The 57,671-nt window shown below is 45.2% G+C and carries 52 protein-coding genes and 1 pseudogene (1 of these 53 running past the window's edge); 34 read left to right on the plus strand and 19 right to left on the minus strand.

Translation table 11 applies throughout. The features are described from left to right. Positions 1-208: 208 nt before the first annotated feature. On the minus strand, positions 209-1,618 hold the full coding sequence (gene glnA / locus QTN95_RS05525) for a glutamate--ammonia ligase (protein WP_331416653.1): 1,410 nt from the start codon (positions 1,616-1,618) through the stop codon (positions 209-211). A 486-nt stretch (positions 1,619-2,104) separates the two neighbouring features. On the opposite strand from glnA, the gene typA reads away from it, so the two are divergent. Continuing rightward, positions 2,105-3,934 carry a translational GTPase TypA gene (gene typA, locus QTN95_RS05530; RefSeq protein ID WP_269376950.1) on the plus strand — a complete coding sequence of 610 codons (1,830 nt, stop codon included), beginning with the start codon at positions 2,105-2,107 and terminating at the stop codon, positions 3,932-3,934. A 58-nt stretch (positions 3,935-3,992) separates the two neighbouring features. Here the strand turns inward: typA and QTN95_RS05535 are convergent, their stop codons facing one another. Then, a complete protein-coding gene (locus tag QTN95_RS05535) occupies positions 3,993-4,634 on the minus strand; it encodes a DUF2959 domain-containing protein (protein ID WP_331416654.1) in 642 nt (213 codons plus the stop codon). Positions 4,635-4,696: 62 nt separating this feature from the next. Between QTN95_RS05535 and QTN95_RS05540 the strand changes: the two genes are divergently transcribed. The 3 genes from QTN95_RS05540 to QTN95_RS05550 are packed head-to-tail and all read left to right on the plus strand — an operon-like array spanning position 4,697 to position 7,004. Next, complete coding sequence (locus tag QTN95_RS05540) at positions 4,697-5,611, plus strand: virulence factor BrkB family protein (protein ID WP_331416655.1); 915 nt, start codon at positions 4,697-4,699, stop codon at positions 5,609-5,611. Beyond that, entirely contained in the window at positions 5,583-6,017 is a 435-nt protein-coding gene (gene dtd, locus QTN95_RS05545; RefSeq protein WP_331416656.1) for a D-aminoacyl-tRNA deacylase, read from the plus strand. The genes QTN95_RS05540 and dtd overlap by 29 nt, the downstream gene beginning before the upstream one ends. Before the next feature lie 51 nt (positions 6,018-6,068). Next, positions 6,069-7,004: a bifunctional GNAT family N-acetyltransferase/hotdog fold thioesterase gene (locus QTN95_RS05550; RefSeq protein ID WP_331416657.1), complete on the plus strand. Its 936-nt coding sequence runs from the start codon at positions 6,069-6,071 to the stop codon at positions 7,002-7,004. On the opposite strand, the gene QTN95_RS05555 is transcribed toward QTN95_RS05550, so the two are convergent. The 4 genes from QTN95_RS05555 to hslR all read right to left on the minus strand — a co-directional run bounded on the left by QTN95_RS05555 (position 6,962) and on the right by hslR (position 12,281). After that, positions 6,962-8,911, minus strand: a complete 1,950-nt coding sequence (locus tag QTN95_RS05555; protein ID WP_331416658.1) for an AsmA family protein — start codon at positions 8,909-8,911, stop codon at positions 6,962-6,964. The genes QTN95_RS05550 and QTN95_RS05555 overlap by 43 nt on opposite strands. A gap of 113 nt (positions 8,912-9,024) precedes the next feature. Next, positions 9,025-10,653: a phosphoenolpyruvate carboxykinase (ATP) gene (pckA, locus tag QTN95_RS05560; protein ID WP_331416659.1), complete on the minus strand. Its 1,629-nt coding sequence runs from the start codon at positions 10,651-10,653 to the stop codon at positions 9,025-9,027. Between the two features lie 336 nt (positions 10,654-10,989). After that, the gene (hslO, locus tag QTN95_RS05565; protein ID WP_331416660.1) at positions 10,990-11,865 is read right to left on the minus strand and encodes an Hsp33 family molecular chaperone HslO; all 876 of its coding nucleotides are present in this window, start codon (positions 11,863-11,865) and stop codon (positions 10,990-10,992) included. 29 nt (positions 11,866-11,894) lie between these two features. Further along, positions 11,895-12,281, minus strand: a complete 387-nt coding sequence (gene hslR / locus QTN95_RS05570; protein ID WP_331416661.1) for a ribosome-associated heat shock protein Hsp15 — start codon at positions 12,279-12,281, stop codon at positions 11,895-11,897. Positions 12,282-12,506: 225 nt separating this feature from the next. Between hslR and gspC the strand changes: the two genes are divergently transcribed. The 12 genes from gspC to QTN95_RS05630 are packed head-to-tail and all read left to right on the plus strand — an operon-like array spanning position 12,507 to position 23,704. Then, positions 12,507-13,400, plus strand: a complete 894-nt coding sequence (gspC, locus tag QTN95_RS05575) for a type II secretion system protein GspC (protein WP_331416662.1) — start codon at positions 12,507-12,509, stop codon at positions 13,398-13,400. Positions 13,401-13,435: 35 nt separating this feature from the next. Beyond that, a complete protein-coding gene (gspD, locus tag QTN95_RS05580; RefSeq protein ID WP_331416663.1) occupies positions 13,436-15,460 on the plus strand; it encodes a type II secretion system secretin GspD in 2,025 nt (674 codons plus the stop codon). Beyond that, on the plus strand, positions 15,460-16,950 hold the full coding sequence (gene gspE, locus QTN95_RS05585; RefSeq protein WP_331416664.1) for a type II secretion system ATPase GspE: 1,491 nt from the start codon (positions 15,460-15,462) through the stop codon (positions 16,948-16,950). The genes gspD and gspE overlap by 1 nt, the downstream gene beginning before the upstream one ends. Then, complete coding sequence (gene gspF, locus QTN95_RS05590; protein ID WP_331416665.1) at positions 16,950-18,176, plus strand: type II secretion system inner membrane protein GspF; 1,227 nt, start codon at positions 16,950-16,952, stop codon at positions 18,174-18,176. The genes gspE and gspF overlap by 1 nt, the downstream gene beginning before the upstream one ends. A gap of 41 nt (positions 18,177-18,217) precedes the next feature. After that, positions 18,218-18,661, plus strand: coding sequence for a type II secretion system major pseudopilin GspG (gene gspG / locus QTN95_RS05595; RefSeq protein ID WP_138972908.1), 444 nt, complete (start codon positions 18,218-18,220; stop codon positions 18,659-18,661). A 21-nt stretch (positions 18,662-18,682) separates the two neighbouring features. Next, entirely contained in the window at positions 18,683-19,267 is a 585-nt protein-coding gene (gene gspH / locus QTN95_RS05600) for a type II secretion system minor pseudopilin GspH (RefSeq protein ID WP_331416666.1), read from the plus strand. Further along, a complete protein-coding gene (gspI, locus tag QTN95_RS05605) occupies positions 19,254-19,610 on the plus strand; it encodes a type II secretion system minor pseudopilin GspI (RefSeq protein ID WP_138972910.1) in 357 nt (118 codons plus the stop codon). The genes gspH and gspI overlap by 14 nt, the downstream gene beginning before the upstream one ends. Further along, on the plus strand, positions 19,597-20,250 hold the full coding sequence (gspJ, locus tag QTN95_RS05610) for a type II secretion system minor pseudopilin GspJ (RefSeq protein WP_331416667.1): 654 nt from the start codon (positions 19,597-19,599) through the stop codon (positions 20,248-20,250). The genes gspI and gspJ overlap by 14 nt, the downstream gene beginning before the upstream one ends. Further along, positions 20,240-21,253, plus strand: coding sequence for a type II secretion system minor pseudopilin GspK (gene gspK / locus QTN95_RS05615; protein ID WP_331416668.1), 1,014 nt, complete (start codon positions 20,240-20,242; stop codon positions 21,251-21,253). Before gspJ ends, gspK begins: the two co-directional genes overlap by 11 nt. Next, the gene (gspL, locus tag QTN95_RS05620) at positions 21,219-22,436 is read left to right on the plus strand and encodes a type II secretion system protein GspL (protein WP_331416669.1); all 1,218 of its coding nucleotides are present in this window, start codon (positions 21,219-21,221) and stop codon (positions 22,434-22,436) included. Before gspK ends, gspL begins: the two co-directional genes overlap by 35 nt. Before the next feature lie 10 nt (positions 22,437-22,446). Then, positions 22,447-22,938: a type II secretion system protein M gene (locus QTN95_RS05625; RefSeq protein WP_331416670.1), complete on the plus strand. Its 492-nt coding sequence runs from the start codon at positions 22,447-22,449 to the stop codon at positions 22,936-22,938. 4 nt (positions 22,939-22,942) lie between these two features. Then, positions 22,943-23,704 carry a type II secretion system protein N gene (locus QTN95_RS05630; RefSeq protein WP_331416671.1) on the plus strand — a complete coding sequence of 254 codons (762 nt, stop codon included), beginning with the start codon at positions 22,943-22,945 and terminating at the stop codon, positions 23,702-23,704. A 57-nt stretch (positions 23,705-23,761) separates the two neighbouring features. Here QTN95_RS05630 and envZ read toward each other — a convergent pair whose 3' ends face one another. Continuing rightward, entirely contained in the window at positions 23,762-25,069 is a 1,308-nt protein-coding gene (gene envZ / locus QTN95_RS05635) for a two-component system sensor histidine kinase EnvZ (protein ID WP_138972916.1), read from the minus strand. Between the two features lie 72 nt (positions 25,070-25,141). Then, complete coding sequence (ompR, locus tag QTN95_RS05640) at positions 25,142-25,861, minus strand: osmolarity response regulator transcription factor OmpR (RefSeq protein ID WP_331416672.1); 720 nt, start codon at positions 25,859-25,861, stop codon at positions 25,142-25,144. Between the two features lie 174 nt (positions 25,862-26,035). Here ompR and greB point away from each other — a divergent pair, with 174 nt between their 5' ends. Beyond that, entirely contained in the window at positions 26,036-26,515 is a 480-nt protein-coding gene (gene greB, locus QTN95_RS05645) for a transcription elongation factor GreB (protein WP_331416673.1), read from the plus strand. Positions 26,516-26,578: 63 nt separating this feature from the next. Here greB and QTN95_RS05650 read toward each other — a convergent pair whose 3' ends face one another. Then, the gene (locus QTN95_RS05650; protein ID WP_331416674.1) at positions 26,579-28,465 is read right to left on the minus strand and encodes an ATP-dependent zinc protease family protein; all 1,887 of its coding nucleotides are present in this window, start codon (positions 28,463-28,465) and stop codon (positions 26,579-26,581) included. Positions 28,466-28,690: 225 nt separating this feature from the next. On the opposite strand from QTN95_RS05650, the gene QTN95_RS05655 reads away from it, so the two are divergent. Beyond that, positions 28,691-31,009, plus strand: a complete 2,319-nt coding sequence (locus QTN95_RS05655) for a Tex family protein (RefSeq protein ID WP_331416675.1) — start codon at positions 28,691-28,693, stop codon at positions 31,007-31,009. Between the two features lie 100 nt (positions 31,010-31,109). Here QTN95_RS05655 and QTN95_RS05660 read toward each other — a convergent pair whose 3' ends face one another. Together QTN95_RS05660 and bioH are read right to left on the minus strand one after the other, a co-directional pair. Next, entirely contained in the window at positions 31,110-31,580 is a 471-nt protein-coding gene (locus QTN95_RS05660; RefSeq protein WP_138972921.1) for an ATP-dependent Lon protease, read from the minus strand. Between the two features lie 110 nt (positions 31,581-31,690). Beyond that, on the minus strand, positions 31,691-32,497 hold the full coding sequence (gene bioH, locus QTN95_RS05665; protein WP_331416676.1) for a pimeloyl-ACP methyl ester esterase BioH: 807 nt from the start codon (positions 32,495-32,497) through the stop codon (positions 31,691-31,693). Between the two features lie 59 nt (positions 32,498-32,556). On the opposite strand from bioH, the gene QTN95_RS05670 reads away from it, so the two are divergent. The 4 genes from QTN95_RS05670 (at position 32,557) to cysQ (ending at position 35,495) form a co-directional block, all read left to right on the plus strand. Further along, on the plus strand, positions 32,557-33,261 hold the full coding sequence (locus QTN95_RS05670) for a ComF family protein (RefSeq protein WP_331416677.1): 705 nt from the start codon (positions 32,557-32,559) through the stop codon (positions 33,259-33,261). A gap of 86 nt (positions 33,262-33,347) precedes the next feature. Further along, a complete protein-coding gene (gene nfuA, locus QTN95_RS05675) occupies positions 33,348-33,935 on the plus strand; it encodes a Fe-S biogenesis protein NfuA (RefSeq protein ID WP_138972923.1) in 588 nt (195 codons plus the stop codon). 123 nt (positions 33,936-34,058) lie between these two features. After that, positions 34,059-34,607 (plus strand): ADP compounds hydrolase NudE, encoded by a 549-nt coding sequence (gene nudE / locus QTN95_RS05680; RefSeq protein WP_138972924.1) that lies wholly within the window; start codon positions 34,059-34,061, stop codon positions 34,605-34,607. Positions 34,608-34,667: 60 nt separating this feature from the next. After that, positions 34,668-35,495, plus strand: coding sequence for a 3'(2'),5'-bisphosphate nucleotidase CysQ (cysQ, locus tag QTN95_RS05685; protein ID WP_138972925.1), 828 nt, complete (start codon positions 34,668-34,670; stop codon positions 35,493-35,495). Positions 35,496-35,610: 115 nt separating this feature from the next. On the opposite strand, the gene recG is transcribed toward cysQ, so the two are convergent. From recG to gmk, 5 genes are all read right to left on the minus strand, one after another. Continuing rightward, positions 35,611-37,689: an ATP-dependent DNA helicase RecG gene (recG, locus tag QTN95_RS05690; protein WP_331416678.1), complete on the minus strand. Its 2,079-nt coding sequence runs from the start codon at positions 37,687-37,689 to the stop codon at positions 35,611-35,613. A gap of 274 nt (positions 37,690-37,963) precedes the next feature. Further along, the gene (trmH, locus tag QTN95_RS05695; protein WP_138972927.1) at positions 37,964-38,647 is read right to left on the minus strand and encodes a tRNA (guanosine(18)-2'-O)-methyltransferase TrmH; all 684 of its coding nucleotides are present in this window, start codon (positions 38,645-38,647) and stop codon (positions 37,964-37,966) included. Positions 38,648-38,714: 67 nt separating this feature from the next. Continuing rightward, positions 38,715-40,835, minus strand: a complete 2,121-nt coding sequence (gene spoT, locus QTN95_RS05700) for a bifunctional GTP diphosphokinase/guanosine-3',5'-bis pyrophosphate 3'-pyrophosphohydrolase (protein WP_331416679.1) — start codon at positions 40,833-40,835, stop codon at positions 38,715-38,717. 40 nt (positions 40,836-40,875) lie between these two features. Further along, positions 40,876-41,148 carry a DNA-directed RNA polymerase subunit omega gene (gene rpoZ, locus QTN95_RS05705; RefSeq protein ID WP_004410883.1) on the minus strand — a complete coding sequence of 91 codons (273 nt, stop codon included), beginning with the start codon at positions 41,146-41,148 and terminating at the stop codon, positions 40,876-40,878. 171 nt (positions 41,149-41,319) lie between these two features. Beyond that, positions 41,320-41,943 carry a guanylate kinase gene (gene gmk, locus QTN95_RS05710; protein WP_138972929.1) on the minus strand — a complete coding sequence of 208 codons (624 nt, stop codon included), beginning with the start codon at positions 41,941-41,943 and terminating at the stop codon, positions 41,320-41,322. 516 nt (positions 41,944-42,459) lie between these two features. Between gmk and QTN95_RS05715 the strand changes: the two genes are divergently transcribed. The 6 genes from QTN95_RS05715 to QTN95_RS05740 all read left to right on the plus strand — a co-directional run bounded on the left by QTN95_RS05715 (position 42,460) and on the right by QTN95_RS05740 (position 50,232). Then, entirely contained in the window at positions 42,460-44,292 is a 1,833-nt protein-coding gene (locus tag QTN95_RS05715) for a DUF1800 domain-containing protein (RefSeq protein ID WP_331416680.1), read from the plus strand. A 4-nt stretch (positions 44,293-44,296) separates the two neighbouring features. Beyond that, positions 44,297-45,610, plus strand: coding sequence for a DUF1501 domain-containing protein (locus QTN95_RS05720; RefSeq protein ID WP_331416681.1), 1,314 nt, complete (start codon positions 44,297-44,299; stop codon positions 45,608-45,610). 124 nt (positions 45,611-45,734) lie between these two features. Next, positions 45,735-46,160 carry a phosphate-starvation-inducible protein PsiE gene (locus tag QTN95_RS05725; RefSeq protein WP_331416682.1) on the plus strand — a complete coding sequence of 142 codons (426 nt, stop codon included), beginning with the start codon at positions 45,735-45,737 and terminating at the stop codon, positions 46,158-46,160. Positions 46,161-46,534: 374 nt separating this feature from the next. Further along, positions 46,535-47,890 carry a diguanylate cyclase domain-containing protein gene (locus QTN95_RS05730; RefSeq protein ID WP_331416683.1) on the plus strand — a complete coding sequence of 452 codons (1,356 nt, stop codon included), beginning with the start codon at positions 46,535-46,537 and terminating at the stop codon, positions 47,888-47,890. Next, the gene (locus tag QTN95_RS05735; protein ID WP_331416684.1) at positions 47,877-49,193 is read left to right on the plus strand and encodes a glycosyltransferase family 2 protein; all 1,317 of its coding nucleotides are present in this window, start codon (positions 47,877-47,879) and stop codon (positions 49,191-49,193) included. Before QTN95_RS05730 ends, QTN95_RS05735 begins: the two co-directional genes overlap by 14 nt. Before the next feature lies 1 nt (position 49,194). After that, positions 49,195-50,232, plus strand: coding sequence for an HlyD family secretion protein (locus tag QTN95_RS05740; RefSeq protein ID WP_331416685.1), 1,038 nt, complete (start codon positions 49,195-49,197; stop codon positions 50,230-50,232). 410 nt (positions 50,233-50,642) lie between these two features. On the opposite strand, the gene QTN95_RS05745 is transcribed toward QTN95_RS05740, so the two are convergent. The 3 genes from QTN95_RS05745 to QTN95_RS05755 form a co-directional block, all read right to left on the minus strand. Beyond that, a complete protein-coding gene (locus QTN95_RS05745; RefSeq protein WP_331416686.1) occupies positions 50,643-51,881 on the minus strand; it encodes a type II toxin-antitoxin system HipA family toxin in 1,239 nt (412 codons plus the stop codon). A gap of 14 nt (positions 51,882-51,895) precedes the next feature. Beyond that, the gene (locus tag QTN95_RS05750; RefSeq protein ID WP_331416687.1) at positions 51,896-52,210 is read right to left on the minus strand and encodes a helix-turn-helix domain-containing protein; all 315 of its coding nucleotides are present in this window, start codon (positions 52,208-52,210) and stop codon (positions 51,896-51,898) included. 159 nt (positions 52,211-52,369) lie between these two features. After that, on the minus strand, positions 52,370-53,242 hold the full coding sequence (locus QTN95_RS05755) for a hypothetical protein (RefSeq protein WP_331416688.1): 873 nt from the start codon (positions 53,240-53,242) through the stop codon (positions 52,370-52,372). Positions 53,243-53,627: 385 nt separating this feature from the next. On the opposite strand from QTN95_RS05755, the gene QTN95_RS05760 reads away from it, so the two are divergent. From QTN95_RS05760 to QTN95_RS05785, 6 genes and pseudogenes are all read left to right on the plus strand, one after another. Then, positions 53,628-54,272 (plus strand): inovirus Gp2 family protein, encoded by a 645-nt coding sequence (locus tag QTN95_RS05760; RefSeq protein ID WP_331416689.1) that lies wholly within the window; start codon positions 53,628-53,630, stop codon positions 54,270-54,272. Between the two features lie 61 nt (positions 54,273-54,333). Next, entirely contained in the window at positions 54,334-55,008 is a 675-nt protein-coding gene (locus QTN95_RS05765; protein WP_331416690.1) for an inovirus Gp2 family protein, read from the plus strand. Between the two features lie 52 nt (positions 55,009-55,060). Next, entirely contained in the window at positions 55,061-55,660 is a 600-nt protein-coding gene (locus QTN95_RS05770; RefSeq protein ID WP_331416691.1) for an inovirus Gp2 family protein, read from the plus strand. Between the two features lie 73 nt (positions 55,661-55,733). Further along, positions 55,734-55,934 (plus strand): AlpA family transcriptional regulator, encoded by a 201-nt coding sequence (locus QTN95_RS05775; protein WP_001211741.1) that lies wholly within the window; start codon positions 55,734-55,736, stop codon positions 55,932-55,934. Positions 55,935-56,004: 70 nt separating this feature from the next. After that, positions 56,005-56,292, plus strand: a pseudogene (locus QTN95_RS05780) (RNase H family protein); the annotation flags it as partial. 183 nt (positions 56,293-56,475) lie between these two features. Continuing rightward, positions 56,476-57,671 carry the 5' end (the start) of a LysM peptidoglycan-binding domain-containing protein gene (locus tag QTN95_RS05785; RefSeq protein WP_331416692.1) on the plus strand. Its footprint extends 1,417 nt past the window's final position, so the window shows 1,196 of its 2,613 coding nt (coding positions 1-1,196); its start codon is at positions 56,476-56,478; its stop codon lies off the right edge, out of view.

Consider the following 57,671-nt stretch of genomic DNA (forward strand, 5'->3'; position numbering starts at 1 on the left):
AATGAACTACATACTCGATATGGCTGAGAGTTTTACGCTGCCAGAAAGGCGAGATAGGAGCTACCCAAGAGTGGTAAAAAGAAGGCCCAGTCGCTACGCGACTAGGCCTTCAAAAAGGTGTTAAATGCTTCTTAACTGACAAGCATTACGCCTAAAAGGCGAGCCTTAATAATGTTCATTGCAACCGTGTGTTGCGCACTAATGTCGATTATACAGAGTAGTACAGTTCGAACTCTAGTGGGTGAACAGCTGTGTTCACACGTTCAACATCAGCAGTTTTTAGTGCAATGTAAGAGTCGATAAAGTCATCAGAGAATACACCACCCGCAGTCAAGAACTCACGGTCTTCGTCAAGACACTCAAGTGCTTGTTTTAGTGACTCTGCAACCTTTGGAATCTCTGCAGCTTCTTCAGCTGGTAGATCGTAAAGGTCTTTATCCATTGCTTCACCTGGGTGAATCTTGTTCTTAATACCATCAAGACCAGCCATCAGCATTGCCGCAAATGCTAGGTATGGGTTTGCTGCTGGATCTGGGAAGCGAACTTCGATACGACGCGCTTTAGGGCTTGGTACCACTGGGATACGGATAGAAGCGCTGCGGTTACGAGCAGAGTAAGCTAGCATAACGGGAGCTTCGTAGTGAGGAACCAAACGCTTGTACGAGTTAGTCGATGGGTTTGTTAGAGCATTTAGCGCGCGAGCGTGCTTGATGATACCACCGATGTAGTAGATAGCCATTTCAGATAGGCCGCCGTACTTGTCGCCAGCGAATAGGTTAACGCCGTCTTTCGCTAGAGATTGGTGAACGTGCATACCAGAACCGTTATCACCTACAAGTGGCTTAGGCATGAATGTCGCTGTTTTGCCGAATGCGTGTGCAACGTTGTGTACAACGTACTTGTAGATTTGGATTTCGTCCGCTTTCGTTGTTAGCGTGTTAAAGCGAGTAGCGATTTCGTTCTGACCAGCCGTTGCAACTTCATGGTGGTGAGCTTCTACAACTAGGCCCATCTCTTCCATGATTAGACACATTGCTGAACGGATGTCTTGTGAAGAGTCAACAGGAGCAACTGGGAAGTAACCACCTTTAACGCCTGGACGGTGACCTTTGTTACCACCTTCGATGTCTGAACCAGTATTCCAAGCTGCTTCAACATCGTCGATTTTGAAGAAAGAGCCAGACATATCTGTTGAGAATTTTACATCATCAAATAGGAAGAACTCAGGCTCTGGACCAACGAGTACAGTATCAGCGATACCAGTAGAACGCATGTAGTCTTCTGCGCGTTTCGCGATAGAGCGTGGGTCGCGGTCATAACCTTGCATCGTTGCAGGTTCAAGGATGTCACAACGGATGTTTAGCGTTGCATCTTCTGTGAACGGGTCAAGAACCGCTGATGATGCGTCAGGCATCATTACCATGTCTGATTCGTTGATGCCTTTCCAGCCAGCAACAGAAGAACCATCGAACATCTTACCTTCTTCGAAGAAGTCTGCGTCGATTTGGTGAGCAGGGATTGAAATATGTTGCTCTTTACCTTTTGTATCTGTAAAGCGTAGGTCAACAAACTTAACTTCGTTTTCTTGGATCAGCGATAGAACGTTTTCTACTGACATCTTGGATAACCTCCAGTGTTATTAAAGCGGTTTAGCTCGATTCGTTTGAAATCCAGCATTGATTAATTTCTTTTCAATCGTATTAATCGATGCCGATTTAATTAAAGCCAAAACCGTGCCAAAAAAATTATTCCATTAATTTCAATGGTTTGGTTTGTTGATGTTTAACTTGGTGCAATAATTTGCACCAAAATGATCTGCTGTTGCACTGTTTTGGTGCTCTTTGGGTTTGTTGCACCAATAACAAACAAAATCGTGTTCCATTCAGCCCAGTTTTCCCTTCGATGTCAATCAGGACTTGGTCTTACGTTTGGTGATTTAGTGGTGGCTAGAAAAATATCTGTTGAAATGCAGCGAATCAGATCACATATTTCTGGGTTTTTCGCTAGAATCTGGTACATTATGGCCGTTTTTTTAATCAAGTAAGTGCGCTATCCAAAACTGAGTTTTTGTTAGCGGGCTTCTTCTATCGAGCGAATCAAATCCATGGCTACTCCACAGATTGATAAATTAAGAAATATCGCGATCATCGCGCACGTTGACCACGGTAAAACAACACTGGTTGATAAACTACTACAGCAATCAGGTACTTTAGAGTCTCGCGGTGAAGCTGAAGAGCGAGTCATGGACTCGAACGACATCGAAAAAGAGCGTGGTATTACCATTCTTGCTAAGAACACAGCGATTAACTGGAATGACTACCGTATCAACATCGTAGACACTCCGGGACACGCGGACTTCGGTGGTGAAGTAGAACGTATTATGTCGATGGTAGACTCAGTGCTACTTATCGTTGACGCAGTTGACGGCCCAATGCCTCAAACGCGTTTCGTAACACAAAAAGCATTTGCTCACGGTCTTAAGCCTATCGTTGTTATCAACAAGATTGACCGTCCTGGCGCTCGTCCTGATTGGGTTATGGACCAAGTGTTCGACCTATTCGACAACCTAGGTGCTACTGATGACCAGCTAGACTTTAAAGTGGTTTACGCATCAGCACTTAACGGTTGGGCAGCTCTAGAAGAGGGTGAAACTGGCGAGAACATGGAACCACTATTCCAAACTATCGTTGAAGAAGTAGCGGCACCAGAAGTTGACCTTGAAGGTCCACTACAGATGCAAGTTTCTCAGCTAGACTACAGCTCTTACGTTGGTGTTATCGGTGTTGCACGTGTAACACGTGGTAGCGTTAAACCTAACCAACAAGTAACGGTTATTGGTGCAGACGGTAAAACTCGTAACGGTAAAGTCGGTACAGTAATGGGCTACCTAGGCCTTGAGCGTCACGAAGTTGAGCAAGCTCATGCGGGCGATATCATCGCAATCACAGGTCTTGGCGAGCTGAAAATCTCTGACACTATCTGTGCTCAAAACCAAGTTGAAGCACTGCCGGCACTGTCTGTTGATGAACCAACAGTAACAATGACGTTCCAAGTAAACACGTCTCCGTTTGCAGGTAAAGAAGGTAAGTTCGTTACTTCACGTAACATTCTTGAGCGCCTAGAAAAAGAACTTGTCCACAACGTTGCACTGCGTGTTGAACAAACAGACGATCCAGACAAATTCCGCGTATCAGGTCGTGGCGAGCTTCACCTATCTATCCTGATCGAAAACATGCGTCGTGAAGGTTTCGAGCTAGCAGTATCTCGTCCAGAAGTTATCATTAAAGAAGAAAACGGTCAGCTAATGGAACCGTTTGAAACCGTAACTATCGACGTGATGGAAGAGCATCAGGGCGGTATCATGGAAAACATCGGCCTACGTAAAGGTGAGCTGAAAGACATGTCTCCTGATGGTAAAGGTCGTATCCGTATGGATTTCGTTATGCCATCTCGTGGTCTAATTGGTTTCCAAACAGAATTTATGACTCTAACTTCAGGTTCTGGTCTTCTTTACCATACGTTTGATCACTACGGCCCACACAAAGGCGGTAATATCGGTCAACGTATCAACGGTGTGTTGATTGCTAACGCAGCGGGTAAAGCGCTAACTAACGCACTATTTAACCTTCAAGAGCGTGGTCGCTTATTCATTGGTCACGGTGTAGAAGTGTACGAAGGCATGGTTATCGGTATTCACAGCCGTGATAACGATCTGACGGTAAACGCACTTAAAGGTAAGCAGCTAACTAACGTTCGTGCATCTGGTACTGATGACGCACAGGTTCTTACTCCGCCAATCATCATGACACTAGAGCAAGCTCTAGAATTTATCGATGACGACGAGTTAGTAGAAGTTACTCCTGAAAGCATCCGTGTACGTAAGAAATTCCTAACGGAAAGCGATCGTAAGCGTGCTTCTCGTGCAGCTAAGTAATCTGTAACGGATTAGATTGAATAAGCCCTGAGCGATGCTCGGGGCTTTTTTTTATCCGTTATTTTTGGTTTAGTTTCTGTAGGAACTTATCTGATTCAGCAATGGCTGCGTTCATTTGTTTAATTGCGTATTGAATATCTTGCTCTAAGCTTGTGAACTCACCTTGCAGTGCGCCAATGGCACTCGCGTTGAGGTTATGTTTTAAGTAGAGAGTGTTGTCACGCAGTGTATTAAGCACTGGTGTCATCTTATCTTCAGCACGTTTCATCGCCGACAGCATTGTGTTGTATGAGCGTTGAGTCTCTTTTAATTTTTGCTCACTGGCGTGACGGAGCTTGCTGCTAGTGTAGAGTTCGAGCTCGCTTTGCCACTCTGCAAATAAGGCATCAGAAACATCTTCAATGGCCGCAATTCGATCACTCACTTCTTGTGCCGCTTTCTCGCTATCTTGATACTTGTCATTGATTTGGTTGTACACCGTTTCCAGTTCACCACCATCAAAGTGAGTTAAAGCCGAGAGAGCTTCCAAAGCGCTGGTAAATTCTTGTTGGGCATCTTGTTGTGATTCTTTTGCATCTTCGACACGATCCACCATGATGTCGCGTTTGTGGTAGCCTACTTGTTCCATTGCAGAGTAATAGGCTGATTGACATCCTGTTAAGGTAAAAATCGACAATACAATCGCCAGTAAGTACGGCATGATGGGTTCCTTTCCTTTAGAATTAGAACGTTAGGATGACTGAGTTAGTTGGGAGATACAAGTTGAAAATCGAGCCATTGATTAAGCAAGCGGTGTTGTTTGTACGCTATCTGCTGACCCGTATGGGACATGATAGAGTCAATGTGAATGCGGGATATCTTGCTTACATTACCTTGTTATCTATCGTACCAATGTTGACCGTATTGCTTTCTGTTCTTTCGTCTTTTGCGATATTTGAAAATGCCGGTGACGCGATGCAAGACTTTGTTATTACCCACTTTGTGCCTGCGGCTGGAGATGCAGTAAAGGGGGCGTTGCTGGAGTTTGTAGCCAACACTGGCAAGATGAGTGCAGTGGGTGGTGTTTTTCTTTTTGTTGCTGCGTTGATGTTGATTTCAAATATCGATAAGAACCTTAACTACATTTGGCGAGTTAAACAAAAGCGCCGTGCAGTCTTTTCCTTTTCGATGTATTGGATGGTACTGACCCTTGGGCCCATTCTCGTTGGGGCGAGTATAGCCGCGACGTCTTACGTTACGTCTTTGAAAATTATCGAAAGTGAAGCCATCTCAGGGATTTATGATCTACTGCTGCGTTGGTTGCCGTTTCTGTTATCTTTCTTCGCGTTTGTTGGTTTGTACCTTTTGGTACCGAATAAAAAAGTTCGCACTTCCCATGCTATGGTGGGGGCAATTGTCGCGGCACTGCTGTTTGAAGCAAGTAAAAAAGGCTTCGCGGCCTATATCACTCAGTTTCCCTCGTACCAGCTGATCTATGGTGCGTTAGCGGCTATTCCTATTCTGTTTGTTTGGGTGTATCTGTGCTGGCTTATTGTACTCGTTGGTGCCGAAGTTACCGCTGCTCTGGGAGAAAGAGAGCAGTGGAGCGAGCCCAAAGAAGTGGTACACTCAACAAAAATTCAAGTTAAACCGTCAGAAGGAAAGCACAGTGATAGCCCTGATCCAAAGAGTGAGTGAAGCAGCCGTACGCGTAGATGGTGAAGTGGTTGGAGAGATAGACAAAGGTCTGCTTGTGCTGCTAGGGGTAGAAAAAGACGATGATGAAGCAAAGGCGAAGCGACTAATGGAGCGTGTGACGACTTATCGTGTTTTTGGTGATGATGAAGACAAAATGAACCTCAACGTCCAACAAGTTGAAGGTAAAGTTTTGGTGGTCTCTCAGTTCACTCTTCCGGCTGACACAAAAAAGGGCACTCGAGCGGGATTTTCTAGAGGTGCTCATCCTATGGAAGCTGAGCGCTTATATGAGTACTTTGCTGATCGATGCGCAGAGGTTCTTCCTACGGAACGCGGACGTTTTGCTGCTGATATGAAGGTGTCTTTGGTCAATGACGGCCCAGTCACCTTCTGGTTACAAGTATAATTATAAGAAATAGTGGGGAGACACTATCTGTCTCCATAAAAAAGGATTTTTATGTTTAAGCTGATCACGCCAAAAACAGAGAACCAACTCAATAAGTATTATCACTTTCGTTGGCAGATGCTAAGAGAGCCTTGGCGCATGCCGATTGGCTCAGAGCGTGATGAATACGATCCCATGAGCCATCACCGTATGATAGTTGATGGACGCGGCTTACCTATGGCGATTGGCCGTCTTTACATAACCCCAGATAGCGAAGGTCAGATTCGCTATATGGCGGTAAAAGGTAATCGACGCAGTAAGGGGATGGGTTCATTAGTCCTCGTTGCTCTAGAGTCGTTAGCACGCCAGGAAGGTGCCAAACGACTGGTTTGTAATGCCCGAGAAGATGCCATTTCGTTTTATGAGAAGAATGGATTTGAACGACGTGGTGAGTTGACCGATGAGCGTGGACCTGTTCGTCACCAACAAATGGTGAAGCAACTCGATCCGATGGCTAATGTATTGCGTAAGCCAGAATGGTGTACAGAGTTGCAAGAGCGCTGGGAGAATCAGATTCCTATTAGTGACAAAATGGGTATCAAAATCAACCAATACACAGGCTATCAGTTTGAGTGTAGTGCGCAGCTAAATCCGAACTTAAACCCTCACAATACGATGTTTGCTGGCTCGGCTTTTACTCTCGCCACCTTAACTGGCTGGGGGCTCACCTGGTTGCTAATGAAAGAGCGTAACCTCACTGGGGATATTGTATTGGCTGACAGCCAAATTCGTTATCGTCATCCAGTCACGCAGAACCCCGTTGCATCTACGTCCCTTGATGGCATTAGTGGTGACTTAGACCGACTGGCTTCTGGTCGCAAAGCACGTATTGTGATTCACGTGACCATCTACAGTGGAGACAAAGCTGCGGTGGACTTTGTGGGTACCTACATGCTGCTACCGAACTACAAAGCTGTGCTGGGCCCTGCTTCCAAATCAAAGTCATGACTATCGATGGCCTTCGGCAGCGGAGGCTCCTTGTCGCTACAGGTTTGTTTAATCACATTCGCTTTACCTAGAACATCAGACCAAAGCTCTTGGCATTTCTGTTCAGCTTTCAGTAACAAAGTAGCAAATTCAGGTTTGGTGAGATCGACTTCACCCGCTATTTGAGCGTTGTCATTTCTTCCCGCAATCACCATGCGTCCTCTGTCAGCGCGAAGCGTGATCTCGCTGAGCTCTAATGTTTGTTGGTAGTTTTTTTCACCATCAAGGCTGACCGCATCTAGCTGAGTTTGATGTAGTTGAGCGAGAATATGCCCCGATAGGCTATGAGATAGCATCGAGTAGTCACCAGATAACCCTTTAAGTTCGACTTCTGCTTCTGCCAATCCTGATAGCGAGAACGGCATTCGTTGCTGCAGAAGATAGTGGTCTAATGGAAGTCCATCGGCATGTACCGAGAGTGACCAAGGAGCGCTAACAGAGCCTCTGTCCCAAATCCCTGACGCTTCGATATAGCCTTGCTCTAAAGGAATAAACGCACGCTCAAGGGTGGCTAGATTGTTCTCTGCGTGTGCTTTTACGTGTGCCTGAGTGGCGATCAGTTTGTCGATGCTTGCCGCGTTAGCGCTGATGTCTAAGTCTCCTGACAACAGTCCTGCTTTGTTTTCGTCGATTAATGTTAGTTGCGAACCGGTCACGTTTAGCCCAGAAACTTGCCAGTATGGGCGTTTTTCTACCTGAATAAATTGGCTGTTCTCAACCTTAAGGGTTTCGATGGTTAACTTATTGAGGTTGACCACCATTTCGGTAAAGGCTGGGATGGCCAGTTCGGTTTGCTCCAGCCACTTTATACCTACGATCTTGAGTTGCTTCAAAGATACTTGTTTAGGGCTGATCGTCCCCTGTAACTGAACTCTCCCTTGTTTAAAATCTGCGTCAAACTCTTCAATCGTGACTTGTTGTGGTGCAAATGCCAATCTCGTTCTAGGGGAGAAGAGTTGTACTTGTTGATTACTGATACTTTCAGCATCAAAAGAGACATATCCACTTTGATGCTGCCACAGTGAATCATTGAGTGAGAGGTTTTCTAGCGACGCGTCAAGTTGTTCGAAGCGCCAGTGACCATAGTTAAATGAACTACTGAGTATATCGAGGCTATTAATGTGATTGATCGGCAAGCTAAGGTTATTTAAGGTCGTGACCAGTTGCTCAACTTGCTCGCTTTCTGGCAAAGAGAGCTTGTCGATGGTGACATTAACTAACGACCAACCTTGGGAATACTGCTCTGCTTGCCCAGAAAAAACGGCGCCCCGCCAGTTAAATGAGCCACCAAAAATCGTACTATCTTCTTCCTGATAACGCATATCGATCAGCAAGTTATTCAGCGCCTCGCCTTGCATATAGAGCTGTTCAGCCGAAAGTTGAATATCACCGTAAGGTAAGGATTGGCTGTTGGTAACCCAACGAGGCTGTTCGATTTGCAGATTGACGCCGCGAGCTGACCATCTTGGTGCACTAATGTCGACATGTTTCAACGCGAGCTGGTGGACGTATACATCACCAATGAGTTCTGCATGCATTGCCTCAAGATTAATTGTGGCACCTTCTATTAGGATCGAGTCGAAGGAAAGTTTGTTCTGTTGCCACGGTATTTGGCTAAGCCAAAGCGTCACTGCTGGCAGCATGATGGCACGTTGAGAAGATTGAATTTCAACATCACTGAGTTTGAGTTGAAAGGGGGCCGTATATTGCACGCCAGAAGTGGTTATTGAGTAGGGAGTAAGCTTGCTGATTAGTAAGTTGACCGCTTTAGGAGCGTATTGTGATTGCATCACGATATAAAGCGTCAAAATAGACAGAGTGGCAATACTGACAAGCAGGATACTCAGCAGCAACAGTGCTTTTTTCACGATGAATCACTTCCCTTAATGATTAGTGATACTAGCTTGGAACAAATTTTGGTTTCAGGCAACAAAAAGCCCCTCAAATGAGGGGCTTAGATAGACAAATAGTAAATAGGACACTAATCGAGCTGAGGACCAGCGGCGACAAGAGCCTTACCTTCATCATTATCAGTGTACTTATCAAAGTTATTGATAAAGCGAGTAGCCAGATCTTTTGCTTTGCTTTCCCATTGCAGTGGATCTGTGTAGGTATCACGAGGATCTAGGATGCCAGGGTCAACATCGTGAAGCGCTGTTGGTACTTCAAGGTTGAAGATTGGGATGTGCTTCGTCTCAGCGTGTTCAATTGAACCGTCTAGAATCGCGTCAATGATGCCACGAGTATCCTGAATCGAAATACGTTTGCCAGTACCGTTCCAACCAGTGTTCACTAGGTAAGCTTCAGCGCCTGCCGCTTCCATACGTTTCACTAGAACTTCTGCATATTTGGTTGGGTGTAGCGTTAGGAATGCTGCACCGAAACAAGCAGAGAATGTTGGTGTAGGTTCAGTGATGCCACGCTCTGTACCTGCTAGCTTAGCGGTAAAGCCTGATAGGAAGTGGTACTTAGTCTGCTCTGGAGTCAGTTTTGATACCGGAGGAAGAACACCAAACGCATCCGCAGATAGGAAGATAACTTTGTTTGCGTGGCCGCCTTTTGAAATTGGCTTAACGATGTTTTCGATATGTTCAATTGGGTAAGAAACGCGAGTGTTTTCAGTTTTTGAACCGTCATCAAAGTCGATTGAGCCATCCGAGCGCACTGTTACGTTTTCTAGAAGAGCGTCACGACGGATTGCATTGTAGATATCTGGTTCTGCTTCTTTAGATAGCTTGATGGTTTTTGCGTAACAACCGCCTTCAAAGTTGAAGACACCATCGTTATCCCATCCGTGTTCGTCATCACCGATCAGTGCACGCTTCGGATCGGTGGATAGGGTTGTTTTACCTGTGCCAGATAGACCAAAGAAAATCGCAACATCGCCGTCTTTGCCCATGTTGGCGCTACAGTGCATCGATGCAATGTCTTGTAGCGGAAGGAAGTAGTTCATCATCGCAAACATGCCTTTCTTCATCTCGCCGCCGTACCAAGTACCGCCGATAAGCTGCATGCGCTCTGTGAGGTTGAATACTGTGAAGTTTTCAGAGTTGAGGCCGTGTTCTTGCCACTTCTGGTTGGTACATTTTGCACCGTTCATGACAACGAAGTCTGGCTCAAAAGTTGCGAGCTCTTCTTCGCTTGGACGAATGAACATGTTTTTCACAAAGTGCGCTTGCCACGCCACTTCTGTAATAACGCGAATACTTAAACGCGTGTCTGGGTTAGCACCACAGTAACCATCGATAACGAATACTCGTTTACCAGAAAGCTGGCTAGTCACAAGCTCTTTTAAATCATTCCAAACAGCCTGGTCGATTGGTTTGTTATCATTTTTTACTGAATCTGAAGTCCACCACATATGTTCTTCAGTTGTCGCATCTTTGACGATGTATTTATCTTTTGGTGAGCGGCCGGTAAAAATACCAGTATCAACAGCGACAGCACCTAATTCGGTGACTACGCCTTTTTCATAGCCTTCCAGATCAGCGCGAGTTTCTTCTTCGAACAACACTTCATAACTAGGGTTACGAATAACCTCCTTTACGTTTTGAAGCCCGTGTTTGGTAAGATCAATTGTTGCAGCCTTTGTATGTTCCATAACGGTCATAGGTGCTCCTTATCGGAATATTTGTAGGGATTTTGTAATAATTTTTTAATTTTTGTCTGCTCACCATGCTAGCAATGGGCCTCAGATAAAACAGGGATATAGCTCAAAAAATATCCGCAATTTTATTGGGGTTTTAAGCGACACATCACATATTGGTAGAGCTAGTTTATCGTGTGCGCAAAGCTTTGCGCTAGAGCAAAGTCATTATTAATTGTCTAAAATTAACAGGTTAATTTATTACGGCGAAGGTTAGGTGTAGCGAGGTTTTGATCACAAAAAGGCCAGCGAGTGCTGGCCTTTTGAAGGGTAAATTACAGACTTGATAAGTCGTAAGAATTAATGCAGCGTTTTGTTACCAGAATTTGCTTGATTAAATAGCTCTGATACTTCTGCTTCGTCGAACGAATAGTTCGTGCCGCAGTAATCACAATGTAAAGAAATTGACCCAATCTCTGCCAAAATGTCATTTATTTCCGTACGCTCAACAGTAAGAATTGCTGCGCCGCTACGTTCACGAGAACAACCACAGAAGAACTCAACCGGCTGAGGTTCGAACACGCGAACTTTCTCTTGGTTGTAGAGACGGTATAGAAGCTCATTTGCTTCTAAGCTAAATAGCTCTTCATCTTTAACTGTGTTGGTTAGTTGCTCTAGGTGCTCGAAATCATCCGGCGTACCAGTACCATCTGGCATAACTTGGATTAGCATACCTGCCGCATGCGCCTTGCCTTCATATTCACCAGTACGTAGCCATAGGCGAGTTTTTAGCTGCTCAGAGTTGGCAAAGTACGTTTCTAGAATCTCAGATAAGTTTTCGCCTTCAAGACCAACAATACCTTGGTAGCGTTCACCTTTCTTAGGATCGATAGTGATCACTAAGTGACCTTTACCCATCAGGTCATGAATCGTTGCATCGTCAGCGATGTCGCCTTCAAAACGTGCAACACCACGAATCTTCTGATCGTGATCGCCATTGATGACGGCAAGCGATACAGGACCGTCACCCTGAAGTTGCATTGTAATTGAGCCTTCAAACTTCAGAGTTGCTGTCAAAAGTGTTGTTGAAACCAATAGCTCGCCTAGCAACTTCTGAATGGGTGCTGGGTATTCCTTGCTAGAAATAATACGTTGGTAAGCTTCATCCAATTGTACCAACTCGCCACGAACAGAAAGGTCTTCAAATAAGTAGCGGTTTAAAACATTGCTTGCCATGTGGCGTTTCCTCGTAAATCTGGTTGAGCTTATTGGTGCTTAAATTTAATGATGTCGCGGCGCTGTTTTTTATCTGGACGACGCTCTGGGCTTGGATTGTGAGCATGAAGTCTGCGACGTGTCGCGTTTTCTTCGCGCTTACTAATACTCTCAACGGTCTCGGAATAGAGCAGTTGAGCTTCGGGAGCTCCACGGCGTTGATCTGAGATTTGCTCAATAACCACGGTTTTCTCTTCTTGGCCCTGCCTTAAAGTGATGATCGCCCCGAGTTCAACAGCTTTGCTAGGTTTACTGCGTTGCCCATTATAATGGACTTTGCCACCATCGACCATATTTCGAGCGATGGAGCGAGTTTTATAAAAGCGCGCAGCCCATAGCCATTTGTCGAGCCTTACCGCTTCGGTTTGGGAACCCATGGTGATTTTTACCCTCTAAGGTGAATATTATTGATGCCCTGTTACATGCACTAACAATGGTGACGAGTGTAGGTTTTTTCAAGCAAGATCATAAAAATTGGCATAGTCTGTCGTGACAATATAAGAGTTTGTTATGTTTGGATGTTGCTTGTTTTGATACAATTCAACGCTATTTATCTGATAAATTACGGTAAATTCACCTAACCCAGCAAAGAAGGAACTTGAGTGAAGCACAACAGCATGAATACGCTAATGAAGTTAGGTGAAGCATTTAAGCAACAGCAAGTACAGCAAAGAGTAAGCTTTGCTGTCATGTTCATATTGCTAGCAGTCACAGCATGGATAGCAGGACAAATGATTTGGCAACCATGGAGCATACCGAGCGTATCCAAATGGCAGCCTTCTAACGTGGCGAGACAAGAAACGACCAGTTCGTCACAAATAGACCTATCTAACCTGCAAAATAGCCATCTATTTGGCCAATATCAGAGCAATGCGCCAGTGATTGAGCAACCCAAGGTTCAAGCTGCACCTAAGAGTCGTCTTAATTTGGTATTGGTTGGTGTTGTAACCAGTTCTGTTCCAGAGAAGAGCTTGGCGGTTATCGCGAATAAAGGTACGCAAGCAACCTACGGTTTGAATGAAATGATTGAAGGGACGCGAGCAAAACTGATTCAGGTGCAGCAAGACCGTGTGATTATTGATAATTCAGGTCGAAACGAAACCATCATGCTTGAGGGATTGAAGTTCACAAAGCCAGCCCCTCAGGTAATAGAAAGCAGTAGCAAACAAATAGTATCGAATGCATCTCAAGATACCTTGGATCAGATACGCGAAGAGATTCGTAACGACGCAAAAATACTCTTTGAATACGTACGAATGTCGCAAGTAAAGCGAGATGAAGAGGTGGTCGGGTATCGATTGTCCCCAGGTAAAGATAAAGCTCTCTTTGAAACTATTGGATTACAAGCAGGTGATATTGCTACGGCGATCAACGGACTTGATTTAAAAGACTCAGCGTCAATGGGTGAAGTTTGGCAAAACTTGTCGCAGGTGAATGAAGTGACTTTGACTGTTGAACGCGATGGCCAGTTATTTGAGATATACATTGAATTATAAGATGGACGTCGTGACGTCCTCGCGAGGAGTGAAGAGTGAACCATTGGCTTAAAAAAAGCGCATGGCTTTTAGCGGGAAGCTTACTAGTATCACCAACAATGTCGGTAGCTGATGATTTTAGTGCCAGCTTTAAAGGCACAGACATCAGTGAGTTTATCAATATAGTTGGACGTAACTTAGAGAAGACGATCATCGTCGATCCTTCTGTGCGCGGTAAGATTGATGTACGTAGTTACGATATGTTGACCGAAGAGCAATATTACAGCTTTTTCCTCAATGTACTCGAAGTCTACGGTTTTGCTGTTGTTGAAATGGACAATGGCATTCTGAAAGTGATTAAAGCAAAAGATGCGAAAACGTCAGCCGTCCCTGTTGTAGGAGATGGCCATATCAATGGTGATGAGGTTGTTACTCGTGTTGTTGCTGTGCGAAACGTGTCGGTGCGTGAGCTTTCGCCGTTGTTGCGTCAATTGAACGACAATGCGGGTGCGGGTAACGTTGTTCACTACGATCCAGCGAACATTATCTTAATTACTGGACGCGCAGCGGTTGTGAATCGCTTGGCTGACATCATTAAGCGTGTAGACCAAGCGGGTGACAAAGAGATCGAGGTGGTAGAGCTATCGAACGCGTCTGCGGCAGAAATGGTGCGAATCGTTGAAGCTTTGAATAAAACGACGGAAGCCAAAAATACTCCAGCATTTTTGCAGCCAAATTTCGTCGCTGATGACCGCACCAACTCGATTTTAATTTCCGGCGATCCCCAAGTTCGTCAACGTCTGAGAAAGCTTATCCAACAGCTAGATGTTGAAATGGCATCCAAAGGTAACAACCGCGTCGTTTATCTTAAGTATGCCAAAGCGGAAGATTTAGTCGATGTCCTAAAAGGTGTGTCTGATAACTTACAAGCGGAGAAGTCGACGGGCACTAAAGGGAGCGGTACTCAGCGTGGTGAGGTGATGATCGCCGCTCACCCAGAGACGAATGCTCTGGTCCTTACTGCTCCGCCAGATATTATGATTGCTATCCAAGATGTCATTGCCCAGCTTGATATCCGTCGCGCACAAGTACTGATTGAAGCCTTGATCGTAGAAATGGCCGAAGGAGATGGGGTCAATCTAGGAGTACAGTGGGGTTCTCTAGAGAGTGGTGCGGTAATTCAATACGGAAATACGGGTGTACCGATTGGACAAGTGATGGTCGGACTCGAAGAGGTTAAAGATACTACGACAACTGAGAGTTACTGGAACTCGACGACGAACAAGTGGGAGTCTCGCCAGTCGACTGAAAAAGGTAGCTACAGCACATTAGCTTCTGCCCTGTCAGGCGTTAACGGGGCTGCGTTGAGTGTTGTTATGGGCGATTGGACCGCTCTAATTAGCGCGGTTTCAACGGACTCAAACTCTAATATTCTATCTTCACCAAGTATTACCGTTATGGACAATGGTGAGGCGTCTTTCATCGTTGGTGAAGAAGTACCTGTTATTACGGGTTCGACAGCGGGCTCTAACAATGACAATCCGTTCCAAACGGTCGATCGTAAAGAAGTGGGTATCAAACTGAAAGTGGTGCCTCAGATTAATGAAGGTAATTCAGTCCAGCTCAATATTGAACAAGAAGTGTCGAACGTGCTTGGGGCTAATGGTGCTGTCGACGTACGTTTTGCTAAGCGTCAGCTAAACACTTCTGTGATGGTTGAAGACGGTTCAATGATCGTATTAGGTGGCCTGATCGATGAGCGAGCGCTAGAAAGTGAATCCAAAGTGCCGCTATTGGGTGATATTCCGTATTTGGGGCATCTGTTTAAGTCAACCAGCACACAGGTTGAGAAGAAGAACCTCATGGTGTTTATCAAGCCAACCATTATTCGTGATGGTGTGACTGCGGATGGCATTACTCAACGTAAATACAATTTCATTCGTGCAGAACAGCTTTACAAGGCTGATCAAGGCCTAAAACTAATGAGCAATGACAATATCCCTGTGCTCCCTAAATATGGTGAAGAAATCCGACACCCAGCTGAAATACAAGCGTTTTTAGACCAAATGGATAAACAGTAATGGACGTACAAGTCACGTCATACTCAAAGCGTCTACCATTTAGTTTTGCCAATCGGTTCAAGCTAGTGCTTGAACCGACTGAAGCGGGAATGGTGCTCTATTACGTTGAACCTATTTCAGTCCAAGCTTTGTTAGAAGTGAAGCGTTTTTGTGCCCAGACTTTTTCATTGCAGTCGATCAGTATCGAGGCGTTTGAAAGCAAACTAACGGAAGCCTATCAACGAGATTCTTCTGAAGCTCGTCAGCTAATGGAAGATATTGGCGCTGATAGTGATGATTTTTTCTCCTTGGCTGAAGATTTGCCACAAGATGAAGACTTGCTTGAATCTGAAGATGATGCGCCGATAATCAAGTTGATTAATGCCATGCTAGGTGAAGCGATCAAGGAAGGTGCTTCAGATATCCACATCGAGACATTTGAAAAGAGTCTTTCTATCCGTTTTCGTGTTGACGGTGTGCTCCGCGAGGTACTTTCACCTAGTCGTAAACTAGCGCCATTGCTAGTCTCACGCGTAAAAGTGATGGCTAGACTTGATATCGCTGAGAAGCGAGTACCACAAGACGGCCGCATTTCTCTGAGAATCGGCGGTCGAGCGGTTGATGTGCGTGTTTCAACGATGCCTTCTTCGCATGGTGAGCGAGTAGTTATGCGTCTACTAGACAAAAATGCCACACGGTTAGACTTGCATAGCTTAGGGATGACCCCATCAAATCATGATGCATTTCGCGGCATGATTCAGCGACCACACGGTATTTTATTGGTTACCGGTCCGACTGGTTCGGGTAAATCAACAACCTTGTATGCAGGGTTGACGGAGATTAACAGCAACGAGCGAAACATTCTTACCGTCGAAGATCCGATTGAGTTTGATATTGATGGTATCGGTCAGACTCAAGTCAATCCAAAGGTTGATATGACGTTTGCCCGAGGCTTGCGCGCGATTCTTCGTCAGGACCCTGACGTGGTGATGGTGGGTGAAATTCGTGACCTTGAGACCGCGCAGATTGCAGTTCAAGCGTCTTTGACTGGTCACTTAGTGATGTCGACGCTCCATACCAATACGGCAATTGGTGCCATTACTCGTTTGAGAGACATGGGCATTGAGCCATTTTTAATCTCCTCTTCACTTCTTGGGGTTCTTGCACAACGTTTGGTTAGAACGTTATGCCCTAGCTGTAAGGAACCATATCAACCCGATGCCGAAACAAAAAAATTGTTTGCTATCGAGCCTGAAGCAGAGCTTACCTTATATCGAGCTTGTGGCTGCGAAGCGTGTAACTTTAAAGGTTATCGTGGGCGTACTGGCATTTATGAGCTTTTGGTAGTGGATGAAAATGTCCAGACACTCATTCACAGTGAAGCGGGTGAGCAAGAGATAGAGAAGCATATCCGTCAGCATACTCCAAGTATTCGGAGTGATGGTTTGAGTAAAGTCCGTCAAGGCATTACGTCACTTGAGGAAGTAGTGCGAGTGACTAAGGAAAGCTAATGGCGGCATTTGAATATAAGGCTCTCGACGCTAAAGGCAAAACCAAAAAAGGCGTTATTGAAGGCGACAATGGTCGGCAGGTTCGAGCTCGGCTTAAAGAACAGGGCTTGATTCCAGTCGAAGTGAGTGAAACTCGCCAGCAGGCGAAAAAGAAGAGCGAACAGCCGTCTTTATTTCAGTTTAAGCGAGGTTTAAGTACACCTGATCTCGCTCTAGTGACCCGTCAACTGGCCACACTTGTTCAGTCCGGTATGCCATTAGAAGAGTGTTTAAGAGCCGTTTCCGAACAGTCAGAAAAACCTCGTATTCGCACCATGTTGTTGGCAGTGCGTTCCAAAGTGACAGAAGGTTATACCTTAGCGGACAGTTTGGCGGATTATCCTTATGTATTTGATGATCTGTTTCGCTCAATGGTTTCTGCTGGAGAAAAGTCAGGTCATTTGGATTCGGTTTTAGAACGATTGGCAGATTATGCGGAAAATCGTCAGAAGATGCGCTCCAAATTACAGCAGGCATTGATATACCCTGTGGTGCTGGTGGTGTTTGCGATCGGTATCGTCGCTTTCCTACTCGCGGCAGTCGTACCGAAAATCGTTGGTCAATTTGTACAGATGGGTCAGGAGTTGCCTCAATCTACCCAGTTTTTGCTCGCTTCAAGTGAGTTTATTCAGAGCTGGGGGTTACAACTTCTTGTGGCCGTTATTGTGATGACTTATCTGTTTAAATATGCTTTGAGCAAGCCGAATGTACGTCTCAAATGGGACCGAAAAATTATCGCGATGCCACTGGTTGGGAAAATTGCTCGTGGACTTAATACTTCTCGGTTTGCTCGTACATTATCGATATGTACATCGAGCGCAATCCCTATCTTAGAAGGTATGCGGGTTGCGGTGGATGTTATGTCGAACCATTACGTCAAACAGCAGGTCTTAATTGCTACGGATAATGTTCGTGAAGGTTCAAGTTTGCGTCGAGCTTTGGAGCAGACCAAACTTTTCCCTCCAATGATGCTCCACATGATAGCCAGTGGTGAACAAAGTGGTGAATTAGAGGCGATGCTGACACGTGCTGCGGATAACCAAGATGCAAATTTTGAATCAACGGTGAATATTGCGTTAGGGATCTTTACTCCAGCACTGATCGCTCTTATGGCTGGGTTGGTTCTATTTATCGTGATGGCGACGTTAATGCCAATTTTAGAAATGAATAATTTAATGAGTTCATAATAGCTTTGAGCTTATCGAAGCTGCTTGTCGTGGAGAAAAAAATGAATAAGAAAATGAACGTTCAGAAAGGCTTTACTCTATTAGAGGTCATGGTCGTTGTCGTCATTCTAGGGATTTTAGCGAGCTTTGTTGTTCCTAACTTATTGGGTAACAAAGAGAAAGCGGATCAGCAAAAAGCAATCACTGACATTGTAGCGTTAGAGAATGCGCTTGATATGTACAAGTTGGATAACAGTGTTTACCCATCAACGGATCAAGGTCTTGAAGCGCTGGTAACTAAGCCATCAAATCCTGAACCACGCAATTATCGTGATGGTGGCTATATCAAACGTCTACCATCAGACCCATGGGGCAACGACTATCAATATTTAAGCCCAGGCGACCACGGCAGTATTGATATCTTTACCTTAGGTGCAGATGGTCAAGAGGGCGGTGAAGGCGCTAACTCGGATATTGGTAACTGGAATATTCAAGATTTTCAGTAAGACATCCAAGTTAGGTTAACTATGCGCCGTCACGCAGGCTTTACTCTGCTAGAGATATTGTTGGTATTGGTGCTGATATCTTTGGCATCCGTAGCCGTTATTTCAACACTGACTGTCAGTGCCGAAGATGTTGCAAAGAAGCAAGCCCAAGCGCTGTATTATCGCATTCAACTGCTCAATGAAGAGGCGATGCTAAGTGGGCGTGATTTCGGCTTAAACATCAATGAGGAAAAGTCGACCTATCAATTTATGCATTTAACCTCCAAGGGGTGGCAGAAACTGGATGAACAACATATTCCAGAGAAAACCGAGTTGGACTCGGGATTGGCATTGATGCTGCAACTTGGGGGGGATGTCTGGAGCGATAAAGACCGACTTTTTGAGCCAGGTAGCCTGTTCGACGAGGAGATGTTTGCTGAACAATATGACGAGAAAAAACGCCCACCTCCTCAAGTCTTCATTATGTCGAGTGGAGAAATAACACCTGTATCAGTTGCTATTTATCCGCAGCAAAAAGATGCTGAACGTGATGCATGGCACATAGTGGTTAAAGAGAGTGGACAGATACTGTTGCTGGCTCCAGGAGAACGTGATGAAGGCGAGTAAACGTGGTTTTACCTTGCTGGAAGTATTGGTGGCATTAGCGATTTTTGCGACCGCAGCGATAGCGACGATTCGTTCTGTTAGCCAGCATATTAATACGCTCAATTTCTTGGAAGAGAAAACTTTTGCGAGCATGGTCGCAGACAATCAGATGGCGAAAGTGATGCTATCAGGACGAAAACCAAGCAAGCAAAAAGGAACTGAAATGTTAGCTGAACGCGAATGGTTTTGGTCGGTAGAGCCTGTTTCTACAGCGGGTGATCTTCTGCAAGCATTTGACGTGAAAGTGGCAGCAAGTGCGAAAGGAACACCCGTTGTGACGGTAAGAAGCTATGTACCGAAGTAGTCAGTCTTCCTCACAAGGTTTCACCTTAATTGAAGTTCTTGTCGCTATCGCGATTTTTGCCAGTTTGAGTATTGGAGCTTATCAGGTGCTCAATCAAGTTCAGCGCAGTAATGAACTGTCACTTGAACGTAGTGAACGGCTAAAAACGCTACAGAGAACGTTAGTCTTTATGGATAACGATTTTCGCCAAATGGCGCTGCGTCAATCACGCACCAATGGTGAGGAACCATCTCCAGAGCTGATTCATTGGCAGGATTACCTACTTGATTCTGATGCTAAAGGCGTAATGTTTGTACGCTCTGGCTGGCATAACCCCCAACAGCAATTCCCGCGAGGGGAGGTGAGCAAAGTGGGGTATCGATTAAAAGAAGGCGAGTTACAGCGGGTGTGGTGGCGATATGTTGACACTCCAGTTGGCCAAGAAGGGATAGTGATGCCCTTGATTGATAAGGTCGACTCCTTTGATTTACGTTTTTACGATGGCAACCAGTGGTTAGAACGCTGGGAAACGAATTATACCTTGCCGAAAGCTGTGCTAGTGAAGTTGGTATTTGAGGATTACGGAGCAATAGAACGTATCTATCTAACTGCTGGTGGTGCTTTAGAGGTCGACGAGGAGCAAAACGCGGATGGGTCGTAAGCAGCGTGGTGTGGCTCTGATTATTATTTTGCTGCTCTTGGCGGTGATGGTCAGTATCGCTGCGAGTATGGCAGACCGTTTGTTTGGTCAGTTTAGGCGCGCGAGCAATCAGCTCAACTACCAACAAGCTTATTGGTATAGCGTGGGCGCGGAAGCGTTGGCTGAAGCAGGGTTGAAACAGAGCTTTAGAGACTCAGATACCATCAATCTTTCTCAGCCATGGGCACTGGAGGAACAAACCTATCCATTGGATTACGGAACTCTGAAAGGGCGCTTAGTTGATAAACAGGCCTGCTTTAACCTCAATGCTTTAGCTGCCGTCACTGACCAGCCTAGTTCCAGCCGTTCGCCGTATTTAGTGGAAGTCTTTCAGCGTTTGCTCGAGGAACTAGAGGTTGAAAGCTATCAGGCAGAGATAATTTCTCAATCGTTGTGGGAATATTTGGATAGTAATGATGTCAGCAATTCCTCTGCAGGTGTCGAAGACAGTTACTATGAATCTATCTCTCCGGCTTACCTTACTGCCAATAGTATGTTGTCAGATAGCTCTGAGCTGAGAGCGGTGAATCAGGCTTCTGGTGAGGTGGTGCACAAGGTCTTGCCTTATGTGTGTGCAATACCTACGTCTGACTTTCGCCTCAATGTGAATACACTGCAACCTGATCAAGCAGAGTTGCTGTCTGCACTGTTCTATCCACATTTGGCGACCAGTGAGGCAAAAAAGCTCCTTGATAGCCGCCCTTTTGATGGCTGGACGACGGTTGATGAAATGCTTAGTGAAGGGGCCTTTTCCGGTATTGATGAAAAGGTGCTGCAACAGGCTAAGGGTTACCTTGCCGTCACAAGTGCTTATTTTGAAATGGATGTGGAGATCGTCGTTGATGACTCCCGAGTAAGAGTTAGAAGCTTGCTCTTTAGTAATAATCAAGAAACTGCGACGGTTATTCGCCGTCGCTTCGGAGGTATCGGTGAACGAGTTTCTGATCGTTCGACTGAGCAATAATCCGACCTTAGCTGTTCAATGGTTAGTATGGTCGGTGACACAGCAGGAAGTGATTGCGAGTGGCGAGCTTGCGAACCAAGATGCTATTGCGGACATCGCGCCGTATGGGGAAAACCGACGTACGATCGTTTTGCTCTCTGCTTCGAGCTTAGTGCTAAACGATATCGCGATCCCCGCGGGTGCCAGTCGTCAGCTTGAAGCGATGCTGCCGTACGTAATGGAAGATGAGCTGGCACAAGATGTTGATCAGCTCCACTTTACCATTTTTCATAAAGGTAACGGACGTGCTCAGGTGTGTGCGGTTGATAGCGAATGGTTAACACATATTCTGCAACGTTTGACAGCGATTGGTTGTCAGATTCAAAAAGTGCTGCCAGACGTATTAGCTTTGCCCGAGTCAAAGGGGATTTCCGCTGTTGAACTTGATGGACAATGGCTACTGAAGAAATCGACGTATTCAGGGATATCAATTGACAGCGAGTGGTTGGCTCTAGTAGCGCAGTCTGACTGGGTGAAACGTGAGGATGAGTGTTTGCCGTTAACGGCCTATTCCGCTTTGCCTGAATTGGAATTGGAATTGGATGAAGAGCAAGATTGGCAAGAGACTCAGCCTCAGTTGGTGATGCAGTTACTTGCTGAACAAGCCGTTGCCAGCAAACTGACTTTGCTCACTGGGCGATTTAAGCCTAAGTCTTCATTTGGTCGTTACTGGAAAACATGGCAGAAGGTAGCCGTAGCTGCAGTATTGCTGCTCGCTGTCATCGTGGTCGACAATGTACAGAAGATACAGCGTTATGAAGTGCAAGCCACAGCGTATCGAGCGGAAAGTGAGCGTATTTTCCGCCAGTTGGTGCCAGGCAAAAATAAAATACCGACAGTCAGTTACTTAAAGCGTGAATTGGAACAGCAAGCACGATTGATGTCAGGGTCTGGCCGCGATAATTCCATATTAAGCATCCTTGCCACCTTACCGCCAATATTGAGCCAAGTGCCCTCTTTGGATCTGGTGAGCTTTAAGTACGACAGCAATAGAAATGAGGTAAGAGTGCAAGCTCAAAGTAAAGACTTTCAAACCTTTGAGAAAGCTGCAGAGTTGTTAGCCACTCGATTCGAGGTTGAGCAAGGGCAACTTAACCGCTCTGGGAGCCTAGTCAATGGCTCATTTATTTTGAAACCATTGTGAGGTGTATTGAGTGAATAATTTACTGACGTCCTTACAAACGTGGTGGCTAAGTATCTCTCAGCGAGAGCAACGCTTAGTGGTTGTGTGTGTTTTTTTTGCTGTCCTTGGAAGTGTCTACTGGGGGATCGTACAACCCGTCGCTCAAAGGGCTGATGATGCACAGATGCGCATCCAAAGTGAGAAACAGCTTTTGGCTTGGGTTCAAAGCAAGGGTGATGAGATCAGCAAGCTAAAAGCACAGGGCGGTCTGACGGTGTCGAGTATGCCAATTAATCAGGCCATTTCATCAAGCGTTAAACGTTTTAATGTTGAGCTTATTCGTGTCCAGCCTCGTGGAGAGCAATTTCAAGTTTGGATTGCGCCAATGCCATTCAATCAGTTTGTTAGCTGGATTGCCTACTTACAAGAGACATACGGGATTGAGGTCGTATTTCTGGATGTAGATAAAGGCGCTCAAGATGGCGTGGTCGAAGTGAATCGATTGCAGTTAGGTAGGGGTTAACAGAGTGAAGAAAACCATTCTATCGGGTCTATTCATCAGTAGCGTGTTTGTCGTAAGTGCGATGTTTCACATGCCCGCACAGTTCATTCTTCAATATGCGCCTTTACCCAGTGCATTGCGTGTAGCTGATATCGAAGGGACGGTATGGCAGGGAAGTGCCCAGCAAGTTCAATGGCAGGGCACAAATTATGGGGCACTCAACTGGCAGTTTAATCTGGTTAAGATGCTCGCGGGTTCACTAGAGGCGCAAATTCGTTTTGGTAGAGGCAGTGACCTCTCACTTCAAGGTCGAGGTGTGATTGGTTACGACTTCAGTGGCTTTTATGCGCAAAACCTTATTGCCGCTATTTCCGTAGAAGAAATGATTAAGTTTATCCCGCGCTTACCTGTACCGTTGGATCTCGAAGGTCAGGTTGAGGTCAATCTTCGCTCCTATCGCTACGCCCAACCATATTGCGATAGCGCTCAAGGAAGCTTAGTGTGGAATACTCAAGTGGTGAGTACGCCACTGGCAGATCTCTATCTCGGGCCGGTCATTGTACAATTTAGTTGTCAGCAGAGTCGTATTGATGTGCAAGGAGAGCAGCAGAGCCAAGAGGTTGAAAGTGGCTTCAGTGCTGAGGTTGGGGCGGGTAGCTACAAGCTGAGTGCTTGGTTTAAGCCGTTAGCGGAGTTCCCTCAAGCGTTACAACAACAGCTCAAGTGGCTGCCAGAGCCTGCGGATAGTGATGGTAAATACCATTTCAACAATCAAGGGCAATGGTAACTGCTAGGTATCGAGCAACAATGTATAAGGGCAGCGTGATTCACGCTGCCCTTTTGATTATTTGCTGGCGGGAAAACTGATTTGTACTCTTAAACCGCCACCACTGCGATTATTAACGATAACCGAACCGTTATGTTGGCTAACAATTCGTTTGACTATCGCAAGTCCAAGTCCAGTACCTTCGCTTCCTCGAGCGGTATCACCGCGAGTAAAAGGTTCAAACAGTTTGCTAATCTGGTTCTGTTCAATGCCAGGGCCGTTATCTTCAACACAGACCCAAACCAGTTTGTTGTCTGCGGTGATGCCGGTGCTGACCTTTATCCATCCATTTCCATATCGAATCGCATTCACAACGAGGTTACTAACGGCACGTTTAATCGCGATAGGGCTGCCGAGCGTCTCTTTAAGTGGTTGAACCAAAGCGGTTTCAATTTGTACTTCATACCCACCTTCTGATGAGGCGACATCGTTAGCAATTTCATTCAAATCGACAGAGACAAATGACTGCTTGTTCACGGGCTTTAGATAGTCCATGAACTGGCTGATGATTTCATTACACTCTTCGGTGTCGCTAATAATTCCTTCTGCAAGATAGCTATCTTCTGGTGACATCATTTCGGTTGCTAATCGGATGCGGGTTAGAGGGGTTCTTAGATCATGGCTGATACCCGCCATCAATAGAGCGCGATCTTCTTCTAGAGCCTGAATGCCTTTTGACATCTGATTAAATGCGCGTGTTACGGAGCGAATTTCTGAAGCACCTTTTTCCGGAAGTGGTGGTGGAATCTCCCCTCGTCCTACGACTTTCGCTGCCTTTTCTAAAGCAATAAGTGGTCGATTTTGTAAACGAATAAACAACCAACCACCGGCTACGATAAGTAGCGCCATGATCAAGCTGTTACGAAACAGCGGTGTGAAGTCTTCTTCCTGTAGTTCGGAGAGGGGAATACGTAACAGCGACCCTGGCAGAGAATCGATCTTCATCCATAACACATAGCTGTCGTTACCCAACATCATTCGCACATCTGTGGGTGAGCCAAGTTCATTGCTCATCTCCTCACTCATCAAGTCGATCGACACTGCATGGTAGTACTCGTCAGCAATCGGGCTATCTTCAGCATGGATGGTGACACCAAGCTGCTCCAAAACTCGTCTGCGTAGAGGTGCATCCATCGCTAGTTCATCCTCTAGGCTTGCCGAGTCATCAAGCATTAGGTTTATTTCATGCCCGAGGATTTTATTGAACTGTTGCAGGCTAGGCATTAACGCGTAGTTGAACACGGCGTAGTAAGAATAGACCTGACTTGCGATTAGTAGAGTAAGAAAGATAAAGATGGATTGTGTAAATGAGCTGCGAATGCGCATAACGCCAACCTTAGTGGAGTAGAAACGAAGAGTGCGAGACCGGGTCTCGCACTCTAGTAAATCTAGAAACTGTTAGGCTTCTTTACCATCAGGGACAAAGACGTAGCCCAATCCCCAAACGGTTTGGATGTAACGAGGTTTACTTGGGTCGACCTCAAGCATACGGCGCAAACGTGAGATTTGTACGTCTATCGAACGTTCCATTGCTGAGTATTCACGACCTCTAGCCATGTTCATCAATTTATCGCGAGACATTGGTTCACGTGCGTTCGTCACAAGTGCTTTCAGTACAGCGAATTCGCCTGATGTTAGGGGCATCGATTCTTCGCCACGGAACATTTCACGAGTTCCTAAGTTGAGACGAAATTCACCAAACTCAACGATCGACTCTTCGCTGCTTGGTGCGCCCGGTAACTCAATGGTTTGTCGACGAAGAACCGCCTTGATACGCGCGAGTAGTTCTCGTGGGTTAAAAGGTTTTGGTAGATAGTCATCTGCACCTACTTCAAGGCCGACAATACGATCGATCTCATCACCTTTCGCTGTCAGCATTAGAATGGGTAGCGTATTATTCGCATGACGCAGGCGACGGCAGATGGATAAGCCATCTTCACCCGGCAGCATTAAGTCGAGAACCATCAAGTGGAAGTTTTCACGAGTTAGCAGGCGGTCCATTTGCTCGCTATTGGCAACACTACGAACTTGGAATCCTTGCTCAGACAAGTAACGCTCTAGTAGTGCACGAAGACGTGCATCATCATCAACAACTAAGATCTTGTGATTTTCTTGCATGTAATGGTTCCACCTATTTGATAAGCACGCACTAAAACAGGGTAGAGGAAGACTTACCCATTGCGCAGCTTAAAATGTAACACTGTTCACGCTCTAGTGGAGCAAAGAATTGTTAACGTTTATTTCCTTTTTAGCTAATGTATATCGTAACTTCAATCTAATAACGTCAAAAATATGAAAACAAACCTAATAACCCGAGAAGGCTACGACCGACTCAAGCGCGAGCTTGATTTTTTGTGGAGGGAAGAGCGCCCTGAGGTCACTAAAAAAGTGACTTGGGCTGCGAGTCTTGGTGACCGCAGTGAGAACGCAGACTACCAGTACAATAAGAAACGCCTGCGAGAGATTGATCGTCGCGTTCGTTATCTGAGAAAGCGACTCGAACAGGTTAAGGTGGTTGACTATTCGCCCCAGCAGGAAGGCAAAGTATTTTTTGGAGCGTGGGTTGAAATCGAAAATGATGCTGGTGAGGTCAAGTCATTCCGTATCGTGGGGCCTGATGAAATTTATGGGGACGCCAAAGGGTATATTTCGATTGATTCTCCGATGGCTCGTGCGTTGCTTAAAAAAGAAGTTGATGATGAATTCAGTGTGAAAACGCCCGATGGTGACAAAGAGTGGTTTGTGAATCGCATTTGCTACTCAGCTGATTAAGGAAGGTTTCACCCACAGTATAAGTCCCGCCTATATATATAGCGGGACTTTTTATTTCTGTTTCTATTGAGCAGGTTCACTAACGAGATAGTTGCTTTCGCTGGCAACTACGGCCCCATACTTGAGGAAGTTCTTACCCAAAATCATGCTGTAATGGAAACGACTCCGATCCTGTAAATTGACGCGAATGTTTTTCTCAAGATGGCCAAGCGATACATGCATTTCGACAACAGGCCGTGTTGTCGCCTCTTCGCCCTTTTTGGCTGTAATCGTCATGTTATCGAGCACTTTACGAGTGAAATCCTGTTTGACACCCTGATCGTTTTCATAGGTAAAGCTCACCATTTGCTGACCATTGCGTTTAAACAACTTGATGTTTTGCGCATTGATGGAGCTGACGTCGGCTCCAGTGTCTAGCTTCACAGGGATACTCATACCTTCGACTAAAGCCTCCTCAATATGCCCGGCTTTAAACAGTGGATAAACATCAAGTAGGTGTTCACTGCGCGTATTGATGAGTACACCATCTTTTGACATTTTCTGGCCGATGACAAAGTAATCTTCTGACTCATTTTCATCTAACACGTCTATCGCATAAGGAAGTTCCACCGGCTCTCCGTAGAGCATGAAGGTACCGAATATCACCGGGCGAATAGAGTCGCCTACCTTGAGTTTTTTGTTGATAGGCTTTGAAAACTGCTTGGCTTCCCCTTCATGGTTGGTCAGATAGTAGGTCACCCAGTCTTTGCCATTCTTATCGAACATCTCGAAACTGCTGACTTTGAGTAGCGGTGTTTTGACCGTTAAAGATGGTTGAGCTTCTAAGATAACGCCATCTAAATCGATAGATTCGCTGCCTGAAACTTGCATTGCCTTAGAGCGAGGGTTGAAGAACTTAGGGCTGCCAGACAGTAAGGATTTTTGTTTGGTATCAACCATAAAGTGTCGATTCAACGTCTCTTTGCCTAATCGCAGTTGAGATCCATATTGACTTCGGTCACTCAAATAGACCAACCAGTATTGAGTCGGTTGATTGGGTGTATCTATTGGTACAAACACCATTGGACGCGGTTTGCCACCGACACTGAGTTGCCTAATGACAGGTAGCGTCAGCGCTTTTTTCTCGTCTTGGCGGTTTTCGATTGTGAAGGTCACCCGTTGAGTCTTCGAGTCTACGTTGACGTCTTTGGCATGCAAAACGCTGTAGTTACTATGGAGTGAGTAGCTAATCTTTTGTTGGATACCTGCGATGGTGACCGTTTCTGCCCGACCGAGAAGCTGGGCCTGTTTTTGCTGTTGTAGATAGTCATATCCAGCAAGAACCCATGCGTTGTTGCTAAGGAAGGTTTTGCCAATCAGAATCGGAGAGGAAAATTGGCTTCGGTCGGTTAAGTTTACCTCCGTCATTACCGTTTTATCTGCAATGGTTAGAGGTAGGGTGACCGTTGGTCGCAAGATTGGCTGCTTCTGAGTTCGGTTTCGAATCACGCTGACACGAGTAATCGGTCTAGTAATTTCTATAGCCTCACCAGTGTATGGGTGAGTGATGGTGAAAGACACGCTGACTTGATAAGGGGCAAACAGCCCTGCATGCCACTTATCATAGTGAACGTTATCAATTGCTGGATGAGCAATGAGTGCTTTCATTAACTTTTGATCGCGCAATTGACTAAAATCTGGATGGCGACTGGACACATGAATATTGGTGGCATGCATTGAGGTGGTATCCGCACCCGTATCAATCTTGCCCGCAAAGGCTATCGTTTTTAGCGGCTCTACATCACTAAGGTAGACACTTTCTACTCGACCCAGCACCAATTTATCCTCAAGAGTGTAAAGAGGATGCTGTGTCGTTGCACTCAGCACGGAATTGAGAGAGCTATTATCCGCGATAGAGAGTGACGAAAAGAAAACGGATAATACAGAAAAGGCCAGCAAGATTTTTTTCATAGTGGTTCCATATATTCATTGTTCGTTCAAAGACTTGAACGAAGTTAGTTCCAATTTTCAAATTTTAGTTCGAATGATAGCAATAGTTCTGACATAACTTTCACACAATTGCCAACCTATCGTTCTAACTATTGCGTAACCTTGCTAGCGGTAGCAAAAAGTGTTGGTTTTTACCTTTGTTACCCCAATATATTAGACGTTTAACTTAGAAAAGAGATTCAACGGATGAGCCAAGCTATCTGTAATTTGATTGCTCAGGAACTCAATGTTCGCCCTGAGCAAGTCACTGCGGCTGTTAACCTGATTGATGATGGTAATACCGTTCCGTTTATCGCGCGTTATCGTAAAGAGGTGACAGGTGGTTTAGATGATACTCAGCTGCGAAACCTAGATAGTCGCTTATCCTATTTGCGTGAGCTAGACGAACGTCGCCAAACTATCCTGAAGTCGATTCAGGATCAGGGAAAAATGACGCCTGAGCTAGAAGCTGAAATACATCAGGCAGATAGTAAAACTCGCCTAGAAGATCTTTACCTGCCGTACAAACCAAAACGTCGCACTAAGGGACAGATTGCGATTGAAGCGGGACTTGAGCCGCTAGCCGATAAACTGTGGAATGAGCCGCAAACCGATCCCGAAGTTGAGGCGGCGGGTTACATCTCTGCCGAGAACGGCATTGAAGATACTAAAGCTGCGTTGGATGGCGCTCGTGCGATCGTGATGGAACGCATTGCAGAAGATGCGAACTTGCTAGAAAAAATTCGTCACCACCTTAACCGCAATGCTGAGTTGGTATCTCGTGTTGTCGCAGGAAAAGAGCAAGAAGGTGAGAAGTTTAAAGACTACTTTGAGCACAATGAAGCCCTAAACAAAGTCCCTTCGCATCGTGCATTGGCGATGTTGCGCGGCCGCAACGAAGGCTTCTTAACCTTGGCGATGAACGCAGATCCGGCGCAAGATGAAGGTGTCCGTCAATCGTATTGTGAGACGATTATTAGTGACCACTATGGTATTTCATTAAGTAGCGCTCCAGCTGATGCTTGGCGCAAACAGGTGATCAGTTGGGCATGGCGCATCAAGGTGTCTATGCATATGGAAACCGAGTTGATGGGCGCGATGAAAGAGCGCGCAGAGATTGAAGCCATCGAAGTGTTTGCTACTAATCTCAAAGACTTGTTAATGGCGGCTCCGGCTGGTCCTCGTGCGACATTGGGCCTTGACCCTGGCTTACGTACTGGCTCCAAAATTGCGGTTGTAGACTCGACTGGTAAAGTCTTGGCGACAGAAACGATTTATCCTCATCCTCCGCAAAAACAGTACGATAAATCGGCGCAAATTGTTGATGCTTTGGTACGTAAATACAATGTTGACTTGATTGCGATTGGCAATGGTACTGCTTCACGTGAAACGGACAGTTTCGTGGCTGATCTTATTAAGCGTGGCAATCTTAAAGTCCAGAAGGTCATGGTCAGCGAAGCGGGCGCTTCGGTTTACTCTGCATCTGAGTTGGCGGCGAATGAATTCCCTAATCTTGATGTTTCATTGCGGGGCGCGGTGTCTATCGCCCGTCGTCTGCAAGACCCGCTTGCTGAGTTAGTGAAAATCGATCCTAAATCTATAGGTGTTGGTCAGTATCAGCATGATGTGAGTCAGTCGATGCTGGCTAAACGACTTGATGCGGTAGTTGAAGACTGTGTGAACGCGGTGGGTGTTGATGTCAATACGGCATCGCCGGCACTTCTTACTCGAGTTGCAGGTCTATCAAGCACTATTGCACAAAACATCGTTGATTATCGTGATGCGAATGGCCGTTTTGAAGCGCGCTCGACCCTTAAAAAAGTGGCACGTTTAGGGCCTAAAGCCTTTGAACAGTGTGCTGGTTTCTTGCGTATTATGGATGGTAAGAACCCGCTTGATGCCTCTTCGGTTCACCCAGAAGCGTATCCAGTCGTTAAAGCCATTGCAGAGAAAAACCAAAAAGATATCAAAGCTCTGATTGGTGACACTCAGTTCCTACGTGGTCTGCATGCGGTGGATTACACCGATGAAAACTTTGGTGTGCCAACGGTTACTGACATCATTAAAGAGCTTGATAAGCCAGGTCGTGACCCTCGTCCAGAGTTTAAGACGGCGACCTTTGCTGATGGCGTTAATGAGGTATCCGACTTAGAGATTGGAATGTTTTTGGAAGGCGTGGTTTCCAACGTGGCTAACTTTGGTGCCTTTGTCGATATCGGTGTTCATCAAGATGGTTTGGTTCATATTTCTGCTTTAACTGACCGTTTTGTCTCTGACCCGCGTGAAGTGGTCAAGGCCGGTGATATTGTTAAAGTGAAGGTCATGGAAGTCGATGTTCAACGCAAACGAATCGCGCTTTCTATGCGTCTCAATGATGAGCCGGGACAAGACAATCGAGCTCAGCGTTCTGCGTCGCCGCGTGGGCAGCAGCGCCAGACACAGGGTAGCCAAAGTCGTCGTGATGAGTCACAGAACAATGCGATGGGTGGTGCGTTTGCCGCAGCCTTTGCCAAAGCCAAACGCTAATTGAGTCACCACAAGTAAGAGAAAAAGCAAATCCCCGCAGTAGAGATACTGGCGGGGATTTTTTCGGCATTACTTAATCGAAGTAAACCTCGATTGAGTACTACAACACCGCAATTACATCAGAAGGTGTATTGGGAGCAACCGCATCGCCGTAATGGAATTTAATTACGGTTCTACGTTTAGCCATTTTCCCTTCTGTTATCGCCGCATCGATTATGCGTTTCGGCAAGCGAAAACGCATGGCGTAGCCTTTACCTTGATGTTCGCTGTAACTGTCTAGCGCCAGCAACTGAAATAGCCTTTCGAGTGTGTCCTTGGGCTCTTCCTGATAGAGCGAAATTGCTTCACCACTTTGTTCCGCCTCATAGCTTGGGTGCTCAGAAGGATCCCATGATGATTGCTTTCGCCGTTTATCGTCCGCTGTTACCTTTCGTTCTGCGTTGCTCTTGGTCAATGCAATCGTAGGAGCAACAGGTTCGCGAACTTTGTTGTCGCGTGCCGCTTGTTCCGTTTGCACATTAACCGATGGGGCGATGAGTGGAACACTTACGTTCGTAGGTGATACGAGCATATTTTATCTCCTCACGCCCAACCTAGAGAGTTGTCACTCCGTTCGGTTAGTCTATTTATCGACCAATTTAGTCAGATGTTTAGCGACGTTTACAATTTGTTGTACAAACCCTATTTTTGGGTGTCTTGAGAAACAAAAAGCAGCACTTGCTGGCAGAAGTTACCCAACTCCGTCATAAAAGGGGCGTGAGAGGAGTCAGAAAAGACATATTGGTCGCTGTGTGGTATTAAGCGCTCCACGTCACTGGCGACTTTGATTGGAACTAATCCATCTAGCCGCCCATATAGGCGAAGAACGGGAATCGTCAGTCGTCCTAGTTCCGCTCGGTAGTCAATGTCTGCTAGGAGTTTGAGCCCAGCCAGCAGCGCATCTGGGTTGGGAGTAGGGCGCGATAACACGGCTTTTTTAAGCTCCTTTACGTCTTGTCTTGCAGATGGACTGCCCATTGCCTGCAATGCCATAAATCGCTCAATAGTAAGTTGAAAATCCTCGACTAGCTGTTCAGTAAAGGCGCTAAGAACATTTGGCTGAATACCTCGCCAAGGACGCTCAGCGGCAAATTTCGGTGAGCTTGCGACAGTGATCAGTTTGGTGACTCGTAGGGGGTGGTTTAGCGCAATATGTGTTGTTAGGAGACCACCTAGTGACCAGCCGATCCAAGTCGCGTGTTGTGGCGCGCTAGCAAGCACTTGCTGGGCAAGATCGTCCATGTTGATGAAGCTGGATTGGTGGCTATGGCCAAACCCTGGTAGGTCAACGACGTGCACGCGATAATGCTTGCTGAGTTCAGTCACGGTTTGTTGCCAAACTGCGCCATTCATTCCCCAGCCATGAATGAGGACGATATCCGCTCCTTCGCCACAACTGTGCCAATATAAAGCTTCGGTTTTGCTCTCAGTCTCTGCCACTTTTTCCATCCCTAAAATCCTTACTCTATCGCCACAATTAGAATGTCATCGTTGTTTGGAGTTGGGGTATGTTAGCGCAAAGGGTAGGAAAATACATCGCGGACCTGTTACCTGTGTATTGTGGTATATGCTCGCTGGAAGTGGACTCGACGACAGAGATTAAAGGTGTCTGTCGACATTGCAGCCAATATTTTGAGCCTTTACCACGTTGTCTGCGTTGTGGTTTGCCTATGGTTACCGAGGCGTTAGCTTGTGGTGAGTGCCTCAAGCGTCCACCCATTTGGCAACGAGTCTATTGCGTCGGAGATTACCAGTTTCCCCTATCCAATTACGTTTATCGCTATAAGTACCGAGGGCAATTTTGGTTGAGTGGTCAATTGTCTTCTATGCTGGCGGCAAGAATTGAACAACCAGCACAACTAGTGACCAGTGTGCCGATGCACTGGCGACGTTATTGGGTGCGCGGCTACAACCAAAGTGATTTGCTGGCGCAGGCGATAGCCCGCAAACTCAACGTATCTTATCAACCTCTTTTTAGGCGATTAAGAGCAACACCACCGCAAGCAGGATTAAGTAGAGTTGAACGAAAAGAGAACTTACTCAATGCGTTTGCTTTGCAAGGTCAACAAGCCCTCACGCAACATGTGGCAATTGTTGATGATGTTCTCACCACAGGTAGTACAGTGTATCATTTATGCAAACTACTGCTTGAAGCCGGAGTCAAAACCGTTGATATTTACTGCATCTGTCGGACTCCTGAACCCGCAAGTTAGCTGAATTTAACTAAAACGCTAGATCTCTCAGCTTTCAGGAGTAGAATGGTCAACTAATAGCCTACAAAATTACTCAGGTATTCGTCGTGTCAAATACAATTACTATTACTGAAACTGCCCAAAAACACTTTGCTAACCTATTGGAACAGCAACCTGACGGCACTAATATTCGTGTATTCGTTGTTAACCCTGGAACCCAGAATGCAGAGTGTGGTGTTTCTTACTGCCCACCTGAAGCCGTTGAAGCTACGGATACTGAGCTAGCTTTTGACGCTTTCTCTGCTTATGTCGATGAGTTAAGTCTTCCATTTCTAGAAGATGCAGAGATCGATTTTGTCACCGACAAAATGGGCTCACAACTTACTCTTAAAGCGCCTAATGCTAAAATGCGCAAAGTCTCTGATGATGCACCGCTCGTTGAGCGTGTCGAGTATGTCATTCAGACACAAGTGAACCCACAGCTTGCTGGCCACGGCGGTCACGTAAATCTTGTTGAGATCACCGAAGATGGCATTGCAATTGTTGCGTTTGGCGGTGGGTGTAATGGTTGTTCAATGGTTGACGTAACACTTAAAGAAGGCATCGAGAAAGAACTGCTACAACAGTTTGAAGGTGAATTGTCTGCCGTACGTGATGCAACGGAACACGATCGTGGTGAGCATTCTTACTACTAATTACGTTATTTAAACCGAATGAAATACATAGGGTTGGCCGTTGAGCTGACCCTTTTTTTTGTTTTCAAAGCGGACTAATTTCTCATATATTAAGAACTTCAATTTTTGCATAGGAGCAAGCTTGTGGCTAAAAGGACTCCACCAGAAATTCTGGCCAAGAATACGGTCGCGCAATCACGATTATTCGCTATTGAAGCGTTAGATCTCCGCTTTAGTAATGGTGAAACGCGCACTTATGAACGAATGAAACCTAGTGGTCGCAATGCTGTGATGATGGTACCTGTGACGGCGCAAGGGGATATTTTACTTGTTCGTGAGTATGCCGCAGGAACTGAGCGTTATGAGCTTGGCTTTCCGAAAGGACTGATTGATGCTGGCGAATCACCGCAACAAGCGGCTGTGCGTGAATTGAAAGAAGAAATAGGTTTTGGTGCTCATAAACTTACTCCTTTAAAAGAGGTGGTGCTTGCCCCATCCTATTTCTCCAGCAAAATGACCCTATTCATTGCAGAGGATCTATACTCAGAGCAATTGGAAGGTGATGAACCTGAACCGTTAGAAGTGGTTCGTTGGCCTTTAGCACAAGCTGAAGAGTTGCTAACGCACCTCGATTTTAGTGAAGCGCGGAGTATTACTGCGTTGTTGCTAGCTCTACAAAGACTAAAACCATAATCAACGCCCCCTCAATTTAGACAACAGGGAAGCAGATACGTAGAGCGCTAAGGATTTTTTATGCCAATAACAGAAGACTATTCGCATCATTTACCTGCAGTGATAGAGATTGCTCGTTCAGCAGGGCAATTGATTCTCGATATTTATGAGAAAAAAGAGTACGAAGAGTACACCAAGAGTGACGAGACGCCTGTTACCAGCGCAGATATCGCCGCACATAAGCTGATTGTAGAGAAACTGTCTGATCTTACCCCTAATATCCCAGTTTTATCAGAAGAGGCGGCAGACATTAGTCTGGAGAAGCGTTCACAGTGGAATTGCTATTGGTTAGTGGATCCACTCGATGGTACACAAGAGTTTATTGCCCGTAGTGGAGACTTTGCGACCATTATTGCGCTGGTGGAGAACCATAAGCCCGTTATGGGAGTGGTTTATGGCCCTGTTTCAGGTGTTACTTATTACGCCTATCAAGGCAAAGGCGCGTGGAAGATCCCGGATCTTAGCGAAAGTGTGCGTATTAAGGCTCATCAACATGACGGTAAGGCGAGTCCAATTGCGATCGCGATTAGTCGCCGTCAGGATATTAACCGTATTACCAATCGAATGAGCAGTAGTTGGAACTATGATTTGATTCCTCTTGGCTCAGCTGCGCTTAAAGCATGTTTAGTTGCTGAAGGGGCTGTGGATTGTTATTTGCGTCTAGGTCCGACGGGTGAATGGGATACAGCGGCCACTCAGTGTATTGTTGAGGAAGCGGGGGGAAGAATTTTAAGTACGCTCCTTGAACCCTTGTCATACAACGAACGAGATACATTAGAGAACCCGAATTTTATCGTGCTAGGTGATGAGAGCCTACCGTGGGATGAGATTTTGCAAGTTAAAGACTAGTTTCAAGCTTCTAGCCGCGAGCTTCGAGAAGGAGAGCTTGATATGATTGCTCTCTACGATAACTTCTCGTAGCTCGTAGCTCGTAGCTCGTAGCTCGTAGCTCGTAGCTCTTCTCTTACGCCTTCGAATACACATCTCTCTCTCCTAACCAGCGATCTATGATTGCGGCGGCATTGTCGGGATAGTTGTCATGAATATGGCGTGCGATACGCTGAACTTCGGGGATTAAGCGTTGATCTCGTACCAAATCGGCAATTTTGAAATTCGCCATTCCTGTCTGTTTGGTCCCGAGTAACTCGCCTGGACCACGTATTTCCAGATCTTTTTGTGCAATCACAAACCCATCGTTGCTTTCTCTGAGCACACCTAAGCGTTTTTGAGCGGTTTTCGATAGTGGTGAGTGATAGAGCAGAACACAGTGGCTTGCGACGCTACCACGTCCAACACGGCCTCTCAACTGGTGAAGTTGGGCCAAACCTAGACGTTCTGGGTTTTCGATAATCATCAAGCTTGAATTTGGCACATCTACACCAACTTCAATGACTGTGGTTGCCACTAACAGATGGAGCTTATTGTCTTTAAAATCCTGCATCACAGCTTGTTTTTCTGCCGGTTTCATTCGTCCATGTACCAAGCCAATTTTTACGTCAGGTAGCTTTCGTTGTAGCTCTTCCGCGGTGTCCGCGGCCGCTTGTGCTTCAAGGACCTCAGACTCATCAATCAGGGTACAGACCCAGTATGCTTGTTTGCCTTCATTGAGACAGGCGTTTCGTACACGATTAATGATGTCATCGCGTTTCGTATCGGGTATCGCTACGGTCTGAATCGGCGTTCTACCTGGAGGCAGTTCATCGATAACTGATGTTTCTAGATCCGCATAAGCGGTCATGGCTAAAGTACGTGGAATAGGTGTAGCCGTCATAATCAACTGATGCGGATAGGCGCCTTGCTTGGCGCCTTTTTCACGCAGTTCAAGCCTCTGGTGAACACCAAAACGGTGTTGCTCATCAATAATCACAAGCGCTAAGTGATCAAATGCCACATGTTCTTGAAACAGAGCGTGGGTACCCACGACCATTTGTGCTTCTCCACTGGCGATCTTAGCCAGTTCAGTTTCTTTGGCTTTGCCTTTTAGTTTTCCTGCTAGCCAGCCGACTTTTATGCCCATCGGTTCCAACCAGTTGGCAAAATTGAGCGCGTGTTGCTCCGCGAGCAGTTCCGTTGGTGCCATTAGCGCAACCTGATAACCGTGCTCAAGTGCGCGTAGTGCGGCAAGGGCAGCAACTAAAGTCTTACCAGACCCAACATCTCCCTGTACCAAGCGCATCATTGGGTGTGCTTTTTCTAAGTCCTGTTCTATTTCTTGTACGACACGTGTTTGAGCATTGGTGGGTGAAAAAGGCAGTTGATCAAGTAATTGCTGTTTGAACTTATTGCTGGCAGGTAAAGGTAGTGCCGCATCCTGCTGTCCTTTACTACGCACAGATAGCATAGAGAGATTCTGTGCCAATAACTCTTCCATAATGAGGCGAATTTGTGCAGGGTGTTTACCTTGGTCAAATTGCTCCAGATCGATACTTGGAGGTGGTCGATGAATGGTGTGAAGTGCTTGAGCTAGCGTTGTTTGATGGTCATAGAGTCCGCTAGGAAGCAGCTCTTGAACAGCGCTTTTATCGAGTAGCTCTAACGCCTGATCCGCTAGGTTACGTAGTGTAATTTGTCTAAGGCCATCTGTAGTCGGGTAGACAGGGGTCAGAGTCTGCTCAACTTCAGCCGTTTGATTGGGTGTATAGAATTTGTAGTCTGGGTGAACAATCTCTAGACCATAACCTCCACGCTTAATTTCTCCATAGGCGTGAACCATCTTGCCTTGGCTAAAGTTGTTCTTCATCGCCGCAGTGAAATTAAAGAAGCGCAGGGTGATTGTGCCGTTTCCATCACTTATTTTGACCGTTAACATTTTCCGTTTCCCAAACAGTGTATCAACACTCATCACGGTTCCTTGCACTGCTGCCCATAGGCCTGCATGCAATTTAACGATGGGATAGATTCGGGTGCGATCTTCATAACGCAAAGGTAAATGAAAAAGCAGATCTTGGACGGAGTTGAGCCCTATTTTAGCAAGCTTTTCTGCGACTTTGGCACCGACGCCAGTCAGTGAAGTCAGGGGAATGGCAGATAAGAGTTGGGACATAACTAAGCTCGCTAAGTTATTCAATCGGTTAGTAAGGCTATCAGCATTAATAGTTAACCATTGGACTGTGTTTTTGTACAGGAAAAAATGAAGGGCGAAGATCGGGCTGCGCCCTGAGAGAATCGAGATCGGACTTCGTCCTTCGAAAGGAGCTTGTGGTGAGTGAGTCGAAAATTGCAGGCAGCGTCGGCTAATCTTTTAGTCTAATTATCTGAATTTAAAGGAAAAGGGCTGGTATGCAATGTCAACCCTCCCAAGATTTTCTCGCTACTCGCTACTTCTTCTGCATTTCCTTCCACCACTCGTCATCTGCGACAATTTGCCCTTGGTCATCAAGAGGCGGGTAAGGCAATTTCTTTCGTTTGGCTACTTTCGCGAGCACAGGGTGGCCGCGTTCAAACAGCAGGCGGTTGATGGTTTCTTCAGGAACGGAACTGATTTCATTGTCATACATACCCGCGGCTTGGCGTTGGCGTTGTGCTTCATAGAGAATGACGGCACTAGCGACAGATACGTTGAGTGACTGAACCATACCAACCATAGGGATGATGATGTCTTGGTCGGCCATTTTCTTAGCTTGCTCAGAAGCACCTACTTTCTCACTGCCCAGAATGATGGCGGTTGGCTTGGTGTAATCAATGTCACGGAAGTCGACCGCTGATTCGGACAGATTGGTCACCAGAACCTGCATTCCTTGAGATTTAAGCTCGCTGATTGCTTGCTCGATTGAATCATGGGTTTCGACATCTACCCAGTTACGTGCACCTGCTGAAGTATGGCTAAGTGTTCGCATTTTGTTTGGCCAGACAGCATGTATCTTATGAATGCCCGTCGCATCTGCGGTTCGAATAATCGCTGAGACGTTATTGGGCTTATGGACTTCTTCAAGGCACAGAGTCAGGTCAGACTGACGAGCTTTAAGTACTTGTTGGATGCGGTTGTAGCGTTCTAAATTCATAATCTTATACAAAACAAAAGCCCTTGAAACGGTGATTTCAAGGGCAGTGGATAATCAAATCGGAGTCTTAGTTCTTACGTCGACGAACTTTAAGCGTCTGCGGCATCGCTTTTATCTTACGCATAATTCCTGCAAGATGGACGCGATCTTTGGTCGTGAGCAATACCGTGACTGTATACAAGCGACCATCTCGTTCTTCTGTCGACAGACCATGAATGTTTGAGCCGGTCTTAGAGATAACGTTGGTCAGCTCTGCCAATGCGCCTTGACGATTTTGTACGTCTACCGTCACTTCGGTAATGAACTCTTTATCGTAATCTTTCGACCACTCAACAGCCATGTACTTGTCAGGCTCTTTTTGATATCCACGTACGTTAGGACACATTTCACGGTGAACCACGAGGCCGCGACCAGGTGATACGTGAGCAATAATGTGATCATCTGGGATAGGGTGACAACAGTTGGCAAAGGTGAGCAAGATGCCTTCAGCTCCACGGATTGGCAGCTTTTTCTTGTTGCCATTATTGCCATTATCAACTTCAGTAAGTTCATCGGCATCGCCTAACAGTCGACGGGCAATAACGATACTCATCAGTTCACCCAGACCAATATCAGCAAGCAAATCTTCAATTGTTGCGATTTTTAGGTCACCGAGAACATGAGCGATGTTCTCTTCGCTTACATCCGATAGAGAGCGTTCACCAAGAGCGTGGTTTAGTAAACGACGACCAAGCGTAATCGACTCTTCACGGCGCATGGTTTTAAGAACCTGACGGATCTTAGTGCGAGCACGCGAGGTAACAACATAGTTGAGCCAAGCTGCGTTAGGGCGAGCGCCCGGAGCACTGATGATCTCGATAGTCTGACCGTTTTTCAGCGATTTACTAAGCGGGTATGGATTGCGATCGACACGTGCACCAACACAGGTATTACCTACATCAGTGTGTACCGCGTAAGCAAAGTCTACCGCAGTTGCGCCAACAGGAAGTTCGACAATACGGCCTTTCGGCGTAAAGACGTAAATCTCATCAGGGAACAGATCAGATTTGACGTTTTCAATGAACTCAAATGAGTTGCCGGCGCTTTGTTGTAGCTCCAGTAGGCTTTGCATCCAACGTTGAGCTTTCACTTGAGCAGTAGTGCCAGTGCGCTCTCCGTTACCTTTGTATGACCAGTGGGCTGCGACACCTTTGTCCGCCATTTGATCCATATCTTCGGTACGGATTTGTACTTCTACGGGTACCCCATGAGGGCCAACCATAGAGGTATGAATGGATTGGTAGCCATTCGCCTTTGGTACCGCGATGTAGTCTTTCATACGCCCTGGACGTGGCTTGTAAAGACTGTGTACCTGACCTAGCACTCGGTAGCAGGTATCTGCATCTTCAACGACAACACGGAAAGCGTAGATGTCCATAATGGTATGGAATCGTTGCTCTTTGGTCTTCATCTTGTTGTAGATGGAGAAGAGGTTTTTCTCTCGACCAAATACACGTGCGTTCAGACCTACCTCTTCGAGGCGACCTTCAATCTCATCGTGGATGCGCTGAATCATCTCTTTACGGTTACCACGAGCCGATTTTACTACCTCTTTTAGTACGCGATAGCGATTAGGGTAGAGGGCTTCAAAACCAAGTTCTTCGAGTTCAGTTTTGATGTTGTGGATACCAAGGCGGTGTGCCAATGGAGAGTAGATCTCAAGAGTCTCACGTGCGATGCGGCGCTTTTTGTCTGGGCGAAGTGCGCCCAAAGTGCGCATATTGTGTGTGCGGTCAGCGAGTTTGATGAGAATAACGCGAATGTCTTGCACCATGGCAAGCACCATCTTGCGGAAGTTTTCAGCCTGAGCTTCCTTGCGATCGCGAAACTTGAGCTTATCAAGCTTAGAAACGCCATCCACGAGCTCCGCAACCGTAGTACCAAATTGAGACTCTAACTCTTCTTTGGAGACTTCAGTGTCTTCAATGACATCATGTAGCAGAGCGGCTTGTAGCGTCTCGATGTCTAGGCGCATTTCAGCCAGAATACGAGCAACAGCAACAGGGTGGATGATATATGGTTCACCGCTAGAGCGGGTTTGCCCTTCATGGGCGTCTTTCGCTACCACATAAGATTGACGCAGAGCCTCAATTTGAGGCTCTGTTAGATATTCTTGGGCAACGTCTTTGAGGCTATCAAATAGATACAAATTTTAGGCCCGGAAGATAGTTGTTATAGAGAAGCGTTAATTAACGGCTGTGAGCGATGCTGCTAACAGCGGCTAGTTCAGCGGCTTCTTGCTCTTGCTGCTCTTGACGCTCACGTGCATCAAGGATCTCTTTAGTGATAAGACCTTCTTCGATCTCGCGCAGAGCGATAACCGTTTGCTTATCATTCTCTTCTGGCACTAGTGAATCTTTGCCACCAGTTTGCATTTGACGAGCGCGGCGTGCCGCAATTAGAACTAGGTCGAAACGGTTGCCTACTTTTTCAACAGCGTCTTGAACAGTTACGCGTGCCATGAGAACTCCAAATTAGTTAACTTAAATTTTGAATGACGAGAAATTATACAGGGAGAGTGGCTTAGATGCTAGTCACTAGTTACGAGCCACTGGTTTGTTGAAACTCTCGCCTATTGGTTAATGGAACTATTATCTTTTCGAAACTCGAAACTCGAAGTTCGAAACTACAACTTATTCAGCTAAAAGAGCATCCAGCATGCCTTTATATTTATCAGCTTGCTTGTCTTGCTTCAATCTTTCTGCGCGAATGATGGCCTTAAAATCCATTAGTGCGTTGTCGAAATCGTCATTAACGATCACGTAGTCGTACTCACTATAATGTGAAATTTCAGACTTTGCTTCTGCCATACGCTTGGCAATCACAGCATCGCTGTCTTGACCACGCGCGTTAAGGCGACGCTCTAGTTCACCATTTGATGGTGGCAGGATAAATAGGCTTTTTGCCAATGGCATTTGTTCACGGATCTGACGAGCACCTTGCCAGTCAATATCTAGAAAAACATCGATGCCTTTTTTTAGGTTGTCTTCAATCCAAACGCGAGAGGTGCCGTAGTAGTTCCCGAATACTTCTGCATATTCTAGAAACTCACCTTTTTCAATCAGCTCTTCAAAGAGCTCTTTTTGTACAAAGTGATAGTGGACACCATCTTGCTCACCTGGACGCATACCTCGAGTTGTATGTGATACCGACACTTTCATCGCGTAGGTTGGGTTGGTTTCTAGCATGGCCGAAATCAGACTAGATTTTCCCGCACCGCTTGGTGCAGATACGATATAGAGAGTGCCTTTACCCATAGGGACGATTCCATATTTGGTTTGATGACCGTCAGTATCTAATGACTGACATATTAAAGATAGCACTGACCCACTAAAACACCGAAGTGGTTAAATTTAGGCCAGAAAAATGGAGGCGAAGAGTAGCATAATCTATCATTCAGAAACAAGTGTCTGGGCCTTTGGGCTTCCTTTGTCACTCTTGGCGGTTAGTCCGGCTGATATTACGTATTTTCTTGTTGCGGGGATATTTCTTATGAGCTGTGCATGGTTGTATTGCTTATGGTTCGGAATATTCCTGTAGGCTTAATCTTATTTACTGAACTTGGAGTGATTTTGCTTCATATCTCTACTTAATTAAGTTGTTTGTCAGTAATTAGGCTGTGAATATTTATCGCCAATGTGGGTGAACAACAAAGTACATCAAGCCCAATCATCAAGGTCGTTGCTATCGCGTTCCTTTCGGTCTACCTTCTCTGTTATCGCTCATATTTCACTAGTTATTGATATTAAGTGTTAAGAGTGATGTTACGTGATATGAAAAAGAGCCTTCACTGCTTTCTATGCCTAAGTGCTTTGTTATTACAAGGCTGCTTAGATCAATCGGAGCAAGAACAGAGAGGTGTCAACCAGTCTCCTGTCGCTAGAGACTATACCCATCAACAACAATTGAAATACGGACAACCAGTATCTATCGATCCAAATTCAGTCGGGAGTGATACAGATGGGGATAACTTGCAGTTTGCATCGCTTGAAGCCGGGGATGGTGTTTCGATTAGCATCGCTGGCAATGGCAGTGCCAGAATTACTCTTCTATCTCCGGGGACACATAAGGTTTCCTTTACCTTGAGTGATGGGAAGTCCGAGTCCCGATCAGCGAATCTCACTTTCTCAAGTAATGGCGTTGATATCCAGCAAGCTCATCGGTTTTTTTTACAGTCCACCTTTGGCCCCACTCAAGAAGATATAGAAAATGCCACTCAACTTCAGCCATTAGATTGGATAGAGGCGCAGTTTGAACTGCCAGCAACGCTCCATTCACCGTTAACCCCTAATTGGGAACATGAAGAGCGTAATGACGCATGGTTTAAGTTAAGCCTTTATGCGCCAGACCAATTACGTCAGCGAGTCGCATTTGCTTTAAGTGAGATGTTTGTGGTCTCACAGTTTGGAGTGTTAGCAAAACGACCAGCTGCAGCAATCTCGTATTACGATGCCTTGGTTGAGGGGGCATTTGGTAACTATCGAGATCTGCTCGAAACGGTTTCTCTGCACCCTGCGATGGGGCTTTATCTTACACTGGTTAACAGTCGTAAGATGAATGAGGCGAAGGGCTCTATGCCTGACGAAAACTATGCTCGTGAAGTGATGCAGCTATTTAGTATTGGTCTATATGAGCTGAACTCGGATGGCACACTACAGAGAGATAGCGAGGGGAACACCATCCCAACCTACACTCAAAAAGATATCCTAAATGTCGCCCGTGTATTTACAGGTTGGCGAATGGGCGCAAACCATACCGTTCCCATGGTAGCAGAGCCCACCCACCACGATACAGGTAGAAAGCAGGTGTTGGGTCATTCGTTTGCTGCTGAGCAAACCGCCTTAGAAGATATGCGTCAGATGCTGGATATACTGTTTGAGCATTCCAACACGCCTGTTTTTTTTGCCAAGCACATGATCCAGAGGTTAGTCACATCGAATCCTTCTCCCGCCTATGTTGAAAGGGTTGCTGGGGCATTTATTGATAATGGCAAAGGAGTACGTGGAGACATCAAAGCGGTTGTCAAAGCCACTTTATTAGATGAAGAAGCCCTAGGTGTTTCTGATGTGGCGCAGCCGATTAAATTCAAAGAGCCAATCGTTGCTATTCTCAACCTGTATCGCGCTAACCTGAGTTTATCGAACGATCCCACAGTGAGCTTGACTTCATTGACTGACTATCCAGCTGTTAGTGGTAGTAAATATGCCTACAACCCCGCGGGTCAAGGACCATTGCGTTCGCCATCAGTGTTTAACTTCTTTTCTCCTGACTATCAGATTGGCACAGAGCGTAAATTGTCCCCAGAAGCTGAGCTTCTTACTTGGTCAACATATAGCACTACCTATAACTATATGCGCAAATATATCAGGGGCAAAAACGTGACTGGCCAGCCTGATCTTAGCTACTTTACTCAGCATTTCGATGACCCGGATAAGTTAATTAAAGCCATTGGCGATCTCTATTTTGGTAACAGTATTGAACCTGTCCTTGAGGCTGAACTTCGAACAACTATTCAGGATGGTGTCAATGCGTCTAGTTATGACTTTTACGCAGAAAGGTTGGCAGAGCTGGTTGTGAGTTCCGAAGAGTTTTTTATACAGGATTAATGTTATGTCGCTATCAAGAAGAACCTTTATCAAGGGCCTAGGCGCAACAACTATGGTGTCTCAGTTTGGTTGGGCTACACCATCGGTGAACTTAAATGACTATCGAGCATTAGTGTGTGTTTTCCTCAGTGGTGGTAATGATGGCTTTAATACAATTATTCCGATGGACGATGCTCATTATTCTGAGTACGCATCGATAAGAGAGTCGATCAAAATCGAAAAAAATGACTTACTGCCAACCAATCTAACTTGTTTTGATAATGATGGTATGGAAGTTCAGTTGGGTCTTCATCCCGCAATGACTGGGATACAAGAGTTATCTAATCGAGGCTATGTTAACGCTGTGATTAATTGTGGAGTGCTCAAGCAACCAATGGAGCGAGGGGACAATGGTAGCGAACCGAGCATGTTGTTCTCGCATAACTCCCAATCTCAAGAGTGGTTAAGAGGGAATGCTGCTGATCGGGCACTGCCGAGTGGTTGGGGGGCGCGCTTAATGCAGCAGCTACTATTAACCAGTAATCATTCGCCACTATACAGTTTCTCGGGTAACTCTCGATTGTTTCGTGGTGGCATCAAATCGAATAGTTTATCTCCCTCCGGTGCTAAAGGTATGACAATGCACCGCAGAACATTAGAGCAGTTTAAAAACACTTTAGACAATCCACGTCCTGAATATTTTAGAGAGTATATGCGTGGTTTGATGCGTGATAGTGTTTACGCTAGTGAGCAGCTCAACGCTATTTTAGAGGTAGAGTCGCCGGATCCTTATGGGGCATTGCGGTTAGATACTGAAAACTCACTGAGTTTGCAGTTGGATGCGGTGGTTAAGTTTATCGATAGCAGGGTCGTTTTAGGTCAGAACCGCCAGATCTATTACGTCAATCTTGGAGGCTTTGATACCCACGCGAATCAGGTGAGTGATCACCATATTTTGCTGGAGAACTTCAGCCGCGCGATGAAGAACTTTTACGATATATTGGATGCGAAGGGGCTAGCTACACAAGTTACCAGTGTCACTATGTCAGATTTTGGCCGCCGTATTGTCCCGAATCATACGGGAACTGATCATGGCTGGGGCAACAATCACTTTATTATTGGAGGCGCACCTTTTACATCGAATACGACAGGAGTGTGGCCATCATTAGTTCCAGGCAGCCGAGATGATTTTTCAACCGGGCGTTTAATACCAACTACGTCTGTTGATCAAATTGGCGCGACTATGGCCCAGTGGCTTGGTGTTCAAGACTCCCAGTTAACAGCGGTATTTCCAAATTTAGATAAATTCACTCCATCGATACTCTCTTTGTTCGCTTGATAGAGAGAAGACCTATCCAAAGCTAAGGCAAAAATCGACTAAAGGATGAGCGGAATCTAACCTCTTTTGGTACTTCGCGTGATAAACTACTTATTGAATTAATGTCTTATCGAGAAAAGAGGTTATGCCTTCCAATCTACCTAAATCTTTCAGTAAACCATTTCTCAAGAGTTTTCACGTTTTAGAAGCTGTCCTCTTGATTGCGATAACGTTAGCGACCTTGTTTGCTATGGTGGAAGAGTTTGTTCATGTCTTTACTGAGAAACGTGTTTTACTGACAGACATTCTATTGATGTTCATCTATCTAGAAGTACTGGCGATGGTGAAACAATTCGTGATGAACGGTAAGATTCCTGTACGCTATCCTATATACATTGCTATGATGGCAATAGCTCGTTACATCACATTAGGTATGAAGGAGCTTGATGCGACTCTCGTTGTTTGGCTTTCTATTGCTGCATTTATTCTAGCCGCTGCCACTTTAGTGATTCGAGTTGGTCATCACTATTGGCCTTATGTTGATCACACGACAGAAAAGAAGGATGAGTAGACACTAATCCACTTCTTCATCTCTTGTATCTTCAGGCTAGGAGCAAACATCTATGCTTCTAGCTTTGTGAAAGCGTAAGTCTCAGGTTACGTTTTTGCTTCCTTAAGATCTCAAAAAAGCTAAATTTTTGTATGTAAATATAAAAAAATCGCATGTTTCACATATGAGACATTTCTTATGTCCTAATCTGCCGTCACACAATTTGCTGCCGCTACACCAATAGTTTAATTTAGTGGTGGTACGACGTTCTTTAAAGTATATTTTCACGATAGACTCTCAGACTGTGAGCTAGACTTAGTCTGATCGTCAAGGTTCGGTTGTTATGTGTTTACAAATGCACCACACGCATTTCCACTACTGTTTAGAGACGATGTATGCCTTCTACTACCTTCCTATATTGGATTGGAAATCAGCCTCAGCAAACCACTGAGTTTGATCAAATTGTTTATGTTGAATCCTTAGAGCAACTGCCGGAGAAGATTGGCGGAGCAGTCTGTTTTGACTTCACCGAACCTGACAAATTAGATGATGCCATCAAGACGTTTTATCACAACCGCTGGCGTTGGTCTTGGTCGCTATTTACTACACAGAAAACGTCGTTCTCTGACTGTACAACAGATGGGCTCTTTGAGCCCGATCTTTGGACCTCGGTTACGAAAGAGGCCGAACGACGGTTATCTATGACGGCTGACATTGAGCTGCTTGATCCACTAATAGGTTGGTTGAGTTTAAATCGAGAGCGTAAGGTGTTGTGTAATAAGGATGTTCACTCAACTTCACTTTATCGCTACCCGATTATTGAAGCGCTGTACCCTGAATTAGAGTCAACGTATCGATTTGTTTTAGCAGAAAAAAATCGAAGTATTCTTGACGCGGAACAGTTGGTAGATCGTATCCGAGTTTGCTCAACGTGTAATAGTGGCCATCTCAATTATGTCGATGTGTGCCCAAGTTGTTCTAGTATTGATATTGAATCACAAAGCTCTTTGCACTGTTTTACATGCGGGCATGTTGATGATCAGCAGAGTTTTCTTCGTCGTGGGAAGCTTGAGTGTCCGAAATGTATGACTCAATTGCGCCACATAGGGGTGGATTACGACAGACCGTTAGAAAATCATAAGTGTAACAGCTGTTCCAACCTTTTCGTTGAAGCGGCAACCTTAACCCAGTGCATGAGCTGTGATAGCAAAGTACCAGTCAATGAACTTGTCGTAAGAAAAATATATCAGTATCGGTTAGGTGAGGCGGGAGAATATATTTTTAAACATGGAAAATCTCAGCAGGCACCTCAGTTATCGATCAAAGGCAAAGTTGAAAGTGGCTATTTCCAAAACCTACTGAGCTGGGTGAATAAAGTGGCGATACGTCATAAGGAAGAACATCTGTTGCTGGCCCTCTATCTTCCTTCCCTTGGCGACTACGGTAAACAATATGGAGATGCAAAGTTATTTGCATTGATAGAGCAGATCACTACGCGCTTGAGCAGCCTTTTCCGCGACACGGACATTTGCTGTCAGTACAAGCAGGATGTATTGCTAGTATTGATGCCAAATACGACAAAGCAGAGCTTATCCGCTCTTCAATCAAAGCTTTCAGAGTTGAGTGAGTTGATTGAGGAAGACGATTTTGAGATGAATGTGCATGTAAGAAGTATTCCCGAGCCTGAGTTAAGTGTTGATGTTGAGCATTGGTTAGAGACCTTACTGAGAGATATCTATGCTGCAGGATAGTTTAGTTCTACTTGACTACCTCAAGGGAATGCTACTGCATAATCAAGAGCTTTGGTTACTGATTTTTCCTCTGATGATTGTTATCGAGTTGCCACTCTATCTATTGGTTTTAACTGGAATTTTCCGTTGGGCATATCGTCCTCAGCCTCCGGAGCCAACATCGTTCCCATCAGTGAGCTTTGTGATTACGTGCTACGGTGAAGGGGAAGCTATTGGTATTACCATAGATACTTTGGCTGAACAGGTTTATCCAGGTTTAATCGAAATACTGGCCGTAGTTGATGGCGCTGTACAAAATCGGGATACCTATCAGGCAGCGGTAGATGGAGTGAAGCGTCATGCTGGTCGGCATAACAGAATTGTTCGAGTTGTACCTAAATGGCAGCGTGGTGGGCGTGTCTCGACACTGAATGCGGGACTATCGGTGGCCTGCGGAGAAATCGTGATAAATGTCGATGGCGACACTTCATTTGATAACGACATGGTCTTTACCATGATGAAACAATTTAACTCATCAAACGTTATTGCGAGTGGCGGTGCGTTGCGTGTGCGAAATCACGATAAAAACCTGCTGACGAAAATGCAATCACTGGAATACATGCTCTCCATGCAAGCTGGTAAAACAGGAATGGCTAAATGGGGAGTTTTGAACAATATATCTGGTGCGTTTGGCGCGTTCCGTAAGAACATACTTCGTCAAGTGGGGGGATGGGATACCCATACCGCGGAAGATCTCGATTTAACCATGCGCCTTAAACAGTATAAGCGTCGATACCCACAAAACCAGTTGGCGTTTGCTACCCAAGCAATAGGGCATACAGATGTTCCAGACACCCTAAAAGGCTTAGTTCTGCAGAGATTGAGATGGGATGGTGACTTATTGTTTCTCTTTCTTCGTAAGCACAAGCAGGGTTTAACACCTGCGTTGCTTGGGTGGGGGAACTTTATTTTCACTTTAGCCTACGGCGTTATTCAAAATGTTCTTCTACCTCTTCTGGTGGTGTTTTTTACGCTGTTTATGATCGTCAGTTACCCATTGCCGTTTGTTATCGCGTTGACGCTGATGCTTTATTGCGTCTACCTGTTTTTATCGTCGTTACTATTTATCGTTTACATAGGCCTGATTTCAGAGCGAAAGATTCAGGACTTAAAGGATGCAAAATGGTTATTGATTTACCCAATATATCAATACTGTATGCGCTTGATTACTGCATTCTCAATGATCAATGAAGTTATAAGACGAAGCCATGAAGAGTCGAGTATGGCACCTTGGTGGGTGCTGAAAAAAGGTAAAAGATTTTAGTATGAAAGTGAATTTTCATTTAGAAAAGAAGGACAAACCACAGTCCGAAAATGGTATTAAAGTAGTCTATGGTCAAGCAAAGCGAGGAGGCTATCGTGTACGTTGGTATTTGATACTAGCGATAGTGGTCAGCCCTTTGCTAGCGATGGCGTATTATTTATTTCGTACTCAAGTTTTAGTTATTGCTCCAGCAATCCTTACCACTAGTCCCGTAACGATAAATGCCCCTCACCCAAGTGTGGTTGGCCCAATACCATCGATGGTGGGTAAAGCCGTGTTGGAAACAGAAACGCTGGTGTTACTAGACAACGATACTTTAGAGCAGCAGATCGACTTTATTCAACAGGAGTTACTTAAACTGCCACATCGGATCAACGACCAAGTGAAGAGCTTACATCTGCAAGCGATAAAAGAGTCGAAAGAAAGCTTGGAGAAAGTGAATGAAATCCGAGAGAAATATGCAACGTATCGTGCTAAGGGCCAAGTTTCTGATGTCGATTATGCTTCAATTATAAGCACTTACAATGCTCTAAATAGTCAACTCAATAATCAAAAGATTGCTTATGAAGAGGCAAAAAGCAAGCAAGCGGAGAGTGATTTGGCTGGTCCTGTCGCGGTCACATATCGTTCTTTAATGAAAGAAATGGTGGTATTGCGAGCAACTCAGAATAATTTGACGATAAAAGCCCCTTTTACTGGGCGCGTGATTGATGTGCATGTGCGTGAAGGAGAACAGGTGGATGTAGGAGACCCTTTGGTCACAGTATCTAAAAACATAACGCCAACGATCACCGCTTTCCTTGATCCAAAATTTCTTAAACACAGTCATTTAGGGAATAAAGCAACAGTCAAATTCCCTGATGGCAAAAAGTATCAAGCCACCGTTTCTAGTGCTGTAGAAGTTGTGAATAAACTACCGCCAGAGCTACAAAGTCCGTTTGAAGGCCAACCTGCTTATCTTAAAGTCACCTTAAGTTTTGATGAGAAACTAGAAGAGAAGCGTTGGATAGAAGGTGTAGAGGTTGAAGTCATATTTTAAATACTCTGATCGGCTTTGATGCGTAATTCGAGGCAACTAAATCAGACACTTACGATCTGAGTTGTGTGTGAAGTGATTCGTTGAATTAAAAGGCCCTAACATCTGCAAACCGATATGGACGGGAAAATAAAAAAGCCCTGTATTTACAAGCAAATAACAGGGCTTTTAAGACATTCTTGGACGGGTAGCTTGCTACCCAAGAATCTATTCGATGTTTTGGATCTGTTCGTTGAGTGTTTATTTTTTATTGTTTAAAAACAGTTTGTTAAAATTTATTTTGTGCTTTTGTGACGGTTTTACTACCCAATCTACTACCCGTTTGGTCTGGAGTAAGGGGGGAGATGTCACCAATTTACTTTTTATGTTCCTTTTCATCACTACCAATTTTACTTTATAAAATATCAGCATGATTAAAGCGTTATAAAACAATCTCTCAGTAGATCTCGTTCGCCTTTTGGTACGCCAGCTTTTTGTGCCAGATCTTCCCATCCTGAAACAGCATCAATGATTTGTTGATAAATTTCACGCGCTCTTTGTTCATCAATTTGAAAGTAATCTGCAACTTCAAATGCAAGAGCGACATCAAGAGCATTACTCGTGTCATCGATATTTAGGTGTAGGCCAGTAGCGTGTAGCGTAGGATTAATATCATAAGCTGGAGACAGTCGCCATCCTGTGGGTTCAAGAATAAAGCCATGATTTCTTAAATGATCATCACTATTTGATACCATAATATTGAATACTATACGTCTCCAGAGTTGTTCTAAATCCGCTTGGGTATTCGAACCGTGCTGTATTAGGAACTCAGCGATCTCTAGATAGCTTGCACCGTCATCGTGACCATCAAAGTACTCTAGTTGAGTCATCGCAGAACTAAAATGCAGTCTCTTACCATCTTTTGTTCTATCAAACCGTTCGGTTAAGAAGATATGATGATGTCCGATGGCTTCAGCTTTTGACTCTGCCATATTGATACCAGCCTTTAAAGCCATCTGATACACGATGAACTCCCATAATCCGATATCGTACTCGTCATAACGGCTAGGGAATTTGGCTAACCATAAGCTTTGATCCACATCTCTAATTGATGCTTTAGGGCGGGCTCCTCCTAAGGATGAGCCTGGAGATATCAGCATATTTAGCCATTTCAGGTAATCAGGATTATCTAAATCGGGAGTATTTTCAATTCCATTTGCAGCCTGTTGTAACTCTGGAAGGCAAGTGATTGCAGGTGCTGCTAGATCATCATTATTATCTAAGAAAGCACCATCTTTGGATGTGCGAAAGCGTAGAGCTCCCATTCGAAATGAATCATGCACCCCTAAAAGATAGTCGCTTTCAAATAATTTACGAGCTCGACGTTTTTCGTTTCGAGCGTAAACAGCCTCTCTCCGTTGCATTAAGAGACGACCCCATCGGTCTGGACAAGAGTCTAAAAATACTTTGAAATTTCTATCGTCTTCCGCATGTTGCTCTCCAATATATAGTTGTAGAGATGGGTCAATTTGACGTACATAGTCGGAGGTTAACCAGTCTTCATCGTAGCTAAAACTGAAATGCTCTTTTCCTCTGATTTCAGAAGAGCGCAATACACCGACGAGCATAGGGTCTGTTGATTCAATCCAATCAGCGTAAACGTAGATTTCCATATGTAAGGCTCTTATCACTTTTTCTTTAGTAATTCAATATCTTGGAGCTTTCTTCCTAACTCATCATCAAAGGCGACTTTGGCGATGTCATCCAATAAACCGAGAACTGAAAGTACATTGACATAGTGCCCGAGAGATACGGATGGATCTCCTTTGGTTATTTTTCGTAGTGTGGGCTTAGATATGCCAGTTCTGTTGTGCATCATATCTTGAGTTATTCCACGTCGCTTCATTGCTAACGTTATATTTTCCCCTAACGTACTTAAGACAGCCTGAGTCTTGGGGAAGATAACCGCAGTACGTTTAGCTTTAGCATTTTGATTCTTCATAGTGACACTAAATTTTCATTAAGTGTGATTTTATGAAATTATAGTTTCATTTTGTTGAAAGTCAAAAGATGTGCGTTATTGTCGGTGAGCGCTTTAGTGAAACTATATTTTTAATTTTTCACTTATAGTGAAACTATAGTTTCTTTTTAGATAGGATGCTTACCTCAAAACTTTAAACACTTGCTGCAAAACGACAGTGGGAATTGGTTGTTCAGCTTTCCATATGAGCTTTTTCAAGTCTAAGCGCAATCTATGAAGATACTCCATTAGCTTAAAATGTTCTTCCATCGTGAAAATACGGAGATGTGAGTCGATGGTTTTCTTATCTTCAGTACGCACCTGTCTATTATCTGGGTGAGTGACATCTATGAGAAATTCGCTGGCAAACTTCTGTGTGAGTTGTATAAAACTACGCAAACTGAGTTTGCCTTTGGGGGTAACTTTGGTATGAAAGCGAAGATAACCCCAGTCCTCTAACATGTCGATTAAATCAGAAAGTCGTCGAACGCTCATGTTGAGGTGTGTGGATAAAGTGGTTTTAGTTATTCCTAACCCGAGGTTGTAAGTGTCTACCTGACTGGCAAGGTACATGCAAACCAATATTGCCCCTTCTGCTTTTTCGTATCCTAATTGGAGCTCGCTTTTCCAAAATGTTTGGATGATTTTGTCATGGTTAATTTTCTTACCATCGAGAGAGTGAATTGGAAGATGACTGCGAGCAATGGGAGAAAAGGGCAAAAATATGATCGTTTTTTGCTCGGCTAAAAATGGGCACGATTCATACAGTTGTGTTTTAGCGAGCTCATCAATATTGTCAATTTTTGCTAGGTCGAGGAAATCTTTCTCCCTCGTGTTCTTCGTACGAACTAGTCTGTTATTTTTTTCATCATAAATACAAAAACTCTTTTTGACATCATACATATTTATAATGTTGATGATTTTTACATCGGATTCTTGCTGTTGTGATGTGCTTTCAGTTTGTATCGCTTTTTGTGAGATACATGAGTTTTCGGGTTGGTTTGAAGTCATCATTATAAGAGTCTCTTCCTATATGGTAGTTAGTATAATCCGACGTTTTAAGGCTGATTTGGATAAATGGCATCATCACTTTTTATGTGAGTGAATTCCAGAAGTAAAAATGCATGAGCCGTGATTTTTGATAAAAAATGAAGGTTAGCTGGTTGGATTTAGCCGATGTGAAGGCTCAGTAATCATCAAAAAATAGGGGGTGAGTAAATCGAGGTGGATCGGTAATTAATAATATATATACCCATCTACTAACCTAATCCTAGGCCTAAGCCAATTACCTCATCACACGATATCTTGGTAGGGGGATTGGTTCCCCTACCCAAAGAGAGACTTAGAAAATAACGTCACTCTCAGTACCTATGTCATTAACAAAACATAGGTCACCATCATGTCTAAGAATCTAACCATCACACACGAATCCACTTTCAACGGAAACAAGGTATACATCGACAAGGAGGGTTTGGTCGTTGAATACCTAGAAGGAATAGACTCAGTCATTGAGAAAGCTCTAGAGCAATACGCGAGACTTTTTATCGTTCGAGTGGACCTTAACTTACCAACAGACTTTAGAGGGGATGATTCAGCAGTGATGACTCGTTTCTTCCGCTCTTTGAAATCTCAGGTAGCGGCATATCGAAGACGTAGTGCTCGCCTAAATCGCAAACCCTATCGAGAGACTACTATTCGTTATGTGTGGGCTAAAGAATGTGATACCTCAACGAGCAGTCATTACCACGTTGCGCTTATCTTTGACCGGAATATCTTTCGCTCTCTGGGGGATTTTGGAGAGTATCAGCAAAGTTTGGCTAACCGTATTCGTAATGCATGGAAGCGTTCAGTGGAAGCCATGTACTCAGGCAAAGAGAAACCAGCTATCCATTTCTCCAAACAAGGTCAGTATCACTTGCTACGTAACTCAGAGGAGTTTGGGGAGGTGTTTCAATCTGTCTTTTATCGACTGAGCTATCTAGCGAAACGAAGAACGAAGCATTTTGGAAAGCGTATGAATAATTTCGGCCATAGTCATAAGTAGCTTAAAAAGTAACGGCAGTCCCAGTTCCTGTGGGAATCACACCAAACCACAGGAACCAATCATGATTTATCAACTCAACGTAGCTCATCAAAGACTCCACACCATCACTCATGACAGAACCTTCAATGGCAAACCACTCTACTACTTTAAGGATGGTCTCGTTCTCGAATACCTAAAGGAGATAGACCGAGTGCTGACTGAAGCACTAAACCAATATCCAAGAATTTTTGCTGTTCACATCAACCTAAACCTACCGAGTGACTTCGGTGGAGATTACCTAACGGTGTTTGTCCATTTCTTTCGTATTTTGGAATCAGAGACTAATGAGCTCTGTAAAGACAAATACACGGGTAGAACTTATCGATACCAGCAAACGGTTATTCGCTATATCTGGGCGAAGGCGAATGAATCCACCAGCAAGCACCATCATCTTATCTTGCTCTTTGATAGGGATCTCTTTCAAAACTTAGGTACTGGTCGAGAGGGTTGGGGCCGTTTTCTCTACAAAAAAGTGAGGAAGACATGGGATAGGGGGGTTGAAGCTAATTACAGCCAACCATGCTCAGGGCTGGCCTATTCCCCTGCTGATGACGTGTACGAACTTCTGAAAGGGGATGAAGCGTTCCCATTGCAGTTAAATGAGGTTTTCTATCGGATAAGCCGTCTCGCTAAGCCCATTGCCAACCGGAACGATCACTACAGCAAGAGCTTTGGTTGCAGTCACGACTCACCTTAAAAAATACAGCGCGAGTAATGCCTATGTCATTCACACACAAAAGGCATTACTCATGGCAAATAGAACCTACCTCCCAAGCATTACCCTTGATAGAACTTTTGAAGATTACCTGCTGTATTACAGCGACAAAGGGTTATACGAATCAGCACTGACCTCAATGGTCGATGTCTTTGAACAGGCACTCAGTCAGTTTGACATCGCTCTTGCTACACGTTTGGACTTGTTTTTGCCAGAAGACCATCAAGATACCGACCTCAGCATCATTAACGATTACTTTACGCTGCTTAAAGAAAAGCTTGATACGGATTCTCTGTTCTATGTATGGCGTAAGCGGGAAGACAAGGTGCCATCCCACAACTATCGCGTGATGCTGTTTAGTGACTATAGCCAGCACTTTGGTCCCGCTATTTGTTGGGACAAGCGCAATGAATTGGTCGGGCACCTTAAAGGGGCTTGGCAAGAAGCGATAGAAAAGCACTACAGCGGCGAAGCACGTTCATTGGTGTTTCTCAATGACCGAGGAAATTATGGGGTGGGGACTCGTTGTCGTAGCAAAGACGTCAACATAAAGAACACTGTCTTCCACCGCATGAGCAGTCTTGCTGAAGCGTGGAAAGAAAAGCGTTACTGCTTTGGTTCTAGCTTGGAATAGACCGATTGCATTTTTTTACAGTGGCGGCTTATCACATGGGTATATACAAAGCAGGAGACGATTCCCAGTGAAAATGAGATTTTTACGACTTAAAGACGTGATGTCACTGACAGGGCTAGGCCGCTCCACTATCTACAAGTTCATGGCTGATGAAACCGATTTTCCGAAGAGTGTGCCACTCGGTGGACGTGCCGTGGCTTGGGTCGAAAGTGAAATAGAGGAATGGATGGAGCAACGTCTAGCACTGCGAGACAACCAAGAATCCTTTCAGTAATACATACATCAACGGGGCGCTGACTAAGCAAAGTCATGCGCCCTTTTTTACAATTAGAGAGAGATAAGAAATGAGCTATTCAATTTACGTAGACGGCGCAGCACCAAACAACCAACACGGATGTACACGAGGAGGCATTGGGCTGGTGGTCATGGATGAAGATAATGAGATTGTTCATGAAGAGAGCTTCACCATCAATCGAAAAACCGACAATGCTGAGCTGGAACTACTGGCCTTAATCGAAGCATTGGAATACGCAGAAGATGGGGATGTTATCTATTCGGACAGCGATTATTGTGTGAAAGGCTTCAACATCTGGATGGATGATTGGAAAGACCGAGGTTGGCGCCGAGCGGATAATACCTCTCAGGCTATGTCCTATTTTTTGTTTGGGATGAGTTAGTTAATGATTAAGTCATTATCAATAGGTTTGGTTTCAGTGGGTGAAAATCACAATGTACGCAATTGGTAGGCCGACCTTATGGTTATAAATGCTGCAATTCTCACAGGTTAGGTAGAATAGGCTCATTAAATGTAGTGGATGGATTTGATTGTGGGTTATCGAGTGGTACGGCTAACCGAACTGATGACATATGAGTTTGGGCAGGTCGAAGGTGATTTAGAAAGACTGGATGAGAGAACGTTGGGTTCAGCGCTCCCTCAGGGGATGAGCTATTCCAGTTTTATGGACAAGCTGAAAAGTGGCGAGTTGGCCTTATTGACGGATTCACCCTCGAAGCCTGTGATGCTCCAAGACGGAATGAGCAAATCTTGGGAATTATCGACTGAAGGACAAGAGGCACTTTCGCCAGAAGCGAAGAATGCCTACCAGTCGAGAGCAAGAATGTCTGGCGGAGCGGCTGGCAGTGCTGCGCCCACTCAAAGCGCCGCTGGTTATGCGCCTAACATTGAAGAAACCTATGTCCCAGAGCCTGTGAAGCCGGATACCTCTGATGCACCGCCGAAACTGAAATACGAGTACTGTTTTGAAGTCGCTTGCTCTGATGAGACGTTTAGAAAAAGCGTAGGCTGCTCGTTTGAGCTGGCTAAGACGAAAGAAGAAGTAGTGATAGGTCGCTGGCAGACGGAGCCCACAGAGTACGGTACTAAATACATCGATTATACTGCCTTTGATGAGCCGAAAAAATTGTTTGCTAAAGTGACGGACAGCTCAATGGGCATTAGCGTCCCTGGTAGCGTACAGGTCAAGCCTATAGGCTCTGGTGTAGTACGAGAAGCTTTTATTCCTGTCGTCCCTTCGGTGCAGCTTGGTGAGCGTTTAGGGCTACCAACAGAAGGTTACTACTACCACTTCTACAATGGACGCTTAGTTCAAGAGTACAAGTTGCTTGGAAATGGTAAGTGGGCATTCTACGCGACACGTTCAACCCACGAGAAGCTCAATGATGAGCAAGGCTACAACGTCTATCAAAGTGCCATTTTGGTCTACTGGAAGCTCAAAGGTAAAGACGTTGAAAACCAACATCTGATTTATCTTGAACAGCAAATTACCCGAGAAGAGCTCGACAACCTCAATGATGACTGGTTGGCTCAACATGGTATCAAGCTCGATATCAACGAATTGCTTGCTGCGCCCAAGCAACCTGTCGCGGAAAGGCAAGCCACTCAACCCTCAGACACAGAAAAAGCAGAGAGCAAACCAGAACATACTGTTGGGACGGATTCTAAAACCAACCAACGAGAATCATGGGGAGCCATTGCAGAGCAATATGGCTT

The organism is Vibrio sp. M260112 (genome assembly GCF_036533775.1).
Taxonomy (GTDB): domain Bacteria; phylum Pseudomonadota; class Gammaproteobacteria; order Enterobacterales; family Vibrionaceae; genus Vibrio.

Excerpts from the sequence above, each read along its gene's own strand:
- bioH (WP_331416676.1), bottom strand. The coding sequence starts at position 32,497 with ATGGAAAAAGTGGCAGAGACTGAGAGCAAAACCGAAGCTTTATATTGG.
- QTN95_RS05660 (WP_138972921.1), bottom strand. The coding sequence starts at position 31,580 with ATGCTCGTATCACCTACGAACGTAAGTGTTCCACTCATCGCCCCATCG.
- QTN95_RS05715 (WP_331416680.1), top strand. The coding sequence starts at position 42,460 with ATGAAAAAGAGCCTTCACTGCTTTCTATGCCTAAGTGCTTTGTTATTA.
- QTN95_RS05655 (WP_331416675.1), top strand. The coding sequence starts at position 28,691 with ATGAGCCAAGCTATCTGTAATTTGATTGCTCAGGAACTCAATGTTCGC.
- QTN95_RS05760 (WP_331416689.1), top strand. The coding sequence starts at position 53,628 with ATGTCTAAGAATCTAACCATCACACACGAATCCACTTTCAACGGAAAC.
- QTN95_RS05755 (WP_331416688.1), bottom strand. The coding sequence starts at position 53,242 with ATGATGACTTCAAACCAACCCGAAAACTCATGTATCTCACAAAAAGCG.
- gspK (WP_331416668.1), top strand. The coding sequence starts at position 20,240 with ATGGGTCGTAAGCAGCGTGGTGTGGCTCTGATTATTATTTTGCTGCTC.
- gspJ (WP_331416667.1), top strand. The coding sequence starts at position 19,597 with ATGTACCGAAGTAGTCAGTCTTCCTCACAAGGTTTCACCTTAATTGAA.
- QTN95_RS05750 (WP_331416687.1), bottom strand. The coding sequence starts at position 52,210 with ATGAAGAATCAAAATGCTAAAGCTAAACGTACTGCGGTTATCTTCCCC.
- gspH (WP_331416666.1), top strand. The coding sequence starts at position 18,683 with ATGCGCCGTCACGCAGGCTTTACTCTGCTAGAGATATTGTTGGTATTG.
- gspE (WP_331416664.1), top strand. The coding sequence starts at position 15,460 with ATGGACGTACAAGTCACGTCATACTCAAAGCGTCTACCATTTAGTTTT.
- gspF (WP_331416665.1), top strand. The coding sequence starts at position 16,950 with ATGGCGGCATTTGAATATAAGGCTCTCGACGCTAAAGGCAAAACCAAA.
- cysQ (WP_138972925.1), top strand. The coding sequence starts at position 34,668 with ATGCCAATAACAGAAGACTATTCGCATCATTTACCTGCAGTGATAGAG.
- hslO (WP_331416660.1), bottom strand. The coding sequence starts at position 11,865 with ATGGCAAGCAATGTTTTAAACCGCTACTTATTTGAAGACCTTTCTGTT.
- greB (WP_331416673.1), top strand. The coding sequence starts at position 26,036 with ATGAAAACAAACCTAATAACCCGAGAAGGCTACGACCGACTCAAGCGC.
- QTN95_RS05725 (WP_331416682.1), top strand. The coding sequence starts at position 45,735 with ATGCCTTCCAATCTACCTAAATCTTTCAGTAAACCATTTCTCAAGAGT.
- QTN95_RS05775 (WP_001211741.1), top strand. The coding sequence starts at position 55,734 with ATGAGATTTTTACGACTTAAAGACGTGATGTCACTGACAGGGCTAGGC.
- QTN95_RS05720 (WP_331416681.1), top strand. The coding sequence starts at position 44,297 with ATGTCGCTATCAAGAAGAACCTTTATCAAGGGCCTAGGCGCAACAACT.
- hslR (WP_331416661.1), bottom strand. The coding sequence starts at position 12,281 with ATGGGTTCCCAAACCGAAGCGGTAAGGCTCGACAAATGGCTATGGGCT.
- recG (WP_331416678.1), bottom strand. The coding sequence starts at position 37,689 with ATGTCCCAACTCTTATCTGCCATTCCCCTGACTTCACTGACTGGCGTC.
- QTN95_RS05550 (WP_331416657.1), top strand. The coding sequence starts at position 6,069 with ATGTTTAAGCTGATCACGCCAAAAACAGAGAACCAACTCAATAAGTAT.
- QTN95_RS05740 (WP_331416685.1), top strand. The coding sequence starts at position 49,195 with ATGAAAGTGAATTTTCATTTAGAAAAGAAGGACAAACCACAGTCCGAA.
- QTN95_RS05770 (WP_331416691.1), top strand. The coding sequence starts at position 55,061 with ATGGCAAATAGAACCTACCTCCCAAGCATTACCCTTGATAGAACTTTT.
- envZ (WP_138972916.1), bottom strand. The coding sequence starts at position 25,069 with ATGCGCATTCGCAGCTCATTTACACAATCCATCTTTATCTTTCTTACT.
- glnA (WP_331416653.1), bottom strand. The coding sequence starts at position 1,618 with ATGTCAGTAGAAAACGTTCTATCGCTGATCCAAGAAAACGAAGTTAAG.
- trmH (WP_138972927.1), bottom strand. The coding sequence starts at position 38,647 with ATGAATTTAGAACGCTACAACCGCATCCAACAAGTACTTAAAGCTCGT.
- typA (WP_269376950.1), top strand. The coding sequence starts at position 2,105 with ATGGCTACTCCACAGATTGATAAATTAAGAAATATCGCGATCATCGCG.
- QTN95_RS05650 (WP_331416674.1), bottom strand. The coding sequence starts at position 28,465 with ATGAAAAAAATCTTGCTGGCCTTTTCTGTATTATCCGTTTTCTTTTCG.
- QTN95_RS05745 (WP_331416686.1), bottom strand. The coding sequence starts at position 51,881 with ATGGAAATCTACGTTTACGCTGATTGGATTGAATCAACAGACCCTATG.
- QTN95_RS05765 (WP_331416690.1), top strand. The coding sequence starts at position 54,334 with ATGATTTATCAACTCAACGTAGCTCATCAAAGACTCCACACCATCACT.
- ompR (WP_331416672.1), bottom strand. The coding sequence starts at position 25,861 with ATGCAAGAAAATCACAAGATCTTAGTTGTTGATGATGATGCACGTCTT.
- QTN95_RS05735 (WP_331416684.1), top strand. The coding sequence starts at position 47,877 with ATGCTGCAGGATAGTTTAGTTCTACTTGACTACCTCAAGGGAATGCTA.
- QTN95_RS05730 (WP_331416683.1), top strand. The coding sequence starts at position 46,535 with ATGCCTTCTACTACCTTCCTATATTGGATTGGAAATCAGCCTCAGCAA.
- QTN95_RS05535 (WP_331416654.1), bottom strand. The coding sequence starts at position 4,634 with ATGCCGTACTTACTGGCGATTGTATTGTCGATTTTTACCTTAACAGGA.
- pckA (WP_331416659.1), bottom strand. The coding sequence starts at position 10,653 with ATGACCGTTATGGAACATACAAAGGCTGCAACAATTGATCTTACCAAA.
- gmk (WP_138972929.1), bottom strand. The coding sequence starts at position 41,943 with ATGGGTAAAGGCACTCTCTATATCGTATCTGCACCAAGCGGTGCGGGA.
- rpoZ (WP_004410883.1), bottom strand. The coding sequence starts at position 41,148 with ATGGCACGCGTAACTGTTCAAGACGCTGTTGAAAAAGTAGGCAACCGT.
- gspG (WP_138972908.1), top strand. The coding sequence starts at position 18,218 with ATGAATAAGAAAATGAACGTTCAGAAAGGCTTTACTCTATTAGAGGTC.
- QTN95_RS05670 (WP_331416677.1), top strand. The coding sequence starts at position 32,557 with ATGTTAGCGCAAAGGGTAGGAAAATACATCGCGGACCTGTTACCTGTG.
- gspI (WP_138972910.1), top strand. The coding sequence starts at position 19,254 with ATGAAGGCGAGTAAACGTGGTTTTACCTTGCTGGAAGTATTGGTGGCA.